General features: G+C 41.7%; 48 protein-coding genes, 2 rRNA genes and 1 pseudogene (2 of these 51 only partly in view). 25 read left to right on the forward strand and 26 right to left on the reverse strand.

The features are described from left to right. Together NOS7524_RS22025 and rrf are read left to right on the forward strand one after the other, a co-directional pair. Positions 1-649, forward strand: a 23S ribosomal RNA gene (locus NOS7524_RS22025) (it extends 2171 nt beyond the left edge of the window). A 129-nt stretch (positions 650-778) separates the two neighbouring features. Then, positions 779-896, forward strand: a 5S ribosomal RNA gene (rrf, locus tag NOS7524_RS22030). Between the two features lie 25 nt (positions 897-921). Here rrf and NOS7524_RS22035 read toward each other — a convergent pair. From NOS7524_RS22035 to NOS7524_RS22055, 5 genes are all read right to left on the reverse strand, one after another. Then, entirely contained in the window at positions 922-2331 is a 1410-nt protein-coding gene (locus tag NOS7524_RS22035) for an AtzE family amidohydrolase (protein WP_015140690.1), read from the reverse strand. Then, positions 2328-2516 carry a DUF4089 domain-containing protein gene (locus NOS7524_RS22040; RefSeq protein ID WP_015140691.1) on the reverse strand — a complete coding sequence of 63 codons (189 nt, stop codon included), beginning with the start codon at positions 2514-2516 and terminating at the stop codon, positions 2328-2330. The genes NOS7524_RS22035 and NOS7524_RS22040 overlap by 4 nt, the downstream gene beginning before the upstream one ends. A 25-nt stretch (positions 2517-2541) precedes the next feature. Beyond that, the gene (locus tag NOS7524_RS22045; protein WP_015140692.1) at positions 2542-2889 is read right to left on the reverse strand and encodes a DUF952 domain-containing protein; all 348 of its coding nucleotides are present in this window, start codon (positions 2887-2889) and stop codon (positions 2542-2544) included. Between the two features lie 95 nt (positions 2890-2984). Continuing rightward, positions 2985-3407, reverse strand: a complete 423-nt coding sequence (locus tag NOS7524_RS22050; RefSeq protein WP_015140693.1) for a KGK domain-containing protein — start codon at positions 3405-3407, stop codon at positions 2985-2987. Positions 3408-3578: 171 nt separating this feature from the next. Continuing rightward, entirely contained in the window at positions 3579-5096 is a 1518-nt protein-coding gene (locus tag NOS7524_RS22055) for a thioredoxin-like domain-containing protein (protein WP_015140694.1), read from the reverse strand. A 27-nt stretch (positions 5097-5123) separates the two neighbouring features. Here NOS7524_RS22055 and NOS7524_RS22060 point away from each other — a divergent pair, with 27 nt between their 5' ends. Further along, positions 5124-6038 carry a glutaminase gene (locus NOS7524_RS22060; protein WP_015140695.1) on the forward strand — a complete coding sequence of 305 codons (915 nt, stop codon included), beginning with the start codon at positions 5124-5126 and terminating at the stop codon, positions 6036-6038. Positions 6039-6135: 97 nt separating this feature from the next. Here the strand turns inward: NOS7524_RS22060 and NOS7524_RS30250 are convergent, their stop codons facing one another. Next, entirely contained in the window at positions 6136-6294 is a 159-nt protein-coding gene (locus tag NOS7524_RS30250) for a hypothetical protein (RefSeq protein WP_171815336.1), read from the reverse strand. Positions 6295-6628: 334 nt separating this feature from the next. Beyond that, positions 6629-8188: a hypothetical protein gene (locus tag NOS7524_RS22065; protein ID WP_015140696.1), complete on the reverse strand. Its 1560-nt coding sequence runs from the start codon at positions 8186-8188 to the stop codon at positions 6629-6631. 528 nt (positions 8189-8716) lie between these two features. On the opposite strand from NOS7524_RS22065, the gene psaA reads away from it, so the two are divergent. The 6 genes from psaA (at position 8717) to argS (ending at position 16513) form a co-directional block, all read left to right on the forward strand. Beyond that, a complete protein-coding gene (gene psaA / locus NOS7524_RS22070; RefSeq protein WP_015140697.1) occupies positions 8717-10975 on the forward strand; it encodes a photosystem I core protein PsaA in 2259 nt (752 codons plus the stop codon). Between the two features lie 126 nt (positions 10976-11101). Further along, positions 11102-13327, forward strand: coding sequence for a photosystem I core protein PsaB (gene psaB / locus NOS7524_RS22075; RefSeq protein WP_015140698.1), 2226 nt, complete (start codon positions 11102-11104; stop codon positions 13325-13327). A gap of 89 nt (positions 13328-13416) precedes the next feature. Continuing rightward, positions 13417-13821, forward strand: a complete 405-nt coding sequence (locus tag NOS7524_RS22080; RefSeq protein ID WP_015140699.1) for a deaminase — start codon at positions 13417-13419, stop codon at positions 13819-13821. Then, positions 13821-14330, forward strand: coding sequence for an Imm1 family immunity protein (locus NOS7524_RS22085; RefSeq protein WP_015140700.1), 510 nt, complete (start codon positions 13821-13823; stop codon positions 14328-14330). Before NOS7524_RS22080 ends, NOS7524_RS22085 begins: the two co-directional genes overlap by 1 nt. Positions 14331-14492: 162 nt before the next feature. Then, the gene (locus tag NOS7524_RS28890; RefSeq protein WP_015140701.1) at positions 14493-14633 is read left to right on the forward strand and encodes a DUF433 domain-containing protein; all 141 of its coding nucleotides are present in this window, start codon (positions 14493-14495) and stop codon (positions 14631-14633) included. Between the two features lie 113 nt (positions 14634-14746). Further along, a complete protein-coding gene (gene argS / locus NOS7524_RS22090) occupies positions 14747-16513 on the forward strand; it encodes an arginine--tRNA ligase (RefSeq protein ID WP_015140702.1) in 1767 nt (588 codons plus the stop codon). Positions 16514-16766: 253 nt separating this feature from the next. Here argS and NOS7524_RS22095 read toward each other — a convergent pair whose 3' ends face one another. The 3 genes from NOS7524_RS22095 to bchB form a co-directional block, all read right to left on the reverse strand. Then, positions 16767-17957: a site-2 protease family protein gene (locus tag NOS7524_RS22095; protein WP_015140703.1), complete on the reverse strand. Its 1191-nt coding sequence runs from the start codon at positions 17955-17957 to the stop codon at positions 16767-16769. Between the two features lie 281 nt (positions 17958-18238). Next, entirely contained in the window at positions 18239-18943 is a 705-nt protein-coding gene (locus NOS7524_RS22100) for a ribonuclease III family protein (protein ID WP_015140704.1), read from the reverse strand. A gap of 105 nt (positions 18944-19048) precedes the next feature. Further along, the gene (gene bchB / locus NOS7524_RS22105; RefSeq protein ID WP_015140705.1) at positions 19049-20575 is read right to left on the reverse strand and encodes a ferredoxin:protochlorophyllide reductase (ATP-dependent) subunit B; all 1527 of its coding nucleotides are present in this window, start codon (positions 20573-20575) and stop codon (positions 19049-19051) included. A 366-nt stretch (positions 20576-20941) separates the two neighbouring features. Here bchB and NOS7524_RS22110 point away from each other — a divergent pair, with 366 nt between their 5' ends. Together NOS7524_RS22110 and NOS7524_RS31105 are read left to right on the forward strand one after the other, a co-directional pair. Next, positions 20942-21178, forward strand: coding sequence for a GIY-YIG nuclease family protein (locus tag NOS7524_RS22110; protein WP_083882628.1), 237 nt, complete (start codon positions 20942-20944; stop codon positions 21176-21178). A gap of 249 nt (positions 21179-21427) precedes the next feature. Beyond that, positions 21428-21658, forward strand: a pseudogene (locus NOS7524_RS31105) (hypothetical protein). Here the strand turns inward: NOS7524_RS31105 and NOS7524_RS22125 are convergent. Next, positions 21620-24130 (reverse strand): tetratricopeptide repeat protein, encoded by a 2511-nt coding sequence (locus NOS7524_RS22125; RefSeq protein WP_015140707.1) that lies wholly within the window; start codon positions 24128-24130, stop codon positions 21620-21622. The pseudogene NOS7524_RS31105 and the gene NOS7524_RS22125 sit on opposite strands and share 39 nt — an antisense overlap. A 202-nt stretch (positions 24131-24332) precedes the next feature. On the opposite strand from NOS7524_RS22125, the gene NOS7524_RS22130 reads away from it, so the two are divergent. Then, complete coding sequence (locus NOS7524_RS22130) at positions 24333-25262, forward strand: ferritin-like domain-containing protein (RefSeq protein WP_015140708.1); 930 nt, start codon at positions 24333-24335, stop codon at positions 25260-25262. Positions 25263-25344: 82 nt separating this feature from the next. Further along, a complete protein-coding gene (locus tag NOS7524_RS22135) occupies positions 25345-26088 on the forward strand; it encodes an isoprenyl transferase (protein WP_015140709.1) in 744 nt (247 codons plus the stop codon). A 15-nt stretch (positions 26089-26103) separates the two neighbouring features. On the opposite strand, the gene NOS7524_RS22140 is transcribed toward NOS7524_RS22135, so the two are convergent. The 8 genes from NOS7524_RS22140 to NOS7524_RS22175 form a co-directional block, all read right to left on the reverse strand. Then, complete coding sequence (locus NOS7524_RS22140) at positions 26104-28083, reverse strand: primary-amine oxidase (RefSeq protein WP_015140710.1); 1980 nt, start codon at positions 28081-28083, stop codon at positions 26104-26106. 238 nt (positions 28084-28321) lie between these two features. After that, positions 28322-28993 (reverse strand): Uma2 family endonuclease, encoded by a 672-nt coding sequence (locus tag NOS7524_RS22145; protein ID WP_015140711.1) that lies wholly within the window; start codon positions 28991-28993, stop codon positions 28322-28324. Positions 28994-29185: 192 nt separating this feature from the next. Further along, positions 29186-29710, reverse strand: a complete 525-nt coding sequence (locus tag NOS7524_RS22150; RefSeq protein ID WP_015140712.1) for a tetratricopeptide repeat protein — start codon at positions 29708-29710, stop codon at positions 29186-29188. Positions 29711-29844: 134 nt separating this feature from the next. Continuing rightward, positions 29845-30666, reverse strand: coding sequence for a transporter substrate-binding domain-containing protein (locus NOS7524_RS22155; RefSeq protein ID WP_015140713.1), 822 nt, complete (start codon positions 30664-30666; stop codon positions 29845-29847). 12 nt (positions 30667-30678) lie between these two features. Beyond that, positions 30679-31035 carry a 50S ribosomal protein L20 gene (gene rplT / locus NOS7524_RS22160; protein WP_015140714.1) on the reverse strand — a complete coding sequence of 119 codons (357 nt, stop codon included), beginning with the start codon at positions 31033-31035 and terminating at the stop codon, positions 30679-30681. A 26-nt stretch (positions 31036-31061) separates the two neighbouring features. Next, positions 31062-31259 carry a 50S ribosomal protein L35 gene (gene rpmI / locus NOS7524_RS22165; protein ID WP_015140715.1) on the reverse strand — a complete coding sequence of 66 codons (198 nt, stop codon included), beginning with the start codon at positions 31257-31259 and terminating at the stop codon, positions 31062-31064. Between the two features lie 97 nt (positions 31260-31356). After that, positions 31357-32700, reverse strand: a complete 1344-nt coding sequence (locus tag NOS7524_RS30815; RefSeq protein ID WP_015140716.1) for a hypothetical protein — start codon at positions 32698-32700, stop codon at positions 31357-31359. A gap of 145 nt (positions 32701-32845) precedes the next feature. Continuing rightward, positions 32846-33157: an RNA recognition motif domain-containing protein gene (locus NOS7524_RS22175; protein ID WP_015140717.1), complete on the reverse strand. Its 312-nt coding sequence runs from the start codon at positions 33155-33157 to the stop codon at positions 32846-32848. Between the two features lie 1599 nt (positions 33158-34756). Between NOS7524_RS22175 and NOS7524_RS22185 the strand changes: the two genes are divergently transcribed. The 3 genes from NOS7524_RS22185 to NOS7524_RS22195 all read left to right on the forward strand — a co-directional run bounded on the left by NOS7524_RS22185 (position 34757) and on the right by NOS7524_RS22195 (position 37755). Beyond that, a complete protein-coding gene (locus NOS7524_RS22185; RefSeq protein WP_015140718.1) occupies positions 34757-35995 on the forward strand; it encodes a phosphotransferase family protein in 1239 nt (412 codons plus the stop codon). A gap of 135 nt (positions 35996-36130) precedes the next feature. Next, positions 36131-37219, forward strand: coding sequence for a T3SS effector HopA1 family protein (locus NOS7524_RS22190; protein WP_015140719.1), 1089 nt, complete (start codon positions 36131-36133; stop codon positions 37217-37219). 89 nt (positions 37220-37308) lie between these two features. Further along, positions 37309-37755 (forward strand): acyl-CoA thioesterase, encoded by a 447-nt coding sequence (locus NOS7524_RS22195; protein WP_015140720.1) that lies wholly within the window; start codon positions 37309-37311, stop codon positions 37753-37755. 143 nt (positions 37756-37898) lie between these two features. Here NOS7524_RS22195 and NOS7524_RS30495 read toward each other — a convergent pair whose 3' ends face one another. Then, positions 37899-38135: a hypothetical protein gene (locus tag NOS7524_RS30495; protein WP_041555422.1), complete on the reverse strand. Its 237-nt coding sequence runs from the start codon at positions 38133-38135 to the stop codon at positions 37899-37901. A 45-nt stretch (positions 38136-38180) separates the two neighbouring features. Between NOS7524_RS30495 and bioU the strand changes: the two genes are divergently transcribed. Then, positions 38181-39185, forward strand: a complete 1005-nt coding sequence (gene bioU / locus NOS7524_RS22205; RefSeq protein ID WP_015140721.1) for a (S)-8-amino-7-oxononanoate synthase BioU — start codon at positions 38181-38183, stop codon at positions 39183-39185. 58 nt (positions 39186-39243) lie between these two features. On the opposite strand, the gene NOS7524_RS22210 is transcribed toward bioU, so the two are convergent. The 4 genes from NOS7524_RS22210 to NOS7524_RS22225 all read right to left on the reverse strand — a co-directional run bounded on the left by NOS7524_RS22210 (position 39244) and on the right by NOS7524_RS22225 (position 44518). Continuing rightward, positions 39244-39804, reverse strand: a complete 561-nt coding sequence (locus NOS7524_RS22210; protein WP_015140722.1) for a hypothetical protein — start codon at positions 39802-39804, stop codon at positions 39244-39246. A gap of 142 nt (positions 39805-39946) precedes the next feature. After that, positions 39947-41170 (reverse strand): type II secretion system F family protein, encoded by a 1224-nt coding sequence (locus NOS7524_RS22215; protein WP_015140723.1) that lies wholly within the window; start codon positions 41168-41170, stop codon positions 39947-39949. 124 nt (positions 41171-41294) lie between these two features. Beyond that, a complete protein-coding gene (locus tag NOS7524_RS22220; protein ID WP_015140724.1) occupies positions 41295-42419 on the reverse strand; it encodes a type IV pilus twitching motility protein PilT in 1125 nt (374 codons plus the stop codon). An 86-nt stretch (positions 42420-42505) separates the two neighbouring features. Then, positions 42506-44518: a GspE/PulE family protein gene (locus tag NOS7524_RS22225; RefSeq protein WP_015140725.1), complete on the reverse strand. Its 2013-nt coding sequence runs from the start codon at positions 44516-44518 to the stop codon at positions 42506-42508. A 363-nt stretch (positions 44519-44881) separates the two neighbouring features. Between NOS7524_RS22225 and grpE the strand changes: the two genes are divergently transcribed. The 7 genes from grpE to NOS7524_RS22265 all read left to right on the forward strand — a co-directional run bounded on the left by grpE (position 44882) and on the right by NOS7524_RS22265 (position 53454). Beyond that, entirely contained in the window at positions 44882-45628 is a 747-nt protein-coding gene (gene grpE, locus NOS7524_RS22230; protein WP_015140726.1) for a nucleotide exchange factor GrpE, read from the forward strand. A 253-nt stretch (positions 45629-45881) separates the two neighbouring features. After that, positions 45882-47843: a molecular chaperone DnaK gene (gene dnaK / locus NOS7524_RS22235; protein ID WP_015140727.1), complete on the forward strand. Its 1962-nt coding sequence runs from the start codon at positions 45882-45884 to the stop codon at positions 47841-47843. A gap of 471 nt (positions 47844-48314) precedes the next feature. Continuing rightward, on the forward strand, positions 48315-49442 hold the full coding sequence (gene dnaJ, locus NOS7524_RS22245; protein ID WP_015140728.1) for a molecular chaperone DnaJ: 1128 nt from the start codon (positions 48315-48317) through the stop codon (positions 49440-49442). Continuing rightward, positions 49442-49699, forward strand: a complete 258-nt coding sequence (locus NOS7524_RS22250; RefSeq protein WP_015140729.1) for a sulfurtransferase TusA family protein — start codon at positions 49442-49444, stop codon at positions 49697-49699. The genes dnaJ and NOS7524_RS22250 overlap by 1 nt, the downstream gene beginning before the upstream one ends. After that, a complete protein-coding gene (gene rsgA / locus NOS7524_RS22255) occupies positions 49696-50814 on the forward strand; it encodes a small ribosomal subunit biogenesis GTPase RsgA (protein ID WP_015140730.1) in 1119 nt (372 codons plus the stop codon). The genes NOS7524_RS22250 and rsgA overlap by 4 nt, the downstream gene beginning before the upstream one ends. A 423-nt stretch (positions 50815-51237) precedes the next feature. After that, positions 51238-51765, forward strand: coding sequence for a GIY-YIG nuclease family protein (locus NOS7524_RS22260; protein WP_015140731.1), 528 nt, complete (start codon positions 51238-51240; stop codon positions 51763-51765). 132 nt (positions 51766-51897) lie between these two features. Beyond that, positions 51898-53454 (forward strand): protein kinase domain-containing protein, encoded by a 1557-nt coding sequence (locus tag NOS7524_RS22265; RefSeq protein WP_015140732.1) that lies wholly within the window; start codon positions 51898-51900, stop codon positions 53452-53454. A gap of 40 nt (positions 53455-53494) precedes the next feature. Here the strand turns inward: NOS7524_RS22265 and NOS7524_RS22270 are convergent, their stop codons facing one another. Together NOS7524_RS22270 and NOS7524_RS22275 are read right to left on the reverse strand one after the other, a co-directional pair. Beyond that, complete coding sequence (locus tag NOS7524_RS22270; protein ID WP_015140733.1) at positions 53495-54742, reverse strand: hybrid sensor histidine kinase/response regulator; 1248 nt, start codon at positions 54740-54742, stop codon at positions 53495-53497. A gap of 46 nt (positions 54743-54788) precedes the next feature. After that, positions 54789-57170 (reverse strand): ATP-binding protein, encoded by a 2382-nt coding sequence (locus NOS7524_RS22275; protein WP_015140734.1) that lies wholly within the window; start codon positions 57168-57170, stop codon positions 54789-54791. A gap of 370 nt (positions 57171-57540) precedes the next feature. Here NOS7524_RS22275 and NOS7524_RS22280 point away from each other — a divergent pair, with 370 nt between their 5' ends. Then, a protein-coding gene (locus tag NOS7524_RS22280; protein WP_015140735.1) for a daunorubicin resistance protein DrrA family ABC transporter ATP-binding protein crosses the window boundary here: on the forward strand, positions 57541-57671 show its start. Its footprint extends 889 nt past the window's final position; the window shows 131 of its 1020 coding nt (coding positions 1-131); the start codon lies at positions 57541-57543; the stop codon falls past the right edge of the window.

Here is a 57671-nt window from a genome sequence, read left to right on the forward strand (position 1 = left end):
GGCGGTCGCCTCCTAAAAGGTAACGGAGGCGCGCAAAGGTTCCCTCAGCACGCTTGGAAACCGTGCGGCGAGTGTAAAGGCATAAAGGGAGCTTGACTGCAAGACCGACAAGTCGAGCAGGTACGAAAGTAGGCCTTAGTGATCCGACGGCGCAGAGTGGAATGGCCGTCGCTCAACGGATAAAAGTTACTCTAGGGATAACAGGCTGATCTCCCCCAAGAGTCCACATCGACGGGGAGGTTTGGCACCTCGATGTCGGCTCATCGCAACCTGGGGCGGAAGTACGTCCCAAGGGTTGGGCTGTTCGCCCATTAAAGCGGTACGTGAGCTGGGTTCAGAACGTCGTGAGACAGTTCGGTCCATATCCGGTGCAGGCGTAAGAGCATTGAGAGGAGCCTTCCTTAGTACGAGAGGACCGGGAAGGACGCACCGCTGGTGTACCAGTTATTGTACCAACAGTAGACGCTGGGTAGCCAAGTGCGGAGCGGATAACCGCTGAAAGCATCTAAGTGGGAAGCCCACCTCAAGATGAGTGCTCTCACTACATAAGTAGGTAAGGTCACGGGCAGAACACCCGTTCATAGGCTCTAAGTGGAAGTGCAGTAATGTATGAAGCTGAGGAGTACTAACAGACCGAGGGCTTGACCTCATCTTTAGTTAACAGTTAACAGTTAACAGTGAATACATTGGTGAATATCGCGTTTCTTGCAGTCTTCAGGGTTTCTGAATCAGTGACAGTTGTTTGATAACTGATAACTGCTCACTGTTCACTGTCTTTCCTGGTGCCTATGGCGCGGTGGAACCACACTGACCCCATCCCGAACTCAGAGGTGAAACACTGCTGCGGCTACGATAGTTGGAGGGTTGCCTCCTGCCACAATTGCTCGGTGCCAGGTCTTTTTTTCTCACCAAAAAGCTGTCTTATCGAAGATAAGGCAGCTTTTTGTTTTGGTGTTGTCCTACTATTGATGCTGCAACTATACCCTTAGCTTCTAATACAGATGCAACTCGTAAAATCAACGCTTCATTATATGGTGCGCCTATCAATTGCACACCCAAAGGTAAAGTATTTGAACGCTGAATTGGTACTGATAAAACAGGTAAGCCAATAAAAGATAACGGTTGAGTGAATAATCCCAAATGGGGGCGAACAAGAATTTCTTCTCCATCTAAAGTCATTGTTTGTTGATTGATTAATGGTGCAGAAATTGGTGTTGTCGGCGCAAGAATAACATCAACTTGTTGAAACACTTCGCGTATACAATCGCGATACCATCTCCGAAAGCGTTGTGCTTGCAAATACCAATAATTTGGAATTAACGCCCCTGCCAAAAAACGATCACGTGTTGCTGGATCAAAGTCTTGGGGGCGCGATCGCAATTTATCTAAATGCAGATTTGCTCCTTCACACGCTGTAATCACGAAGGCAGCTGCCCTGGCACGGTGTGCTTCTGGTAGCGTTACGTATTCATCTACATCTAAAGCCTCTGCTACTTTTTGTACTGCTGCTAATGCTTCTGGATCTGCACCTGTAGCAAAGTAGTCACCAGCAATAGCAACTCTAATACCAGAAATATCTTGATTAAGTTGAGGTAATACCAATTCTGGAGGTCTTTTTGAACAAACCGGATCGCAGTTATCCTCTCCCTGAAGTATGTCAAATACTGTAGCTATATCCCTTACTGAACGGGCAAAGGGGCCAATGTGATCAAGACTGCTAGAAAATAAAGCTACACCAGCACGAGATAAACGCCCGTATGTGGGTTTGAAACCAAAGACACCACATAATCCTGCTGGAACACGAATGGAACCGTTAGTGTCCGAACCTAGTGTAAAAGGAACTAACCCAGCCGCTACCGCCGCAGCTGAACCACCTGATGAACCACCAGCCACACGTTCTAAATCATGGGGGTTGTGGGTAGCACCGTAATGAAAGTTTTCTGTTACGAAACCGTAGGCGTACTCATCCATGTTTAAAGTGCCTACCAAAATAGCACCAGCCTGTTTCAACTTGGTTATTGCTGTGGCATCTTGGGTAGCTGGAGGATTTTCGGCATTAATTTTTGAGCCTGCTAAAGTTGTTAAACCTGCAATATCGAAGAGGTTTTTAACTGCAAAAGGTACACCAGCCAGTGAACCTGGATAATTACCTTGTGCTATTTCTCTATCAATGCGTGCTGCATCTGTTAAAGCCGTCTCAGTAGTTATAGCCGTAAAACTGTTAAGTTGGCGATCGCGTTTTGATATTCGTGCTAATGCCGTTTGAGTAACTTCGACTGCGCTAACTTGGCCAGCACGTATGGCAGTGGCAATTGATACAGCATCATTCATGGTTCAAAGACTGGTGCAGGTTCTATTTCTTCTGGTAAAGGGAATGAGTTGACAAGTTGAGCGATCGCGTTTATTCTCTCAAAATTCGCCACGACTCCATCCCGATACTCATCTTTTATCGGCAAATCTAAAAGCAACGCCATTTGCTCAACATAATCACCCACATTAAAATCTTGATTTTCCATGTCTCTGTAATGACTTTGTGATTAGTTATTCTAAACTGACAACTTCTGGCGGTAACTTAAATAAACCATCTTCTTCGGGTTCAAAGTCAATAACTTGATATACAGCATCAAGATTTACCTCACCATAGATATGAGGAAATAGTTCACCATCGGCAGGTTCAAAGATAATTTTAGATTTAACCTGAGCCGCATTGATAAAAAGCAATACTAATTCTGTGTGACTATAAAAAAATCTATTGGCAACCTTGATGATTTGTGTAGGTTGAGAACAATGGATAAATCCTTCTGTATCCAGTGAATCAGCATGATAGCTGCCAAGGTTTTTTGCTTGTTCCCATTTTTGGCGTTGAGTGATGTGGAGGATAGTGTTCATCTTATTAAAAACTGCTGCATAGATGCAAATATAAGCGTACAATCATTTCAATGGATTTATGTAAAATATTTATCTATTTTTTATTAAACAGTTTTTTATAAGTTAGTTTTAATTTTCTTGCGTAGGTCATCCAAAGGAGATTCCATATCAATAATTTCATCAGGGTAGAATTCTAAACTTACGGTATATTCTGGTTTCTTCCCGGTAGGTACAACAGATACTTGAATTTCCATTTGACCTTTCTGCCAATTTTTACCCCCTATTTTTAGAATTTCGCATTTCATACTCAACCTATATTCAACTTCTTGCACATATATAGAACTATTTCCAATACTTACATTCCGCATTAAACTATTAACATACCCATCGAATTTCTGCTTAGTCTGATCATAAGTTCCCTTATTCCATTTAGTTTCGATATCAAAACGAATCAATTGTTTTAATCGACTTACTTTAAATGTATCTTCTCCACAAAGTACAACATCATCCATATCTAGAGGAGTAGTTTTATAGTTCATAACAATCGAATTTAGGTTTTTTGAAATAAGAAATATCTGTAAAATAGCAATAGTTATAATTAATTTTACTCTATAGTTTTTATGATGTTTTTAGTAAAATTACTGGAATAAACAAACAAAAATTATAGAACATACAAAGTTCTTTTACCGTCTTTGTGCCTCTGTGCAAACTTAAAACTTATTTGGAATACACATATCAGGTGCACACAAACCAGGAAATTGCAAGGTTGTCACTTCCAGCGTATTTAAATCTACACGGCGGATAGCATGGTTATTGGTATCACATATATATAGATTTGAGTCCATAGCACTCAGTCCTGAAGGTTCAAAAAAGCGCGCACTTTTACCTTGGCCATCTTGTAATCCAGCATTACCATCTCCCAGAATGGTTTGACAATTACCAGTGTTGGGACTGACTAATTTAATTTTGTGATTGTAGGTATCTGCTACCCATAAGAAATTATTAGCGTGTTCTATTCCTAGACAGTGCTGCAATCGCACATTCTCATCTTGTCCATCGACATCGCCAAAACCAAATAAATCTCCACTGCCACAAATAGTCCTGACTTGGGATAGTTCTATTAATCCCACACCGCGAATTGAACTAATTTCACTATCAGCAATGAATAGCTCTTGTCCGTTTGTAGTGATCCCGCTAGGTTGAGCAAAGGCAGATTCAGTCAGTAAACCATCAAAACAACCTTCTGCACCTGTACCAGCATAGGTTGATATCATGCCAGTATCTAAGTCAATTCGCCAAATTTGATGGGAACCTGCCATTGCTATGAATAGGGTATTTCCCACTTTCACCAAATCCCAAGGCGAATTTAGCGCAGTTTCTAAGCCAACACCGCCATGAGGATGAATATTGCGGCTTTGTTCACCAGTCCCAGCAATGGTTTCTACTATTTGGCGTTTGAGGTTAATTTGGCGTACAGCATGATTGTCGGTATCAGCAACGTAGAGGATTTGATTAGCTGCATCAAATGTCATTCCTTGGGGTGCAGAAAACTGCGCTTCGTCAAAAGCACCATCAGTGAAGCCAGATTTCCCAGTACCAATTAAATGTAAAACTTCGCCCTTCAAGTTACTGAGAACTAGGCGATTGTGTCCAGAATCAGCTATGAATAAACCTACTGGGGTAGCTAGAACTTTACCAGGAAACGCTAATGGTGTAATTAATGGTTGACGCTGTTTTTCTAAAGTGAGGCTGAATTGTTGAAAATTAATTGTGCCTTTCTCTTGGTGTTTTTGAATTAATTCTGCAATGAGCTGGTCTAAAACATCACGATTAGCTTCACCAGCGATGTAGCCAATCACATAACTTTCTGGGTCAATAATCATTAAAGTAGGCCAAGCACGCACAGCATACTCTTGCCACACCCGAAAACCTCTGTCTACTAAAACTGGGTGTTCTATGTCATAACGCAATATAGCTTGACGAATATTTTCTGTTTCTTGTTCGTTGTCGAATTTGGCAGAATGAACACCGATAACTGTCAGGCTATCCTGATATTTATGTTCTAAATACTTAAGATGTGGGAAAACGTGGATACAATTAATACAACAGTATGTCCAGAAGTCTAAAATAACTACCCTACCCCTCAGTTGCCTGAGAGATAAGGGATAGTCAGTATTAAGCCAAGCATAATGTTGTGGTAATTCTGGCGCTCTTACACGAGGAATCATAAATTATTTTTTCAGGCCATATCTCTTGTGACAGGAATTGACAGACTAAACGCGGTGGAGTTTTCAAATTGGGTACAACTAGGGAAAACTCAGATACATCTGGGACGAGTTGCCGATCGCATTCCGCAATTAGCTATAGTTGATCCCCGTTTGTTTGCAGTTCATATCTGCTGTAAATCGGGAAAAACTTACAGTGAGGGAGATATATCTTCTCTCTTCCCATTGATGAGTGTGATTAAGCCATTTTCTCTACTGTATCTATTAGAACATCTAGGAGCAGAAAAGGTTCTTGCTTGGGTTGGGGTGGAAGCATCGGATGCACCATTTAATTCTTTGGAACAACTGGTGGCTGATGGCGGACAACCACGTAATCCCATGATTAATAGTGGTGCGATCGCTTTAGCTGATAAGTTACCAGGAACCGATGCTAATCATCGCACTCAGTCTTTTTGTCAATGGTTAAATCAATTGGCTGGTTGTCATCTCAAGTTAGATGAGGTGATGCTGGCTGCGGTGAGACAATCAAGATCGCCTGCTAATCAAGCGATCGCTAATTATCTCGCTGACAAACAACAGATAGAAAATCTTGATATAGCTCTTGACACTTACGAGCAAATATGCTGTCTATCTGGGCAAGTGGCAGATTTAGCCTTGCTGGGAAAACTTTTAGCCTGGGAGCATGATGAAATCAAATTACCACACCGTCAGATTGTCAATGCTATCATGTTAACCTGCGGTTTATATCAAGCTTCTAGTTTGTTCGCCGTCAAAATTGGACTACCGATGAAATCTGGGATTGGTGGGGGTTTATTAGCAATAGTTCCCGGACAGGGAGCGATCGCTTGCTACAGTCCAGCCTTAGATAGTATAGGGAATCCAGTAGGAGCGATCGCTTTTGTTGAGGTGTTATCCCAAAAGTTGGGATTGAGTATTTTTAGTTAGCTTGAACTGACAGAAGCCTCTCACTTACCGCAATAGCGGAAGTGATGAGATGAATGGCAGGGCGGTGAGGAGTCCCACCCCCGACCAATAACGACTATCACTCGTTGAGGGAGTGGGGTGGGCGACGAATCGCCAAACTTTGGACTAAGGTTCTCAACGCTTCAGACATCGGGATATCCAGAGTCTCTGCGAACTCTTTTAAAAGTCCCAATTCCCTGTCGTTAAGTCTTGTTTCAACCCTGTGTTTTCTTGACATAATTACGACAAATCACCGTAACCATGATATACTTAAGTCGTACAGGTTTAATCAAATTAATAGCTAACCGCTTCCTGTGCGCCGAACCTTGACAACTCAGAGTATGGGGTTCTACCCAGTAACAGACATTTGTTTGTCGCTTCTGTGGGTAGGTAAAACTCTGACAGTACAAAGGATTGAACATTTTTGTACTTGTTCAAGTCTGCGGAGGGGCATCTCGTGGACTCAAAACAAAGCTCATCGCCTCCGTTCGCGTAGCGTCTCCGTCAGGAGAAGCAATAGCTGGATTGGATGAGAAGCCCACACTGTATGCTTGCATCAGTGTGGGAGTATGTCACTTATCTGATTCTGATTCCCCTTGAACTTCCTCACTTGGCTGTTCTGTTACAGTCGGTGTAGGAGAAGCACTAGGAGATGGTGTTGTTATTGAACGCGATGGGCGTTTGAAATAGTCTCCTAAGTTGACTTTTTGACGTTGCTTGACTGGTGTTTGAGGTAATTCGGTCGCTTGTGGTGTCGGTGTTATCTCTGGCTGTGGTTCGGGAGTAATTACTGGTGTTGTAGTTGATTCTGGTACATTTTCTAACTCTGGCTGTGGTTCGGGAGTAATTGCTGGTGATGGTGTAGTGGTGACTTCTGGCTGTAGCTCTAGAATAGGCGACTCAATTACCTCTAGTGGTGTGGGACTCACACTAGGAGATGGTTGGGGACGTGGACGCTGGAAAAATCCACCAAATTTAGATTTATTGGGTTTAGGGGTGACTGTTTCAGGTGCAGCAGTAGCTTGAGGTGAAGGTATTACTTCTGGTTCTGGTGTTTCTGTAACTTCAGGTGTTGGTGTTGTTTCTGGCGGGAGTTGTGGCTCTGGTGTGGGTTCTGCGGTAGGAATTACAGATGGTGTAGGTGTCGGTATGGGTTCTAAAACTGGTTGTTTAGCCGTGTAATTTCGGTCTACAATGCCACGTAATTCATCAGCTTGTAATTCCCCTCTGGTAAGTCTTGAGAGAGTATCTTTACCCTTGGGTTGATAGTTAACGAGCCTAACCGTAGTGTTAAAGGCATTTTTGACTGGGTTTCCCTGGTTATCTAGAAATTCCAGCTTTACCCAATTTTTACCAGGTTTAAAGCCCTTAAGATAAACTGATTGCCAACGATCTAAAACGAAGCTTTCACCGTTGATGGTGCAACGAATCCGCCAATCACTAAATTGATCGTTAGGCTTGTCTTGATTAACTAAGTGTAGAGGCGCGTTGTTGAGGTAAAAATCTAACAATATTGGTTCTGCACCGTAAATACCTTGAGGACGGCTATAGGTTAACAGAGGTACAGAGGTATCAGGATTATTGTCGTCGGTTTTAGTCAATATGTGAAATGTTACCTGAGCGTAAGCACCCTCATTTTTAAAACTTTCATCCCAAGGACGTGAAGCGAAGACGCGCAGGGTATGAGTTCCTGGAGACAAGTCCGGCAGCACTAAAGGTTGTTCTAAATCGTAGACAGGGATATAAGGTTGATTGTCTAGAAAAACATGAAGATGGGGACCTAGTTCCCATTGAGGATGTTTAAAAATTGGCAGATCCTTCACCTGCAAACGCACTGTTACTGTGTTGTCATTGAGAACTTCATCAGGTTGAGGCGTAACTATTTTGACTTGTGGGCGATAAATTTCTAAGGTTGAGCGTAGTTCTTGGATGACTGCGGGTGGTGAGACTTCTGAGAACTGCTGAGAAATTTGTTGAGGTTTGTCTTGATACTTAACCGCTACTTCTTGGCTAGCAACTTTTTCTCCACAATTAGTTAAGCCCAAGGCTAACACCAGTATGATTAACCACCTAAAAATAGTAAAACTTTTAGGGAAAAGTTTCTCTAATCGTTTCTTATACCAGGGATTCATGCCTTATACCCAGTTATCTTTTTTAACAATTGATCAATTATTTTGGCTGAAATGATCTATTGCACACTATGACCTAAAAGGTGAAATTTTTAGCACTTAGCATGACTTTCTCTAAAAAATAGAATAATAGTATTTTTCTTTACAATTTTTATTAATTAAGTATTTAAATACCACACTAAAATTCTGGGAAAGCAAATATACCAAAGTCTAGAGCATCCAGTTTATTGGCTTTACGGTGTAAAAAACCATAAGTTTTACGAATTGTTATCCTTTGTAAATTAAATCGAGAAACTATTGACTTTTTGCTCAAGAGTTTGCAGTTAAAAGGCTGACAAGACAATTACTCTAGGGATTTTGAATTATTGTTAAAATGTGTCTAACAATGTACAAGTTAAGACTTTATAATTCAACAGAAACAAATTTTCCACATAGCGTCTTCATCGCAGCTCCAGCAAAATTCTGGTGGTAGCGATAGTGGTTCTCTTTGTGGTTTCATGATTCCTCATTCCTTATCAGAGAGGAGGTCGAATGACGATTAGTCCTCCGGAGCGAGAGGAAAAAAAAGCCAGAGTGATAGTTGATAACGATCCAGTCCCAACCTCATTTGAAAAATGGGCGCAACCTGGACACTTCGACAGAACTCTAGCTAGAGGCCCCAAAACCACCACATGGATTTGGAACCTTCATGCCCTCGCCCACGATTTTGATACACATACAAGCGATTTAGAAGACATTTCCCGCAAGATATTTGCGGCTCACTTCGGACACCTGGCCGTTGTGACCATCTGGTTGAGCGGGATGATATTCCACGGCGCGAAGTTTTCTAACTACGAAGCCTGGTTGAGCGACCCACTGAATGTTAAGCCCAGCGCACAAGTCGTTTGGCCAATTGTGGGACAAGACATATTGAATGGTGATGTTGGTGGTGGATTCCACGGTATTCAAATCACCTCCGGCTTGTTCCAAGTATGGCGGGGCTGGGGTATCACCAACTCCTTCCAGCTGTACTGCACCGCTATCGGTGGCCTAGTGCTAGCAGGCTTGTTCCTATTTGCTGGTTGGTTCCACTACCACAAACGCGCTCCTAAACTGGAATGGTTCCAGAATGTGGAGTCCATGTTGAACCACCACCTGCAAGTTCTGTTAGGCTGCGGTTCTTTGGGATGGGCTGGTCACTTGATTCACGTCTCCGCCCCAATCAACAAGCTTTTGGATGCAGGCGTACCCCTGAAGGACGTACCCTTGCCCCATGAGTTCATCCTGAACAAAGACCTGTTGATTGATTTGTTCCCCGGCTTTGCTAGTGGTTTAACACCTTTCTTCACCTTGAACTGGGGTCAGTACGCTGACTTCTTAACCTTCAAGGGTGGTTTAAACCCTGTCACCGGTGGTTTGTGGATGACTGACATTGCTCATCACCACCTAGCGATCGCTGTACTCTTCATCATCGCTGGTCACCAATACCGCACTAACTGGGGAATTGGTCACAGCATCAAAGAGATCCTCGAAAACCACAAAGGCCCCTTCACTGGGGAAGGTCACAAGGGTCTTTATGAGAACATGACCACATCCTGGCACGCTCAATTGGCAACTAACCTTGCTTTCTTGGGTTCCTTGACCATCATCATCGCGCACCATATGTACGCGATGCCCCCCTATCCCTACTTGGCAACTGACTACGCTACTCAGTTGTGCTTGTTCACCCACCATATGTGGATCGGCGGTTTCTTGATCGTCGGTGGTGCGGCTCACGCTGCCATCTTTATGGTGCGGGATTACGATCCAGTTGTGAACCAAAACAACGTTCTGGATCGGGTGATTCGTCACCGGGATGCCATTATTTCTCACTTGAACTGGGTTTGTATTTTCCTCGGCTTCCACAGCTTTGGACTGTACATCCACAACGACACAATGCGTGCCTTGGGCCGTCCCCAAGACATGTTCTCCGACACAGCAATTCAGCTGCAACCAGTATTTGCTCAATGGGTGCAGAACCTGCATACCTTAGCTCCTGGTGGTACAGCTCCCAACGCCTTAGAGCCAGTTAGCTATGCTTTTGGCGGCGGTATTTTGGCTGTAGGTGGCAAAGTCGCTATGATGCCCATCGCTTTGGGTACTGCTGACTTCCTAGTACACCACATCCATGCCTTCACCATCCACGTAACTGTTCTGATTCTGCTGAAGGGCGTACTGTTCGCTCGCAGCTCTCGCCTGATCCCCGATAAGGCCAACTTAGGCTTCCGCTTCCCTTGTGACGGTCCAGGCCGTGGCGGTACTTGCCAAGTTTCCGGTTGGGATCATGTGTTCCTCGGATTGTTCTGGATGTACAACTCCTTGTCAATTGTGATTTTCCACTTCAGTTGGAAGATGCAATCTGATGTATGGGGAACAGTAGACGCAGCTGGTAATGTGTCTCATATTACTGGTGGTAACTTTGCCCAAAGTGCCATCACCATCAACGGCTGGTTGCGCGATTTCTTGTGGGCGCAAGCTTCACAAGTAATCAACTCTTACGGAAGTGCGCTGTCTGCTTATGGACTAATGTTCTTGGGCGCTCACTTTGTATGGGCATTCAGCTTGATGTTCCTGTTCAGTGGTCGCGGCTACTGGCAAGAACTGATTGAGTCTATCGTTTGGGCTCATAATAAACTGAAGGTAGCACCAGCAATCCAACCTCGTGCATTGAGCATCACTCAAGGTCGCGCTGTTGGTGTCGCTCATTACCTCCTAGGAGGAATTGCTACCACCTGGGCATTCTTCCACGCACACATACTTTCAGTAGGCTAGCAATTAGCTCATCGAGTTATGAGTGATGAGTTGATGAGTTTCAAAATAAGCCCTTTAACTCAAAACTCATAACTCCCCTAAAGCTTGATAAATGATGGCTAAAGGTCAGAGGAAATATCAAAACCTATGGCAACAAAATTTCCAAAATTTAGCCAGGATCTCGCACAGGACCCAACTACGCGTCGCATTTGGTATGCGATCGCCATGGGCAATGATTTTGAAAGCCACGATGGCATGACCGAAGAAAATCTTTACCAAAAGATTTTCGCTACTCACTTCGGACACCTGGCAATCATCTTCCTATGGGCTTCCAGCCTCCTGTTCCATGTAGCCTGGCAAGGTAACTTTGAACAGTGGATTAAAGATCCTCTCCACGTCCGCCCCATCGCCCATGCGATTTGGGACCCCCACTTCGGTAAACCAGCAATTGAAGCTTTTACCCAAGCTGGCGCTAGCAATCCTGTAAACATTGCCTACTCTGGTGTCTACCACTGGTGGTACACCATCGGTATGCGGACAAATAACGAACTGTACATCGGTTCAGTTGGCCTGTTATTATTCGCAGCCCTGTGTTTATTTGCTGGTTGGTTGCACTTGCAGCCCAAGTTCCGCCCCAGCCTCGCCTGGTTCAAGAGTGCTGAATCTCGCCTCAACCACCACCTCGCTGGTTTGTTTGGCGTTAGCTCTCTGGCTTGGGCTGGTCACTTGATTCACGTTGCTATCCCCGAATCTCGCGGACAGCACGTAGGTTGGGATAACTTCCTATCTACTGCCCCCCACCCAGCAGGTTTACAACCTTTCTTTACAGGTAACTGGAGCGTTTACGCTCAAAACCCAGACACAGCTGGTCATATCTTTGGTACATCCCAAGGTTCTGGTACAGCGATTCTGACATTCTTAGGTGGCTTCCATCCTCAGACAGAATCTCTGTGGCTGACCGACATGGCTCACCACCACCTGGCGATCGCTGTACTATTTATCGTTGCTGGTCATATGTATCGCACCAACTTCGGTATTGGTCACAGCATCAAAGAAATGATGAATGCCAAAACTTTCTTTGGCAAAACTGTTGAAGGTCCTTTCAATATGCCTCACCAAGGCATTTATGACACCTACAACAACTCTCTGCACTTCCAATTAGGTTGGCACTTGGCTTGTTTGGGTGTTGTCACCTCCTTGGTAGCACAGCATATGTACTCTCTGCCTGCCTACGCATTCATTGCGAAGGATTACACCACCCAGGCAGCTCTCTACACCCACCACCAGTACATTGCTATCTTCTTGATGGTTGGTGCTTTCGCTCACGGTGCTATCTTCTTAGTCCGTGACTACGATCCAGAACAAAATAAAGGCAACGTACTCGACCGTGTGCTACAGCACAAAGAAGCGATTATCTCTCACTTGAGCTGGGTATCTCTCTTCTTAGGCTTCCACACCCTCGGTTTGTACGTTCACAACGACGTAGTAGTTGCTTTCGGTACTCCTGAAAAGCAAATCTTGATTGAACCAGTATTTGCTCAGTTCATTCAAGCTGCTCACGGTAAGGTTCTCTACGGCTTAGACACCTTGTTGTCTAACCCCGATAGCGTTGCTTACACCGCTTACCCCAACTACGGCAACGTTTGGTTGGCTGGCTGGTTAGATGCCATTAACTCTGGTACTAACTCCCTGTTCTTAACAATCGGCCCTGGCGACTTCTTGGTACACCATGCGATCGCTCTCGGTCTGCACACCACCACCCTCATCCTAGTCAAAGGTGCTTTGGATGCTCGTGGTTCTAAACTGATGCCCGATAAAAAGGACTTCGGCTATGCCTTCCCTTGCGACGGTCCAGGCCGTGGCGGTACTTGCGACATCTCCGCTTGGGACTCCTTCTACCTAGCTCTGTTCTGGGCGTTAAACACAGTAGGTTGGTTAACCTTCTACTGGCACTGGAAACACCTGGGTATTTGGCAAGGTAACGTTGCTCAGTTCAACGAAAACTCTACATACTTAATGGGCTGGTTCCGTGATTACCTCTGGGCTAACTCCGCTCAGTTGATCAACGGTTACAACCCCTACGGCGTGAACAACCTGTCTGTCTGGGCTTGGATGTTCCTCTTCGGACACCTAGTTTGGGCTACTGGCTTCATGTTCCTCATCTCCTGGAGAGGTTACTGGCAAGAGTTGATCGAAACCCTAGTTTGGGCGCACGAACGTACTCCTATCGCTAACCTCGTTCGCTGGAAAGACAAACCCGTTGCTCTCTCCATCGTTCAAGCTCGTGTAGTTGGTTTAGCTCACTTCACAGTTGGCTACGTTGTCACCTATGCAGCTTTCCTCATTGCTTCTACTGCTGGTAAGTTCGGTTGATCTGGCTGCTAGTTTTGTAGGTAAGTAATAAAAAATCCCCTGCCGCAAGGTGGGGGATTTTTTCGTAGGTGGAATTAGCAAGGAATATAATGGACAGTGTTTTTGATGACTTGGCTGAATATAGACAGCATCTGGGTTTACCTCCTGCTGATAGTGAAACTGACGGCTCAACAATTGCTAAACTAGAAATAGATGGTCAGACTTTTTTTGGTGTAAATTCTAGTAGTAATCCTTATCGTCGGCAAATAACTCTGAAGGTTAATAATATTTCTAGAACTCATGCAGAAGCTGATGCTTTTCAGCAAGTATTAGATGCAGGTATTAAAGCAGCCAAAGCGCGTTTGACTGTAGATAGAGATTTATGTCGTGCTTGTGGTTTACAAGGTGCTGTTAATTCTATGGCTTATCAAGTAGGTATAGAAGAATTAGAAATTATTACTCCCAGTGGAAGTAAAAGCATGAAAGTTACCGCTCCCAAGACAAGGAGAACATAATGTTTGTATCTAAGTTATATACAGATAAATGGACAGGAAACAGAAATGAAGAAACTGTCATTGAAAATCCAAATTGGCAACAAATCAAAACGGCTATTTGTGAGTTAGATGGTAAAATCAAAACTTTAGTAAGTTTAGAAGCTGATGATCAAAGTTATATGATGATTGGTGGAGGTAATGATGGTCAATATATTGTGACTGTAACTTTAGATAACGAGATTTTTTATAGTCTTTTGCATCCGATTGATTATGAAATATCCAAATCAGATACTTCTGTTAAAAAAATTAATTTATCTATTTTTTATCAAGCATTAATAAAAGCAAAAAGCAATAATACTAATTCTGCTAATGAACAAAGATTAGTTGTAGGTGGACAAGCCGGAAATTATTCTGAGAAAATTTGTGTTAATTTACCTCAATGCTTAATAGCTGCAATAACATTTGCTGAATCAGGTGAACTTGAAGCATTATTTACTTGGGAAGAAGATGAATCTTTAGTTGTGGTATAAAAGCTTGTATTACTTTGCCTATTAATCATAGGTATGGATGAAATTGTGATGCGGTGACTACTGAAAATAATGAGAGAACAACTTATGCTTCGAGCATTTCAACTGACATCATAACAACAAGTGATCGCCTATAAACAGCTTTAACCAAAAAAACTTAAAACCATGACTAGTTGGCAAGAACACATTAGTATTAATCCTCAAACCTGTCATGGTAAACAGCATATTACAGGTACACAAGTGATGGTTTCAGTCATCCTTGATAGACTATCAGAGTCGGGAATTTATGCGAGGATTGTACTGTAGTATGACAATCCTGAATGAGATTAGCTGACTAGATTTTAAGGTTAAAATAATCAAGCCTTGGAGAAAGTCCAATAGGCAGCCCATAGCCCCCTCGAACAGATAACATCTATATTATGAACGCTACACAAGAACAACTAAAGGTAAAACTTGAGCAGGCAATGGTTGCTGCTTTTGGCGATGAGTACGCCGGAGTAGATCCGATTTTAGTTCCTGCTAGCAATCCTAAATTTGGTGATTATCAAGCCAACGTGGCTTTATCCCTGAGTAAGAAATTAGGACAGCAACCCAGAGTGATCGCCTCTGCTATTGTAGAAAAATTAGATGTCTCCGAAATCTGTGAATCTCCAGAAATAGCTGGGCCTGGTTTTATCAATCTGAAGTTGAAAACTGCTTACCTAGAAGCGCAATTGAACGCTATTCATGCAGATTCCCGACTCGGTGTTCCCACAGCGAAACACCCACAACGTGAAATAGTCGATTTTTCTAGTCCGAATATTGCCAAAGAGATGCACGTCGGACACTTGCGTTCTACTATCATCGGTGATTCTATTGCCCGCATTCTCGAATTTCGCGGACATGATGTATTGCGGTTAAATCATGTGGGTGATTGGGGTACACAATTTGGAATGTTAATTGCTTACCTGCGGGAAGTCTACCCAGAAGCCTTAACTACTGCAAATGCTTTAGATATCGGTGATTTAGTGAGTTTTTATCGCAAAGCTAAACAGCGATTTGATGCAGATGAAGCCTTCCAAGAAACTGCTCGTCAGGAAGTTGTCAGATTACAAGCAGGCGCAGAAGATACGCTTCATGCTTGGAAGTTATTGTGTGAACAATCACGCCAAGAATTTCAGGTAATTTATGATTTGCTGAATATCCAATTAACTGAACGAGGCGAATCTTTTTATAATCCCTTACTACCAACAGTTGTAGAAGGATTAGAGAAATCTGGTTTATTGGTAGAAAACCAGGGTGCAAAGTGTGTTTTCTTAGATGGTTTTACTAATAGAGAAGGTGAACCTTTACCCTTAATTGTGCAGAAATCTGATGGCGGTTATAACTACGCCACCACAGATTTAGCAGCACTAAATTACCGCATTCAAAAAGATGAAGCAAAACGGATTATTTACGTCACAGATGCGGGACAAGCTAATCACTTTTCTCAATTCTTTCAGGTAGCGCGTAAAGCTGGATGGATTCCTGATGATGTGGAGTTAGTTCACGTTCCCTTTGGTTTGGTGTTAGGTGAAGATGGGAAGAAATTCAAAACCCGTTCTGGTGATACTGTCAGGTTGCGGGATTTATTAGATGAAGCAGTTTCTCGCGCCCACGCTGATTTAGAAACTAGATTAAAAGCAGAAGAAAGAGAAGAAACAGCAGAATTTATTAACAAAGTTGCTGAGGTAGTTGGTATCAGTGCAGTGAAGTATGCTGACTTAAGCCAAAACCGCACCAGTAACTATATTTTCAGCTATGACAAAATGCTGGATCTTAAAGGGAATACCGCACCCTATATGCTATATGCTTATGCTCGGATTCAAGGCATTAGCCGCAAGGGTGGGATTAACTTTGCAGAATTGGGAAGTAATGCCAAAGTGATATTGCAGCATGACACGGAATTTGCATTAGCTAAATTCTTACTGCAACTAGGTGAAGTTATTAGCACTGTAGAGGAAGATTTGTTGCCTAATCGGTTGTGTGAATATCTCTACGAGCTAAGTAAAAAGTTTAATGTGTTTTATGACCGCAATCAAGGAGTACCTGTATTGAATGCAGAAGAACCACTGCGGACATCACGTTTGGTTCTGTGTGATTTGACAGCGAGAACTTTGAAATTAGGCTTATCGTTACTAGGTATTCCGGTGTTGGAGAGGATGTAGTTTTGCATAATGCGATCGCCTAGGTTGGGGCGTAGCCAATCGCACAACAACCGCCAACCCACATTGATAAACACGGATAACGCTGGCTAATTATCGGTATTTATCAACGGACATCGGCGGTTAAAACTTTACGGCATTGCTGATTAGTGGGATGATTTTTGTCTCACGCATTCGCCGCAAGGCGTTCTCGTATGCCCATTCTCTTGTCAGTAGTAGTTGTCATGATACCTTTCTCCACATCAAGTGATCACTACTAATTGACTGACTTGGCAATTACCCCCAACTGCAATCCAGGCGGATAACTACCTTCTGACTTAATGCGCTGAATTTCTGCATCAGTCATCCGCAAACCTAACTTTTGCGCTAAAGCTTTAACAATATCTCCTCTGTCAATGACTCCGGCTACAGCACCAGCAGGTGTCAGGACAGTCAGGCGCGGTAAGTTCTCATTTTCTAACTTGTTGATGACTTCCGCTATGGAAGTTGATTCTGTAACTGTGGGTATCTCTGTCAGAGGATGCACAATACTGTGGAGAGTTTGGGTTTCCCATTCACTTCTCTCTACTGAGCGTAAATCCTCAATGGCAACCATACCGCGATAACGTCCATCGGAAGCAGCAAAATAAACTGGTGTTGTTGTCTCTAATAGATAAGCATCGGCAAAGGAACGTAAAGTCTGGTTGGCATCGATGACGCGAAAATCACGAGTCATTGTATCGGCGGCTGTCACTTTCAGTAAGGTTTCTTGTAATGTGGTCATGCGATCATAGGTGTTGGCGTTACGAATAGCAAACCAACCTAACAACGCAATCCATAAACCAGTGACTAACTCTCTGGTAAAGTAATCTACCGCAAATCCTAAAGCGATCGCACTATAACCTAAAATCTGTCCAGCCCTAGCTGCCCAATGTACAGCCTGAAAGCGATTCCCGGTGATTTGCCACAGTGCAGCTTTTAAAACTTGTCCACCATCTAAAGGTAAACCCGGAATCAAGTTAAATAGGGCAACAACTAAGTTAATTCTCGCCAAATCGCCCACCATCATACTAATTGGGCTACTATCAGGGACAAAACTCCCACTTAAGCGGAGTAGTAAAAATAACCCAATACTCACCAACGGCCCAGCAATGGCTACTTGAAAGGCTTTACCGGGAGTTTTCGATTCTTCTTCAATGGCGGCGATACCACCAAACAAAAATAGGGTGATGGAATTAACTTTAATTCCTTGCGATCGCGCTGCTAAACTATGTCCTAATTCATGTAATAATACCGAACCAAACAGCAGCAGTGCCATGACTATCCCCGCACTCCAAGCTGTCATACTTCCCCATTCTTGGTAAGCTACACCAAAATTGAGAGTTGCTAACCCCAGAATTACAAACCATAGAGGGTCTAAAAATAGTGGAATGCCGAATAAAGACCCGATTTTCCAATTTGTTTGCATTACAACGCCCTGAAACTAAAGATTTTCAGCAGACATACCACACAGGTATGTGTGTTTTACATCCAAATTTTTTATTGTATTGGCATATAAAAGCGCGGTGGCTGTTTGATATGCCCTAGATTCTAGAATAGACAATCAAACTGGCTTAGGCGGCTAAAAAATAGAAAAGTATAAGTTTCGCGTATAGAGCATTAAACGTGGCTTGGGTCAAGCCTAGCACAACCCAACAAGGATCATGGTGTTGGGTTTATTCCGTCAGTGCTACTAAAACTAACTTACATTTAGGATTTCAACACCATAACCAGTAGCTTGTGAGCAGCATTTCTTTTAGCTTCTCTTCTTGAACCTCCAGTTCCATCGGCTGTTAAATACTTCCCTCTAAATATACAATTAGCTCTTATGGTAAATATTGGAGCATTATCAGGTCCTTTTTTTTCAATATCAATATATTGAGGTGGAGAGATACCATATTTAGCTAATAATTCTTGTAATGTAGAGATGGGATTTTCCACACCAATAATATTTTGTTCTTTTATATTGTTATATTTTTCTTGACTATCGGGAGCATGGATTTTATTTAGTTCAAATAGCTTTATAATTATTTCTCTGCTTTTGTCTAATCCTTGGTCTAAATAAATTGCTCCTATAATTGCTTCTAAAACATCAGCAATTACTCTATCAGTAATTTGTAGCCGATTACTTGTATTAGGAATAATCACTAAGGAAGCTAAATTTATTTTTCTAGCTATGAGAGACAAATTTTTATCTTCTACAAGTTTAGCTCTAACTTCAGTAAACCATCCTGGTTTGTCTACAGCATAATTTATAACTAAATATTCAGACACAATAAAACTTAGTATCGAATCACCGAAAAATTCTAAAACTTCATATTGTCTAGTAGTAATTGCTTTTCTGTATTTATGTAAATCTTTTGGAACAAAATCAAAATTACTTTTAATCCAAAGACTTAAATTTTTGTCATCCATATTGTTATCATTAGTTATTTAAGAAATTATAGTAAGAGTGATCATGAAACATGAACGCTCTTACTTAAATCATAATTTGCTTAAAACTAATGAATAACCGTGAATCTACGCACCTACAGCTTCCTTGGCAGCGTAAAGTACCTCAGCCGAGATATCTTTGATACCGCGATCGCGTGCGAATTTTTCGGTATTTCGCTTCACTTTACCGCGCACAAACCCAGGAATTTTATTCAATTCTGCTAAACCATCTTTTGTCCAATTCAAATCAGATTCCGCAGAAATTCCTTTAGTAATAACTTCCTTGGTATCGTGTCCACCAAATATTTCTAATAGATGATCTTCCATTCCTAAAGTGAAGGAATTATAAATTAAATCTGTAATTTGATTTGTCCCTTCATAACCCAAGAATGGTTTATAACCAATGGGGAAGTTCTGCACATGAATAGGTGCAGCAATCACACCGCAGGGAATATCCAAACGTTTACCAACATGGCGTTCCATCTGTGTACCGAAGATGGCGGAGGGTTCAACACGGGCGATCGCATCCCCAATTGCGCCATGATCTTCTGTAATCAAAATTTCATCACAATATTCGCTGACTTGCTCACGAAACCAATCAGCATCATATTTACAGTATGTTCCCGCCCATACAACATGAATCCCCATTTCCCGTGACAAAATCTTGGTGATGGCGGCAGCGTGGGTGCTGTCACCAAATACCACAGCTTTTTTCCCAGTCAAGTTTTGACAGTCAATGGAACGGGAAAACCAAGCAGCTTGAGATACATACAGGGTTTGCTCGTTGATGTATTCTTCGTAATCAACGTTTGCACCTTGCTCATTAATTATCTGCTGAATTTTACGGATACATCTAGCAGTTTCTACAACACCCATCGGAGTGATATCTACGTAAGGTGTACCAAATTCTGCTTGTAGATAATTAGCCGCCATTAAGCCGAGTTCCCGATAAGGTACAAGGTTAAACCAAGCTCTAGGTAAGTTTTTCAATTCATGAACTGACGCACCTTCAGGAATCACGGCGTTTACCTCGATTCCTAAATCAGCCATCAGCCTTTTGAGTTCTGTACAGTCGTGGTTGTTGTGGAAACCGAGGGTAGAAATCCCGATGATGTTAACTGAGGGGTTTTCGGTTTTGCTGGTGGGGAGTTCGCCTTTTCTACGGGCTTTCTCAATGTAGAATTGCACGATTTGGTACAGAGTGCGATCGCCTGCTTGCAGTTCGTTGACGCGGTAGTGGTTCACATCTGCTAGCATCACGTCACATTTGGCTTCTATTTGCGCCCGTTCAACAAAGTTGTGCAGGTCTTCTTGCAAAATACTAGAGGTACAGGTGGGAGTTAACACAATTAAATCTGGGTGTTCCTCTGCATCTTTACGGGTGATGTTATCAACTACCTTTTCTTGAGAGCCACGCGCCAACACGTTGCGGTCAACTACACTGGCTGTCACTGGGGTAAAGTCCCTCTCCCGCGATAGCATGGAGCGCATGACGTTAAAGTAATCATCGCCCAAAGGCGCGTGCATAATAGCATGAACGTTTTTAAAGGAGCTAGCGATTCGCAGAGTACCAATATGAGCCGGGCCTGCATACATCCAGTAAGCCAATTTCATTAATATGTTCTCCTAAATGGGGATTGGGGACTGGGGACTGGGGATGGGGGACTGGGTAAAAAAAGTAAGCAGAAATCCTTTTGCCTTTTACCTTTTGCCTTTTTCGGATTGTCCCAAAACTATCAGCTTTGATGAAGTGGGGTGTTTGGAGGTTTTTTGATGTGGCGATCGCTCAAAACTACTTCCTGATTATGATTCAGGTGGCACTTAAAACAACTTCATGCTTTTGAAATTACATGAATCTTAAAGTTCAGCAAATTTTGTTATCAATCTTGATTCATTTTGAATTGATTGATAGTACACAATATTACGCTGGGATAAAATTTATGGGAACATAATTTCTGTATAATTAGCCTTTTTGTTTTCATGGCAACAAAATACTCTGAATTGCAAGCTCAAGCTCAGAGAATCCTAGATGCGATCGCTTTTACTCCCTTTGAAGAATGTCAACGATTAAACCGTGATTTTAACGATATTCCTGCTCGTCCTGGTATCTATGCAATCAGACACAAAACCGATGGTTTACTATACATTGGGAAAACTAAAAGTCTACGCGGACGTTTCATACCAATTCACAATTCGCAATTCGCAATTCGCAATTGAGAAATCCTGACTTGACAAGGGGTTCCGGATTTGGATCTGTTTCAAGATTTTCGTGAATTGGTATCAGTGGTGGACACAAGGCTTTTCTGTGGGCATGGTTGGATAAGTATAGTGATGAAGATGTTCGGATTACCTGGCAGGAAATTTCTTACTGGGAGAACCCTGGGTTACTATTGGAGTTAGAAGCAATCATTCTGAGAGCGACTGAACCTCCATATAACGTCCAAATTCCCACTCAAAGGTGAAGCTATGCAAGCTAAACTTCAGGAACAACTTTCTGCTGTTGATGCCGAAGTTATTTTAGAGCGTCTACCTGAGCGCATTCGAGATGCTTTAGTTGCTCGTGCGGCTGAAATTGAGTATCCTATTGAAGCAGTGATTGAAATGGCGTTCACGTAGTGTCTCTGGAAGAGAATCGCTAGTTTTCTTGACACCGAAGCATTAGGTTTTGCCGATTGTCAGCCAGGACGTGGACTGTGAAATTTTAGCCACTTGCTTGGGTGCTTTAATTTCAGTAAATAGCTGAATTGCTCGACTAAAATTTATCTTACATTCATTAGAAGTTGACATCTTTTCATAGGTTAAAGCTAATTGAAAATAGGCTTCGGCTAGGTCACATTTAGCACCGATTTTTTCTAACAGTTCGATGGCTTCTTGATGGTGAGTTAGGGCTAATTGATAATCTTGGTGTTGACGATGAATTTCGGCTAAACTATTCAACGTTTTGGCTTTTACCTGCATATAATGACTGGCTTCGGCAAAAGTCAAAGCTTGCTCAAACATTGCTGTAGCCCTGGTAAAATCACCCAGATTAATATATGTTTGACCTAGAATTTGCATGAAATAAGCTAATCTGCCAGTTTTCACAAGTTTTTCGTTGGTAATATTTTGATAAGCTACATCTGCCAACGCGTGAGAAGAATCATATAAAGCTAAATAGGAATTGACTAAAGCTAAACAAACAGAAGCTTTTTCTGCCCAGCGATGATGGTCGGTATTTTGTGCTAGGTAAATGACTTGTTGGAATAATTGTGCAGCTTCTTCTAATTCCCACAAATCTATTTTATAAAGACCAATGCTTAAAAGTGAATCTACTTCTAACATTCTGAGATAGTAGACTTGATGTTTATTTTCTGGTTGAGGAACAAGGGATTTGAGGGCTTGAGTTGCTAAATTAATGGTTTTTTCTTGGCAGGCGATCGCCTGACTTATTTTCCCAGTAATCCAATATAAATCACCCAAAATATTGTATAATTCAATAATACTTTGGTCAGGCTCAATATTGTTGACTACTTGATTAATCGCCATCAAAATTGGCTGAATCAAACCCATCCGATACAGCGTACTACCGAGAGGTAAAAACTGTTGCCATTGATTATTTCGACTTTTGAGAATAACTTTACCTGCTAACTCAAAGGCGTTAATTTCTATGTAATGATAATATGCTTCTAGAGCTTGCAAAGCATCTTTAAATGTGGCTATCTGGGTGACGCTATCTGTCCAAAATTCGGCGGCTTTGTGGTTGGTAATTTCCCATTCATCACTAATGCGTAAACGCGCGATCGCCTCAGATCGAATTACTGGATGTAGCCAATATTCTCCCTGTTCGCACTCAATTAAAGAACGATTTCTGAGAGAAGCGATGATTTGACGATGTTCAGTTTTTGGGACATCCCAAAGTAAACAACATAGTCCTGTCGATGGGATTTTGGGTATGTCTTGATAACGGTAACATCCCAAACGACAAAGCAGGCGATAAGCTTGGGGATCGAGATTTTGCAGGCGATTGATTTGACTTACAGCTAAATTTTTTAAATCCGTTGCTGCTAAAGGATCAGCGTGATTTTCTTGCCAATATAAAGCCAAATTACCGCCAAAATCCTCTTGAATTGCACCGCAGAGAATGCCCATTGCTTTGGCATTACCGCCATAGGTACGATGTATTTGTTGCAAGGTGGGTGAGTCGATAGTTAACCCACGATGACTAAAAAACGTCAGCCATGCGCTTTCATCTAAACTCGGCAGCCGATAGTGATGTATATTTAACCCAGATTCACACAAGCGATCGCGGCTAGTAATCAAAGTCACAGATTGCACCCGCACATCAGCCAAAACCCGCAACAATTCTACATAACTGCGGTGAGGAGAAATCAACCGTCCTTGCTGATCTAATGCAGGTTCAAGGTTATCAATTAACACCCCAATGCGTCGATTATGCAGTTGGCGTTTGAGTCGTCCCAATGTCACCCCAAACTCCATCCCCGGTTCTTCCCCAAAGTCTTGTTTCAACCATTCCTCTACCACCCGTTCCACCGACGTGATATTTTGGGCTTCCTTCGCCATTAATAGTTCTAAAACCAAGTCAAAACCCTGAGTTTGTAGATATTGCTGGGCGAGAGTCGTTTTTCCTAAACCCCCCTCACCTTGGATGACAATCACTTTTGCGCCCTGATTTACCAAAGCATTGAGGTGAGCGATCGCGTCTTGTCGTCCAATAAAATTAGTATCTTCTAGTGTTGGAATAGTTTGTAAACTTAACCCCCCTAACCCCCCTTCCCTGCGTTCGCGGAGCGTGTCGAAGACAGGGAATGGGGGAATTTTACTCCCCTCGCCTTGTAGGAGAGGGGTTGGGGGAGAGGTTAAGCAAAGATTGGATGCTGAGTAATCAATCAGACCTGAGATAGCAGTAGTTTTTCTCAGAACCCGTTCCAAAGTAGCGCGACAATTACTTTTCGTAATCTTCTGTCGCAAAACCTGAGACAGTAACTTCCATAAATGTGAGCCAACATCCTTAACGTGTCCTTCTGTACAACCGTAAGCATGGGCGATATCTAAATATTTTCTACCCAACCAAACCTGCTGAAGAATCACTTTTTGCAAATCGCTCAACCGTTCCCCGGTGTGAGCAGGAATTATGGTTTCTAACCATGCTAATGCTGCTTCAGCGTTCATTCCGTGACAAGGCTAGTGAGAGTTGACAACCATAGATTAATCTACAGTCTCCTTACCCCAACTTTCGGATCAGATTCTATGAATCCGACTTTTTACCCGACTTTTACAACTACATCATAATAAAACTGCCGACTTCAGCCGACTGACAAACGCTGGTGCGATCGCTTAGGCTATTGGGCGTAGAGATAAAAGTATAAAAAACATGGTGAATACTACCAGCCCACTTACAGAAGATTTAGCAGGTCAAACCCATACCAGTCCTAACTACTGGCAAACACAACATCGTTTACGCTCCCTAATTGATCACTACGTATCCAGCGAAAAATTACACGAACGCCTACAAGATTTACCTACACAATTTACCAACCCCCAACCCCGTCCCTGGAAACCCATTGATTGGCAAACCATCAACCGCAATCAAATTATTGGTATAGAACCAGAAATATTTTTATCCGTCTTGATAGGTGCAATGGATACAGAAGCACCCATTCGCGGTTACACCCAAACCAGCCGCCAATATTTAGAAAAACTACATCCCCAGATGGCGCGCTTCGTCGGTGGAACAGTCAACGAAGATGGCGAACTCCAAGAAATCGGCCTATGGGAAAAAGAAGAACGCCAACACACACCCGCCCTAATGAAGATTTACACCCAACTCACCGGCGAAAAAATCACCCCCAAACACCGCACAGTTAGAGGCTACCTCCCCACAGACAACCCCCACGAAGACCTATATCGCCACGGCTTACACCGAGTAGCCACAGAATACGGTGCAACCTGCCTTTACCTATGGCTAATGGCACACACCACCGGCACACTTCAACACGTACTAGAAGAAATCACCAAAGACGAAATCAACCACATGACCAAATTTTGGGGTTTTGGAGTCTGGCTATTCCCCGACACCGGACTCATCCGCATCACCAAAACCCTCATCAAAACCCGCTCCCAAACCTATCAACGCAACAACCTCATCCGCACCCTGCGCCGCATGATGAACACCCTCAACTGGAACACCTGGACACCCACCAACAAAACCACCCTAATATTCACCTTCACCCACACCATGCACCACCTCTGGAAATGGCACAACACCCTTACCCCCCAATACCTACAAAACCTCCTCAAATAACCTTCCGCGCCTTTGCGCCTACTCTCCGAGAACGCCTTACGGCGAATGCGCGAAACATTCATACAATTTATTCATCAACACCATGACCTTACCCCCAGACCTAGACCCCCAAAAAATCCCCCAACACATAGCCATGATCATGGACGGTAACGGCAGATGGGCAACCAGCCGAGGACTACCCCGCATAGCCGGACACCGCCAAGGCGCAAAAACCCTCAAACAACTCCTACGCTGCTGCAAAGATTGGGGAATCAAAGCCCTCACCGCCTACGCCTTCTCCACCGAAAACTGGCAACGTCCCATAGAAGAAGTAGACTTCCTCATGCACTTATTCGAGCGATTACTGCGCCGCGAATTAGCACAAATGCACCAAGAAGGAGTGAGAATTTCCTTCATTGGCGACTTATCAGCCTTACCCCCATCTCTGCAAACCGAAATAGAACATTCAATGACAGAGACAGTAAATAATCAAGCAATTCACTTTACTATTGCCGTCAACTACGGTAGCCGCAGCGAAATTACAAGAGCCTGTCGTCAAGTAGCAGAACTCGTAGCACAAGGCCAAATCAGTGCAGGCGAAGTCAATGAAAACATAGTAGAACAACACCTCTACACAGCAGATACCCCAGCCCCAGATTTGCTGATTCGGACTAGCGGGGAGATGCGGTTGAGTAATTTTCTGCTGTGGCAAATGGCGTATACAGAGATGTATTTCACTGAGATTTTTTGGCCTGATTTTGACACAGAAGCATTGCATCAGGCCTTACTAAGTTATCAAAAACGCGATCGCCGTTTCGGTCAAGTGAAAACTTTACTCTCAGCTTAGAGTTTTATTTGACTGCTACTCAGGTAAATTAATCGCAGGATTACGGCTAAAAAATCCTCTAGGAGATAGCTTAAACCCAAGTTTGTGAACAGGCATCACCGGCCAATCTTCTGGTTTAGGCACATGAGTAATACCCATCGTGTACCATACTACGATATCTTCATTAGTCAAAGATTCATTGTCAGCAATATATTTTGGTAAACCTTCTCCTGGTGCAGCTTGATTGGGATAATTGCCGCCAGCATATAATTCATCCGGCTGATATTTTGTCACCCAGAAATGATGCGTCGCAAAACCAGCTTTCTGGCGAATTTTTGCCCCTTCTACTGGAAACATGACAGTATTACTTCCTGGCATCAGCATATATGCAGGTGCAGCACCTAAAGTATTCTTTTTCTCTGCACTGGTAATCATCCATTCCCGGCTGTGTTTAATATCTGCATCACGGATAGCCGCTTTTTCAGTTTTTAAGGGTGTATCTTCCACAACAATGGCATTTCCTAACGGGTTATTCTTACCCATTGGCAAGCTGTTCACATTCATTTCCATAACAGAATTAGCTTGTCCATCGATATCCATATCTAAGCGGTAGTTGAAAAAGTGTTGGTGATTTACCCCAAAGGTGTTTTTTGCTAACATCCGGCCATAGGAATTCTCAAAAGTTTCTTGTTCAGCAGTTGTTCCCTGTGCCAAAACAATCCCCGATAAATCGTTTTCTACCTCTATAGTCCCGTCTTGGTGGAAAATCCAGTTAATGCTGTAATCATAGTTGTCAATTGCCGCCGTCATCGTCATGACTAATTCTCGGTTACGGCGGACATCATTACGCTGGGTATTATACTCGTAGTGCTTCCAAAGGATACCGCGATCGCGTTCGTAAATACCAGCCACTCCCGGCATAGTATAAGGTTCACCTTCTTCATTAGCAAACACAGCATCAAGTAAAACCCCATTTTCAGGGACTTCTTTCCCTAACTCCATTGTGTTGGCCAGTAATCCCAGATTATATTCCCCCACATCAAAAGCATTTCTAAATGACCAAGTAGGATTAGGATCACCATATGGAACTACCATCTCAGATAAACTGGCACGGTATAGTACAGGACGCTCATTTTCGCCGTCTTTATAGCTGACTTGATACAACACCAACCCACTGCGGGGGTGCATCATGTAACGAAATTTCCAACCTTGCCAAGTAATTTCATTCCCCTTGATTTGGAAAGTTTTACCATTGGGTTGGAGAATTTTTAAAAGTTTTGGTGGCGACAGCAGTTTACCTAAAGACTGTAAATCATAGTTCCAATTAGTTTTGGAGATGGGAACTACGCCGTTATCTATAAAACTGCTGACTGTGTTGGTGTTTAAATTAACAGTAGCCAGTACACCCTCAATGGGACTGCCGTAGTAATTCCAGCCGCCCCTGTAAAATAATAAAGTCCGACACAGACGGCTACCTGCTGCGGCTTCTTCCTGACTTAAGATTCCTGCCGCCCAGCAACTAATCTGCACTTGGTTAAAATCTGTAATTCCCCGCTTTTGCATGGCTTTCTGCCATCGGGGGTCAGATTTGACTACTTGCCGAGCAATTTCATACTCTGATGCCAGAATTGCAGGTTGAGCATGGGGTATTTCTTGCCAAGATGCGATTTTTTGAGTTTTGAGGTTAACAATACCTTCATAGGTTTTATTTTGGGCGCGCTCATAGACTACCAAAAAAGCTTGGCGTGTAAATGGTTGTCCTGGTGTAAATTTCAACACCTCGCTTTTATCTGGTTCAGCCAGGGCAATTAATGGAAAAGCTGCCATATCAGTTAAAGGCTTTTCCTTTCTAATGACAGCCACAGCCGTTTTAATTTCTGCCTCTGTCAACGCTGTGAGGGGATGGGTAATAGCTGGCTGTTGAGCCGTAACTGTCCCCATGAATTTCAGGGAGAGAGCAAAGCAAAGAATAATGGTAACAACTAAACAAAAAAATAGCCGGAGCCGCTTATTCATGTTTGAGCATCTGGAAACAACTTGATTGTTATTTATTTCCAGAAATTCAGATAAAAAACAGAACTAAAATCATCCGTAACTGATAGTAATTACGAATTACGTAAATTGCTTCTCGCTTTGCGAGTATTAAGAATTAGGGCGTTGCTGATTAACGGGATGATTTATGTTTCGCGCAAAGGCGCAAAGCCGCAAAAAACCGATAGTTTACTTTGCTAAAAAAGCTTAATTCATCCCGCATTTATGCAACGCCAGAATTAGTAATTATATTCAACCCTTGCTCAAATTCGTCAATAGCTTGAATTGAATCAGAGATTGTCAGACATTGCTCTAGCAACACAATGTCTAATTCTGGTAGTATCTCACTTTTAGATAGAGCTTCATACCCATAAGTATCAGGGTAAACGGTGGCTTGCTCTTTCTGGTAATTGTCCCGGAGATGATATAGTTTCAACTGGTTTCTCTCCCAAAACCAGACTTCTGCAACTCCTAATCTTCGGTAGATTTCCAGTTTGCTTACACTACCACTGGTCAAAACTATTTCTATAGCTAAATCTGGTACTTTTTTTTCTTCACCTATGCAGTAACACTCATCTGGTTCTGCACCAGCTTTTTTTGCTTTGTTTTTAAAAGTGGAACTGCCCATAGGGACAAAGCGAATGCGCTTGCTGTAGAAAAAACGCTCTAACAACATTCCTAAATTCGTTTTGATTTTTTCATGCCTGATTGATGGCGACACGATTTCTAATATTCCATCTAAATAATTAACACGGTAATGAGAGTTGTTTTCTAGTTTCATCAGTAGCGATTCATAGCTGTCCCAACTCACACTACTACTGATAAACCTTTCTTCTCTTTCGTTACCATGAGCTAATTCTGGCTGATCAATTAGTTCTTTTAGACTGCTGATCATTGTCATCTCCCCTGTTAATTTTTGAGATAAAGGTGAGTTCTGCGTTTATTTCATCCTCATTTCGCAATAACATCTGTTTAGATATTATCCCTCTCTTATCATAGATTCGTAAGCAAGAGCGATCGCCTTTACTAATTCAAAAGCGATCGCCCCCAAGTTTCTTACAACTATCGAAGCATTAGTTCCTACTGATTACGCAGTTACCAAACGGCGCAAAGATTCAGCACGACGTTTAGCTGTAGTGTTATTGGGTTGAAATTTGAGTGCTTCTTCGTACATTTGTAATGCTTGAGCATTCAATTTTTTTCGCTCATAAGCATGACCCAAATTATTGAGTGCTACCACATAATCAGGTTTCAATTTCAGAGCTTCTTTATACTGACGAATCGCTAAATCATATTGCTCTTGGGCAAAATAAGCGTACCCTAAACCGTTGTAGATGGGAGCAGTATTTTCTTCTCCTTCTTCTTCAGCAGACTTGAGTGCTTTTTGAAACAATGGAATAGCCTGGGTATACACTTTTTTCTCAGAATAAATACAAGCTAGTTCGTAATATTCTTGAGCTGTACCCTTGTCTTTACTCAACTTGTTGCGTAACCGTGATAAAGAACTTTCCCGCTTGCGAGTTTTGAACAGCTGGCGGAGAACACTCACAGATGCGAATGCCAGTAAACCCACCAAAACAGAGAGATAAACAACCGCTAGACTGTTATCCATTACCTTCAAATCAAAATATTAAAGTTGCTTCTATATCTATTATCGGTCTTTCTGGGGACTGGGGATTGGGGACTGGGGATTGGGGAGAATAACTATTGCCTATTGCCTATTGCCTATTGCCTATTGCCTATTGCCTATTGCCTATTGACTAAACCCCAGTATTTGATTCTTTCTTTTAGCCAGCCTTTGGCGATGTAACCGGCGATCGCTTCATTCACTTTTCTTCTAAACTCATCGTACTGTAATCCTTTGGGCATGACTACAGATAAGGGGGCAGTTGATAGTTTTGTAGGTAATATTCGATACTGATTATTTTTTTGTACCCAAGCAGTCAGAACGCTAGCATCGGCGGCAAAGGCTACTACTGCATTGTTTTCTATTTGCTGTTGCGCTTCTGCGTAAGAATTAACCCCTACTAATTTTGCTTCGGGAATGTAGTAACGGATATCAGCGATGGTGCTGGAGTTGTTTAAGACAGCAATTTTCTGTGCTTTTAAATCATTCAACTGCTTGATTGATGCGTCTTTGGTAATTAATACAGTGCCATCATAATAATAGGGAACACTAAAACTCACTAAGCGTGAGCGTGATTCTGTAGCTGTCACCCTGGCGATCGCCATATCTACTTGATGATTGTAGACTGCTGATAAGCGATCGCGATTCATTACAGGTTGCAATTTTACAGCGTCGGCTTTACCCAACAAATCTGCTGCTAAACGCTGTGCTAAATCAATCTCTAACCCTTGCAGTTTCCCACTCACATCCTTAAATCCCAAGGGAGGCGAGTTATCTTTGACGGCAACAGTTATATAACCCCGCCGTTGAATTTCTGGCATTGGGGCGGCAGATGCAGCATTGCCTATACCAAAAAACACGCAAAAAATGCAAATAATGGTGGCGGATAATACCAGATGTAACCGACTAATTATTTGCCATCTGTTACATCCGTTATTCATCCGTTTTCACCTTTAACCTTGAACTTGACTGGCTATTTCCACAACTTTGCTGAAGCTAGCAGGATCGAGGACTGCTAGTTGTGCCAACATTTTCCGGTTGAGTTGGATGTTAGCTTTTTTCAGGTTGCCGATCAAGCGACTATAGCTTAATCCATGTTCTCTAGCAGCAGCGTTGATGCGGGTAATCCACAGACTGCGGAAATCGCGCTTTTTCTTTTTGCGATCGCGGTAAGCACTGCGGAGTGCTTTCATTACTTGTTGGTTGGCGGTTCTAAACAGAGTTGAGTGAGAACCACGGAAACCTTTAGCTAGTTTGAGAATTTTATTGCGGCGTTTACGAGCAACGTTACCGCGTTTTACACGGGTCATATTCTATTCCTAAAGAATCTACAAATTTACAAATAAGGAAGCATTAAGCGCACGTTTTCTTCGTCGCGTTCGTTGACAACCGCCATTTTGGACAGGTTACGTTTTTTGTTGGTAGTCTTGTGTTCTAAAAGGTGGTTTTTGAAAGCTTTGCGACGCACGATTTTGCCGCTACCAGTGGCGCGGAATCGTTTAGCTGCTGCTTTGCGTGTTTTGAGTTTAGGCATGGATTGGCTCTAATTCGACACAATCCCTCATTATATACTATTGAGTCAAGATGAGAAGCAATCACCCAAGTCTAAAAACCAGATGCTAAGGCTTAATTTATGTCTCAACTCTGGGATCTAAGATAATTTGAGAACCAGTTTGATCAATGTGGTAAGTCCAAAACTGATTTCGGACTCTGACAATCACTTCCCAGCCTTGGATGGGGCGATATTCCCTGGTGCAAATTTCGCCAAATTCCAATTCACAAGCATTACCAAAGGTTTTTGGTGTGGCTTTGGTAATCTCTAATTGCCGTAGAGATAAACCAGAACGTCTAATGGCATCATCAAGAATATTACTAGCGATCGCTCTGGGTAGTGTATTATTGCCCTCATTCATCGCTTTGGGATCTAAAACAATACGAGAACCAGTTTGATTAACATGATAAGTCCATGATTGGTTCCGCACCCTAACCACTACTTCCCAACCTTCAATAGGACGATACTCCTCAGTACAAATTTCCCCAAAGTCAAAGACACAGGAATTACCAAACACTTGGCGGTTAACACTGGTAATTTGTACTGCTGGTTGCGAGACACCAAAACGTCTAGCTGCATCATCAAGAATATTGCTAGCGATCGCTCTGGGTAGTGTATTATTACCCTCAATAATTGCTTTGGGATCTAAGATAATTCGAGAACCAGTTTGATTAACGTGATAAGTCCAGGAACGATTCCGCACCCTAACCGCTACTTCCCAACCTTCAACGGGACGATATTCCTTAGTACAAATTTCCCCAAATTCAAAGACACAGGAATTACTAAAAGTTCTAGCCTTGGCTGTGGTAATTTCTAATTCCCGTCTTGGTATCCTAGAACGCCTACTAGCATCATTCAAAACATCATTGGCGATCGCTTTGGGTAGGTTATTGCCCTCTACACTAACTTGAGGATCGAGAAGGATTCGAGAACCAGATTGATTAGCATGATATTTCCAAGACTGATTCCGCACCCGTAAAATCACTTCCCAGCCTTCGATGGGTCGATATTCTCTGGTACAAACCTCACCGAAGTTAAATATACAAGGATTGCCAAAGGTTTTGCGTGTAGCTTGGGCAATATTAATCTGACGAATTGCTACACCTGAACGCTGTGATGCGTCCCTAATGATAGCAATGGCAATTCTTCTAGGTAAGCGGTTTTGGAAGCGTTGAGATAATTGTATGGGTTCTGGTGTAGGAGATGCGATCGCAGTATTTTTACTAACCACATCCAATCCTGAAGTTAGCAGACTAGCTAAAGCCAGACTTAAAACCCAACTTTTATTAGCAGTCAAACGACATGAGTTATTCATGAATTTCATATAACCTCCCGGCGAGGCTTGTACTTTATAGAGTTGACGGAAGAAATACTCAATAGGTGTATCAAGAACCGTTAAGAACTTGATATTTATAACAATCATGAATTACCAAATACTTTACGCAAAATTCTCGATGAAGCATTTTCAACTCAATGTTCAAGACAAATGCAAAAAGCGATTCAGTTGATTACTGAACCGCCAATTATGGGATGATTATTTTTTTTTAAAGGAAGAATTTTCTCAAGACTTAATATTGCCGTGAGTATCCACCATTATTCTTTCCCCAACTACCACCGCCAGAACGAGTGCTTTTCTCTTCCCGTGGCCGAGCTTTATTAACTTTCATTACACGACCCATCCATTCAGCACCATCTAGGGCTTGAATAGCAGCGTCTTCAGCAGCCGATGATTCCATTTCTACGAAACCAAAGCCACGAACGCGTCCAGTTTCCCTATCTGTAGGTAACTGCACGCGTGTAACTGCTCCGTACTCGGCAAATACTTTAGTGAGGTCGTCTTGAGTGACGCTGTAGGATAGGTTCCCTACGTAGATTGACATGAAACTCTCCAGAATCCATTGATGCAGAGATGTCTATCCGGAGAGCCGCTTGCAATTATTACTAAAAACAAGATACGTTTCACCGAAATTAACTTCTCCAATTGATATGCTAGCACAACTTCATGAATAGCAAAGTCTCATTTTAAATATTTATTTAAATGTATGGTAAAATACCAAACTTTAAAACTTTTTACAAATTCCCTTTGCATCACAAAATCTTCTGTTCAATGCTGCAACTCACCCAGAGAATTGCTTCCCGTGCTGAATTAGTATCAGGAGTAACAAGTAAAACTTGAATCAATCCCGTGCTAGAGCAAGTCATTTTTAATAAAAAAATTGCCTCGACATCAATTAGGATTGTCAATCTGCAAAAGGGTATATTCGTCCCAACTATTGTGCTGGGTCTTTTTTGTATTACTTAGTCGTTATACTTAGTTGCTCAGTCACAGAACGCGTTAACTTTGAGCCATAAAAGTGGCATATGACTTCAGGCGACAGCGTTAGGATTAATATTTCTTAAAAAAGAATAATAACTATCTACCTAAAATATCCGGTTTTTTTCACTTCATGATGATCAATAAAAATAATACCCTATGTCATATTCGTAGCATTGAGCATCTCAGATCTGACTGGTAGCCGAATTGACCAAGCCCCGTTGGGGCGGGTGTGGGGTGCGGGGTGTGGGGTGTGGGGGAAAAGACAGCCCCAACAACCAGTGGGTACAAGCCCTGCCCTTAAGGGCAATTGTGTTGGTAGGGGTTTCAAGAACCTGACATCACCGTCTTCCCTACCCCCTACCCCCTACACCCCACACCCTGTTGTTGACAATTAGCTATACCGCTAAATCTGCTTTAATTGTATGTTGTCAATGCTACATTTTAATACGTGTGAAGAAGCCGCGCTTTTGTGTCTGCTTTAGACTCATAATAGTATTTATAGTGTTGTCTCATGGAAATTTAAAATACTTACTAGCGAATAAATACTAACTATGTCATTACATCTACCTTGAGATAGTATTACAGCCAAATATTGAATTTATTAATTAAAAATTAAAAATTAGCAAAATAATAATTACCTGCAATTCAATTGTTAGTAAAAAATTGATTTGAATGTGATTTATGTTACAATCTATATATGAAGAGGTTAAATATACATGAGTTAATTAAGTGCTAATAAGTATCTATAATATAGCTATTAAGTCTTGCTGGATAACAGTTGTAAGGTAAATATATTGTTGAGGGTGGGGGTTGTTAATATACTGATGCGAATATGTAGCAAAATTTAGTATAAATGATTTATTTGTCTGCTCAAAATCAAAATAATCCGGATGAGTCAAGATAAAACTTTTAAGATAAACTCTCTAACTTGGTTTTGCTCAAGCATGAAACAGTGTAAAGATTTTATAGAGAAAACATTAGAATTTAAAGTGAAAATAAAGGTCGTTTTTGCCATTTTGGCAGGTTTTAATGAGACAAATGAGATATTAATAGATTTGAACAAACAATATTGTTAATCACATACTTGTTGTTATCTACCTAAACTGAGCAATCTTGAGATTAATTAACTTTCCAGGCAATTTTACAAACTAGGAAATAATCCATGTTGTTACAACTGTCTTCTCACGACGTTATCCAGTATCTGCACGCATCAGGACTGTGTAGCTTAGAAGATGGCACATCAGATACATATGAGTTGCCAGAAACTAACAAGAAGAATTTCAACTTAGTGGTAAATTTAGGAGATAATCGTCAACTACTGATTAAACAAGAACGTGGTATTGAAAATGAGGGGATATCCCACGAATTGTTTAATGAGTGGCTGTTTTACCAACTACTACAAAAATTTCCTGTTCTCGGTAATATTTCTGCGATCGCTCCATTAGTGCTACATTTTGATGAGGACAAATCGCTCCTGATTCGGAGCTATCTTAGCGAATATGTAGAACTCGGTAAGTTTTATCAACATAGCAATATTTTCCCATCGGAAATTGGGACTGCAATTGGTACTACATTAGCGGCGCTGCACCGAGTAACATTCCAGCGCAAAGAATATCGTGATTTTATGGCTACAGCACCCCAAGGACAGTTTCGCTATAGCTTTTACAATCCAGCCCAAGGGGTAGGCTCAATTAGTCCAGAAATTTTTGGTCAAGTTCCCAGCGAGGCGTTAAAATTTTATGTTATCTATCAAAACTCTGAGAATTTAGAAGCTGCGATCGCTGACTTAGCTTATGAATGGCATCCCTGCTGCTTAACACACAACGATTTAAAGTTAGAGAATATATTAATTCATTCCCGTTGGCATCAGTTAGATAACTGCTTGGTGCGATTAATTGATTGGGAAGCTTGTGCCTGGGGAGATCCAGCTTTTGATTTGGGAACTATCTTAGCTAGCTATTTAAACATTTGGCTTTCGAGTTTGGTAATTGACCCAACTCTGGAATTAGCTGAATCTTTACAATTAGCAATGATACCACTAGAAGATATTCAACCATCATTAGTGGCTTTGTTACAGGCTTATCTTCATGCTTTTCCGATGATTTTAGAGTATCATTGTAACTTTTTAGTCAAAGTTATTAAATTTACAGGATTAGCATTAATTCAACAAATTCAAAGCAAGCTAAAGAATAGTAAAGGCTTTGATAATTCTGATACCTATCAACTACAGTTAGCCAAAAATTTTCTGACAATGCCTGAGCAATCTCTACTGAGTATTTTCGGTATGAGTGAAGCAGAAATTGTTAGTTCTGTAACTAACAACCATAAAGTACCTCAACCACAAAAGGAGCAAAAATTAGTTCCTCTTTATTACGAAAAAACTCGCTTGCGTGGTTGCTAGTAGCATCAGGCAAAATAGAACAGACTGAATTTTTAGTTTTGATGCTCATTTCTTGAGATTTTCGTCAATAGTAATACCAAATTTTGCGTATTGTAGGTGTTTCCCAGGTATCAATTGTAAATTTTGAATTGATTAATGCTAGATTCTTCTGCGAAAACAATGCTAAATTCCTTGATAGATATTGCCACTAATATCCAGATTGAGCCAAACTTTTGTATCTACCATCCCAACTATCAACCTTTTGCTCTACCACCTAAAGTAGCAGACAGATTTCAGCAAAATTCGGCTGACCTACAATATAAATATCTCAATTTATTGTTACGTAATTTTCTTTACGGTGTCTATTATAACGGGGCATTACAGAGCAGTTTAGCAATTGACCATAGTAATACTAATTACCCAGTACCACACAATTTAGCAACTAATGCGGTTGTGGATATCGATTGGGGTTTTTATGAGCAACTGCAAGCTAGCAATCATGGTAGAGGTTATTTTGATCCCAGTTGGCAAGTGTTGCGAAAAGAACCTGATGGGAGCATGGCTGTAACCAAAAATGGTTTAACTTTATATATTGAGCCAGATTGTCATCTCAAACCTGGGAAAAAATCAGCTAAAGTCGGTGAATCAGTAGCAATTTGGATGCCTAATAACCGACTACAAAATGGGTATTACTTAGCTGTCAGTGATGTAGGGCAAGAACAGCGAGGAAATCCAGATGTGGAATTGGGAACAGGCAGAGTCTATTTTAACTTCAATGCTGCTGGTGCGATCGCTCTCATGGATGGTTTAACCCAGCAATTAAATGCAGCCAATATTCCCTTTACATTTCAAGTCCTCTATAATCCCAGTGCCTATGAACGCTATGATTCAGGGTTACTCTACTTTGAGAGCCACGACTATCCAGAAATACACAAAATTTTACAAGTCATTTATCAAGAACATCAAGCTTATTTTCAGCCAGAAATACCATTATTCACCAAGTATTTAGCACCAGGGTTAGGATTAGCAGAAGAACCGACTCAAAAATTTGCCGCACAAGAAAGTTTTGGCATGAATCGCTGTCAAATTGTAGCCAATGCCTTATTAGAAGCCTGGCAAAAAGGTAAGAATGCCGTAGAAGAACGCATGAAAGTAATTCACCAACACTTTCAACATCACTCTATCGATTTGCAACGTCCCTACCTCAACCCTACTTCTGAAGACATATATTATCCCTTAAAGTAATCAATTTTGCCTTGGTAATACAGTAAAATTAATCCATATAGCAGGCAATTATCCTGCTATTTTTTATTTTTAAAATTTGCATTTTAGTTATGTCTTTTACTTATCATCGTACCGTGCGCTTTCAAGATACGGATGCTGCTGGAGTAGTATATTTTGCTCATGTTCTCAGCATTTGCCATGAAGCATATGAAGAGTCTTTGGGGATGTCAGGTATAAATATCAAAGAATTTTTTACTCAACCAAAAGTTGCTTTTCCTATAGTTCATGCTAGCGTGGATTTTCTCCGCCCCATATTTTGTGGAGACAAGTTATTAATTAGTTTAATGCCTCAGAAAATAGGTGCAGAAAAATTTGAGATTACTTATGAAATTTCCTCAGATGAGGTAATATTTGCGAAAGCTATTACTAGACACGTTTGTATTGACGCAAGTAGTAGAAGCAAGCAAGAATTGCCTACTGATATCATTCAATGGTTGGAAAGCAACCGTAAAGAAACAGAGGGAGCAGAAAGGAGAAAAGCTAGAGAAGCCATTTAACCAGGACTGATGCAACTTAAAGATTGAGATTGTGTCCGTATCAAATCATCACAGATTTGGATACATCCTTTAGGAAGATGACCTTGAGAAAGAGTAGTTCTAAATTAATTCTGGTGTGTCGAATAACTGCTTTCTATGAAGGTTTAGCAAGTGCTAAACCTTTTTTTGTCAACAAAAACCTGGTTTTGCTTAGTCCCTGCCTTGATTAGAACATGATCTGGAGCGATCGCTTTTGATGTCCATCTGCGTGAAAATTTGCTCAAGCCCAAACCATCCAGCAAGAATTTCTGGTAAAAAAACTGATCTGGTTGGAGAAGAAACCAGGATAATAAAGCATAATTAACCTTTATAGCTTTGAGCGGGCGATCGCCATCAGCCAAAATGGTTCATACTCAAAGCTTGTGATTTAACTTAACTAATTGACTATGATTACAGCAAATATTGCGCCAGCTATACGTGTAGGAGTATTGGGTTTTGGTGGACTGGGACAAGCAGCAGCCAAGGTGCTTGCAGGCAAAAGCCAAATGAATCTAGTAGCTGTAGCAGATCAAAAAGGCTACGCTTACGCTGCTGAAGGTTTAAACTTTAAAGATTGCATTACTACCTACCAGTCTCAAGGTTCGGTGGGTTATTTAGAACCAATTGGGAATTTAACCAATAACAGTATTCAAGATTTAATCGATAGCACACAACCTGTAGATGGGTATTTTCTGGCGTTACCCAACCTACCCAACGACTTTATTCCTTCTGTAGCACGCCAGTTTATTCAATCTGGTTGGCGTGGTGTATTGGTAGATGCCATTAAACGCACCAGTGCGGTAGAACAGCTAATTGCCATGAAAGACGAACTGCAAGCGGCTGGAATTACCTACATGACAGGGTGTGGTGCAACCCCCGGACTGTTAACAGCCGCCGCCGCCCTAGCCGCCCAAAGCTACGCAGAAATTCATCAAGTCGAGATTACCTTTGGTGTAGGTATTGCCAACTGGGAAGCTTACCGCGCTACCGTTCGAGAAGATATTGGCCATATGCCTGGTTACACAGTAGAAGCTGCAAGGGCTATGACTGATGCAGAGGTAGAAGCATTACTAGATAAAACTAACGGTGTGCTGACCTTGACAAATATGGAACACGCCGATGATGTGATGCTAGAGTTAGCAGGGATAGTAGATCGCGATCGCGTCACTGTTGGTGGTGTAGTTGATACTCGCAACCCTAAAAAGCCCCTCAGCACCAATGTTAAAGTAACAGGACGCACCTTTGAGGGTAAGATTTCCACCCATACCTTTACTTTAGGTGATGAAACCAGTATGGCAGCCAATGTCTGCGGGCCCGCCTTTGGTTATCTCAAAGCTGGTATGCAATTACATCAACGCGGCATTCACGGCATATTTACAGCCGCCGAAATTATGCCCCAGTTTGTGAAATAAAAAGTAAACAGGCACAAGGCTCAAGATTGAAATCAAATTCTTGAGCCTTTTGTCTTCATTAAGCTGGCGGAGTTTCTGAAGGAAAAGAATCAATAATACAATCTTCCACTAACAATGCGGGTGTTTGAATCACAAATGGTAGTTCTGTGCCGATAAGTCCCCGTTGAATACGTTCCGAAGTTTCGCTGAACAATACGAATAACGGATATACACTATTAGCCCCCTCACTGAGAATATGGCTGTGGCGATGAGGCATCAACCATTCATAGTCTTGCTCTAAGAACACTTGGGTTTGTCGCCAACGTCCCAATAAATCAGAGAAGTCCTCATGGGGACGATGAATAAAGAGTAAAATTTCGGCTCCAGTTTTAATTTTCCACTCTGGGTCACACATGACAATCGCTACATCACAGGGTAGACAAATTGCTTGTGTAGTTGCAGACACAGTGTTACGTAAACGAACAATTGGCAGAGGGATAGTGATTAAGCTTTCATCGGGACGGCGCAGACTGGGAAGCATTTCCAAGTATGGACGATGTTGCTTGAGTAATGCGATCGCTGCTTGATGATTGCTATACTCAGCCAAGCTGGCCTCATAGTAAGATTTTTGCACAGGCATAATCAATTCAAAAGATTTTCCGACTAGGCTAACGCCTCCGTAGGGAAGGCTTACGCCTACAAAATTCAAAATAACCAAAGTCTGATTCGATTTTGTCTCGAATCAGACTCCTCTCACAATTCAAATCAGATTTATGCTTCATCTATGCCAAAGTTTCAAATACCTTGAACAATGGTAAATACATCGCTAACAAAATTGTCCCCACCATGCCCCCTAGAACCAAAATCATAATCGGTTCTAAAACGCTGGTTAATGCTTTTACTGCCTGTTCAACTTCATCTTCATAGAAATCAGCAATTTTCATCAACATCCCATCTAATTCACCAGTTTCTTCACCGATACTAATCATTTGAATTGCCATTGGTGGAAAAACTGCCTCTTTTTGGAGAGCCAGACTAATCATTCCCCCTTGTTGAATTTCTGCCCGTGCTGCATCGATAGCATTAGCAACCACCTGATTTCCTGATGTATCTCGCACAATTTCCAGAGATGTCAGAATAGGTACACCAGAACGAGTCAAAGAACCAAAAGTACGGCTAAAACGAGCGACTGAAGATTTTTGAATTAAGTCACCAAACAAGGGCATTTTTAAAGAAAGACGGTCAATAGTTTCCTTGCCAACACGAGTTTTATAATACTGTGAATAGGCAAATTTAAAGCCTACAATTCCTGCTATGATTACTAATGACCAAAAACTTCTCAAAATTTGGCTACAAGTCATTAAAAATGCAGTTAATGCAGGTAATTCTGTTCCTAATTCCTCAAAAATTTTGGCAAAAATAGGAATCAAAAATACAGTCATACCTACAAAAATACCAGTAGCCAAAATTCCAACAACTACTGGATAAGCTAAAGCAGATTTAATTTGGTTCTGTAATCTCGCCATATCTTCCAACAATTTGGCTAGGCGATTTAGCACTTCATCGAGAACCCCACCAACCTCACCAGCCTGAATCATACTGACATATAAACCGTCAAAACAGTCAGGATGCTTACGCATGGCATCGGAAAGATTAACACCGCTCTGCACATCATTGCTAATATCATTGAGAGCCTGTTTCAGTTTACTATTAGTACACTGATCAGCTAACACTCCTAGCCCTCGCACAATAGCTACACCCGCATTTACCAAAGTGGCAAGTTGTCGCGAAAAAACAGCTTTTTCTTTGACAGTAACCTTGACGAGAGAAGTCTGGAATTTTTGGAAATCAAAGTTGGCAGAAAAACTTTGAGACTGCTTAAGTTCTTGAACTACAAAACCTTTGTCTCTGAGATTAGTACGAGCGTCTGCCAAAGATTCGGCAACAACTTTTTCACTTCTAGTTTTCCCTTGTGAGTCCCGAACACGGGCAACAAATGTTGGCATAGATCAATTCAAAATTCAAAATAGTCTGCGACAAGGCTTGCGCCTACAAAATTCAAAATTAAGTCAATAATCAATAGTTATTAAAATTGACTATTGACTGTTGATGGTTGATTAATTACTAAGATTAATGAGCTTTTACAGCACCGGGTTTTGCACCTGCCGTTTGCGGAGGAGCGGATGGGCCGATCAGGCGTTGAATTTCATCTGGTTTAGAAGTCTTAGACATTGCAGCTTCAAAAGAGATTGTTCCTGCTTTGTAATAATCTGCTAAAACTTTCTCTAAAGTTTGCATTCCTAATTTACCGCCAGTTTGAATAGCTGAGTAAATTTGCGATGTTTTACCTTCTCTAATTAAGTTAGAAATAGCGGGAGTTACAATCATAATTTCTTGTGCCATAATCCGACCATATTCACCTGGTTTAGGATTTTTCTTAGGCACTAAGGTTTGACTAAATACTGCTACTAAAGAGTTAGATAACTGCACCCGCACTTGGGTTTGTTTTTCGTGGGGGAAAACATCGATAATCCGGTCAACAGTCTGGGAGGCAGAACTTGTATGTAATGTACCAAATACTAAGTGTCCTGTTTCTGCGGCCGAAATTGCCAAAGAAATTGTTTCTAAATCCCGCATTTCACCCACCAGAATAATATCTGGATCTTCTCGTAGGGCTGCTTTCAAGGCATTAGCAAAACTCTTAGTATCTTCACCCAATTGTCGTTGGTGAACTAGACTTTTAATTGGTTCATAAACAAACTCAATGGGGTCCTCCACCGTCAAAATATGCTCGGCTTTTGTGCGGTTAATCAAGTCAATCATTGCCGCCAGAGTCGTTGTTTTACCAGAACCTGTAGGGCCTGTCACCAGAATTAATCCTCTGGGTTTATCGCACATTTCTCTGACCACATCTGGCAGACCTAATTTTTCAAAATTAGGAATTTTGGAACTGAGCGCCCTTAAACAAGCAGCATAAGCACCACGCTCTTTATAAACATTCACCCGAAAGCGAGCTAAACCTTTCACACCGTAAGAACAGTCTAATTCCCAGGTTTGTTCTAAGGTTTTACGCTGGGTATTATTGAGCATACTAAAAATTAGTCTTTGACACTGCTCTGCTGTCAATATTTGGTCGCCGATGGGTGTAAGTTTGCCACTAATACGGAAATAGGGAGGCAACCCTGCGGATAAGTGCAGATCCGAACCACCCATTTCAATCATCTGCTCCATCAAGTCTTCAATCATCATTTCCATAAGTCGTACCAATTCAAAATTCAAAATTCAAAATGAAAGACTTTCTAGGGTGTGTTGACTATTACCCAGTCCCCAGTACCCAGTCCCTAATCCTCAAACCGAGGTGTCATACAGTAGGGACAATCTAGCCATTCTGGTTGTAATACGGCGTTACAGGTGCGGCAGGTAAGTCCACTTTTACGCTTGGCTTTTAATTCAGCTTCTAAACCTGTGTCTGTGAATGTCACCCGTTCTACTTCTTCTAGGGTGGTGGAACCTTGGCGAACTAAGTCTAAGCTGTACGCCAGTAGGGTTTTCATGCCTTCTTCTACCGCTACTTCTTTGATGCGTTCTGTGGGAGCTTCTTCGTTGATTAAAGTTTGCAGGTTTTCAGTCACCCGCATGACTTCATAAACACCACAACGGCCTTTATAGCCGACACCGTTACAGCTGGGACAAAGCTGATTTTTGGCTTTGGTTTCAGCGATCGCTTCTGGTGGTACAGTATTAGCTTTATAGAAGGTAACGTTGACTTCTTGGGAAGCAGACATCCCATAACGTGCTAATTCTTCAGGTGTGGGAGTATAGGGAATGCGACAATCAGAACAAACACGCCGCACTAGACGTTGTGCCAATACCCCAATCAACGAACTAGAAACCATGAATGGTTCAATACCCATTTCTCCTAAACGTGCGATCGCACCAGGAGCATCATTGGTGTGTAAAGTAGTTAATACTAAGTGACCAGTCAACGCAGCTTCAATCGCTGTTTTGGCTGTTTCTTTATCCCGCGTTTCACCCACTAGCAGCACATCGGGATCTTGTCGCAAAAATGCCCGCAAAGCTGTCGCAAAATCTAAACCTTTTTCCCGAATTACCTGTACTTGTGTAATCCCTGGCAAGCTGTACTCAATGGGATCTTCTACGGTGCTGATATTAATCCCTGGTGAGTTCTTCTCTGCCAGTGCTGAATATAGTGAAGTTGTTTTACCAGAACCCGTAGGCCCAGTTACCAAAATTAACCCAAAAGGCTTACTTACCATATCTTGGACAATTTGCAAGGTTTCTGGGTCGGTAATTAACTTATTTAGTCCTAATTGCGTAGAAGAGTTATCTAAAATCCGCAGCACTACCTTTTCCCCGTAGCGACTGGGCAAAGTATTCACCCGGAAGTCTACTTTGCGTCCCTCGAACATCCGCCGAATCCTTCCGTCTTGGGGTAAACGTCTCTCAGCAATATCCAAGTTAGAGATGATTTTAAATCTGGCTGTGACGGCGGGAATAATTTTTTTCGGTAGGGGGTCAAAAGCCTCCCGTAATACCCCATCCTTACGAAAGCGAATCCGCAGATTTTCTTCTTGGGGTTCGACGTGGATATCAGAAACCTTATCGTGCAGAGCTTTAGCTAGGATGCGATTTACAAGGTTGATGACTGGCGCATCCTCTGCACCTTTCATTGCTGATCCTAAATCAGCCTCCATTTCTTCAGGCGCATCCTGAATATCGAGATTGCCGAGGTTTTCTAAATCCTGATTAATATCTGTAAATTTTTCTTGTTCTATATGCTTTTGGCGGACAGCCAACTCATCCAAGTATTGGTTGATTAACTGTTGGTAATCCTCCTGAGTAATTACCATGCGCTGTAATGCCAAACCTTGGGGACGCAAGATCCGGTTGAGGTCATCCGACGCTTCTAAGTTGTCCGGATCAACCATTGCCACTAAAACATAGGGCGGTTTTTGTTCATCATTTCTAGATAGGGGGACTAAACGATGGCGGCGACAGATATCCACTGGGATGAGGGTTTCTATCAGTTGCCCCACCATCGTATTGCCAAGATTATTGACTTCCGGATCAAGGAATTCAACACCGTATAGTATCTTCAGTTCAAATAATTGCTGTTTCTTGTACTGCCTGAGAAACTCAGGTGATAATTGTCGTCCAGTGATTGACTCTAGCACTTCCGTCAAGGGTCTACCAGACTTGCGACTTTCAATCAGCGCCTGCCTCATTTGGTCGTTATTTACATAGCCAGATTGCACTAGCTTGTTACCAAAAGGCGAAAACTCGGTTCTTGTAGTGAGTGCGGTACTGCGCCGTTGTGGTGAAGATTGAGTCATAGGTGAGCAATGAGTAGGGAAAACCTCTGCTTAGAGTATTCCCAACCTGAGTCATATAATTTTCATAGAGACTAAGTAATTTGAGGTAAAAATTTTAAACTTAAACTACGTAGGGGAGTGAGCAGCAGAGGTGTATGGGTGTAGGGGAGACAATATTTACCTCAATGCCCAATTCGGATAATCGCACCTAGAACATCTACGCTAATCTGTTCACCATTTGTCAAAATAAGATGTCGGTGACATCATTTCCAGGGAAATTTCGGCAAAAAAAATCGGCAGCAGTGTACAGCTATCAATTACAACGCTTGTCTACTCTGGCGGAAGAATGCCGTAAACAACGCCTGGGATGAGTAGACTTAAATAATGATGGACGAAAATAAACAGGTAAACAATACAAGCCAGCCATTGGGTGAATCAACAGAGGTAAATCAAGCAATGATGAGCGACTCCCAAGCCCCAATCAATTCTCACGAATCTGGCAGCGAGGTTACTGAGCAAGTGGCAGCCCCAACAAATGTACCGGGAGACACTGTACTCACAGAAGAAAATAACATCGCTGCACCAGAAACTGCTCAAGTCGATACGGCCGCGTTGACAGAATTGACTCAAAAAATTGAGTTACTTAAAGCGCAACTAGAAGAACGTAGTACACAATATATGCGGATTGCGGCAGATTTTGAAAATTACCGCAAACGGACGCAAAAAGAAAAAGAGGAATTAGACATACAGGCGAAGCGGAACACCATTATGGAGTTGCTGCCTGTAGTCGATAATTTTGAACGGGCCAGAGCGCACCTCAAGCCACAAACTGAAGGTGAGATGACAATTCATAAAAGTTATCAAGGGGTTTATAAACAACTCGTGGATTCACTGAAGCGATTGGGTGTATCACCAATGCGTCCTGAAGGTCAGGAGTTCGATCCCAATCTCCATGAAGCAGTAATGCGGGAACCTACGGATGAACATCCTGAAGGAACAGTGTTAGAAGAGTTAGTGCGCGGATATTACTTGGGCGATCGCGTGCTACGTCATTCTATGGTCAAAGTGGCTGCTCCAAAGGAAGACGCACCACCTGCACCAGAAAGTCAGCCGAGTCCAGCCGACAGTTAAGCTGTCTACAGCTCGCCTCGCTGACCAATAGTGCCTAGGTCATAGCAGAGGCGAGCATTGCTAGGGATGGGAAGGGACTGGCGACTGGGGATTGGGTATTGGGGAGGTAGTGCATTGGGAGGGTTTCCCGACTTGTAGCAACTGCCGTCATTGGGGAAAATTTTTCTTCCCTACACCCCCTAAACCCCTACTTTCTACCTCAAGGTCGTCCGCGTAACATTCCGGCAACAGCACTCAGTAAAAATACTTTAATATGGGAAAAGTTATTGGAATCGACTTAGGCACTACAAATAGTTGTGTTGCAGTTTTGGAAGGTGGTCAACCAATAGTGATCGCTAGCTCCGAAGGCGGACGAACTACACCGAGTATTGTAGGCTTTGGTAAAAGTGGCGATCGCTTAGTCGGTCAATTAGCAAAACGCCAAGGTGTCACGAATGCGGAAAACACGATTTATAGTATTAAACGATTCATCGGGCGGCGTTGGGAGGATACAGCTACAGAGCGCGATCGTGTACCTTATAGCTGTGTAAAAGGTCGAGACGATACCGTTGATGTGCAAATTCGTGGACGCAACTTCACACCGCAAGAAATATCCGCCATGATCCTGCAAAAGCTCAAACAGGATGCGGAAAACTTTTTAGGTGAAGCTGTCACGCAAGCAGTAATTACCGTACCAGCATATTTCACTGATGCCCAACGACAAGCTACTAAAGATGCTGGCACCATTGCTGGGTTAGAAGTTTTACGAATTATTAATGAACCTACAGCTGCTGCTTTAGCCTTTGGCTTAGATAAGCAAGACCAAGAGCAGCTGATTTTGGTTTTTGACTTAGGCGGCGGCACCTTTGATGTCTCTATCTTGCAATTAGGAGATGGAGTTTTTGAAGTCAAAGCTACTAGCGGCAACAACCAACTCGGCGGCGACGATTTTGATGGTTGTATCGTCAATTGGATGATTGAACGCTTCCAACAGCAAGAAAAAATCGACCTTGCCCAAGATAAAATGGCACTGCAACGCCTGCGAGAAGCAGCAGAAAAAGCCAAAATCGAACTCTCCAGTATGGCAAGTACCTCGATTAACTTGCCTTTTATTACATCTGATGAAACTGGGCCGAAACATCTAGAGATGGAACTGAGCCGTTCTAAATTTGAAGAATTGGTAGGGCATTTAATCGAAGCCACTATCGAACCGATGATTCAAGCCCTCAAAGATGCAGACCTGAAACCACAAGACATCAACCGCATGATTTTAGTAGGTGGTTCTACCCGCATTCCTGCCGTGCAGAACGCCTTGATGAAGTTTTTTAACGGCAAAACCCCTGACCGTTCCGTTAACCCTGATGAAGCTGTGGCTTTAGGTGCAGCGATTCAAGCTGGAGTTCTGGGTGGCGAAGTAGATAATCTGCTGCTGTTGGATGTTACACCCCTATCCTTGGGAATTGAAACCTTGGGAGAAGTATTCACCAAAATTATTGAACGCAACACGACAATTCCTACTAGTAAATCTCAAGTATTTTCTACTGCCGTTGATGGGCAAACTTCAGTAGAAATTCACGTTCTTCAAGGTGAACGAGCAATGGCGCGAGATAATAAGAGTCTCGGCAAGTTTCTGTTAGCAGGAATCCCCCCAGCCCCCCGTGGTGTACCGCAAATTGAAGTATCTTTTGAAATTGATGTTAATGGTATTCTCAAAGTTGCTGCCCAAGATAAAGGCACAGGTAGAGAACAGAGTATTAGGATTACTAATACTGGTGGTTTGAGTAACAATGAAGTAGAACGGATGCGTCAAGAAGCCGAAGTGTTTGCGGATGAAGATAGAAGGCGCAAAGAATTAGTTGAACTGAAAAACCAAGCAGATAATCTATTATTCAGTTACGAATCCACCTTAAAAGACAATGGCGAATTAATCGGTGAGCAGATGAAAGTTTTAGCCAACGAAAAAGTCGCTCTCCTCCAAAGTATTATGACTAATCCCGCCATTTCCCTGAAAGAATTTCAACAATGCTTAGAAGATTTCCAACAAACTCTATTTGCTATTGGTGCAAATGTTTATCAACGAGCTTCTGACCAAAATGGTGATGACATTGACTTGGGTGTAGATAGTTCTTTGGCAACAGGATTAGAATCTCCCATAAGTGGCACCTTAATTCCGCAATTTAATTTTGATTTTGATGAAGAAAGTACAGCACAAGCTGATTATGAAGCGATAGATTAGAGATTAGGCATATAAATTCAAAATTCAAAATTGAATAACTTCTGACTTTTCCCCTCTGCTCCCCTGCTCCCCTGCTCCCCTGCTTCTTCCCAATCCCCAATCCCCAACAAGGGGGGTTTTCCACACCTAATAGTGCGGCTAGCCCCTCTAGTTGATAAGCGGGGCTTTCGTCTGCTACGTAGCACAATTGTAAAAGAGACAGCCGATTCGGAAGTGAGAGGTTTAAGGTTATGCTGCCTCTGTTCCCAACTTCGGTGGCTTTTTTCGTTTTCCAGGAGCAAAGCACCTATTGCTTGCAACTTGCTGGTGATCTTTAGTAAAAGAGAACAAGGTAAAATCGATTATTACAATAAATTAACTTTTACCTTTTGCTGAACCTCTGGCAAGCCAACCCTGTAGTGTGTAATGCCTAGCCTCCGGTAACGGCTTACGCCGAACTGCTTTCTTCCCCCCTACTTTTACCTTTGCTATATGGCCCGCGACTATTATGAAATTCTGGGCGTCTCTCGTGACGCAGACAAAGAAGAAATCAAACAAGCATACCGCCGTTTAGCCCGGAAGTATCACCCAGATGTGAACAAAGAACCGGGAGCGGAAGAACGCTTTAAGGAAATTAACCGTGCTTATGAAATCCTTTCTGAGCCGGAAACTAGAGAGCGTTATAACCGTTTTGGTGAAGCTGGTGTCTCTGGTGGTGCTGGTGTTGGCTTCCAAGATATGAGCGATATGGGCGGTTTTGCCGATATCTTTGAAAGTATTTTTAGTGGGTTTGCTGGTGGTATGGGCGGCCCAACGCAAAGACGGCGTAGCGGGCCGGCGCGAGGTGATGATTTACGGCTAGACCTGAAGTTAGACTTTCGAGAAGCTGTATTTGGTGGTGAAAAAGAAATTCGGATTTCCCATCTAGAAACCTGTGAAGCTTGTAGTGGTTCGGGAGCAAAACCAGGGACTCGTCCCCGCACTTGTTCGACTTGTAGCGGTTCTGGTCAGGTGCGTCGGGTTACTAGAACGCCTTTTGGTAGTTTCACTCAGGTATCAACTTGTCCTACCTGTAATGGTACGGGCATGGTGATTGAAGATAAGTGTGATGCTTGTGATGGTAAGGGTACAAATCAAGTTACCAAGAAACTGAAAATTACCATTCCCGCAGGTGTGGACAATGGTACGCGCTTACGTATATCCCAGGAAGGCGATGCTGGTCAACGTGGTGGACCCCCTGGAGATTTGTATGTCTATTTGTTTGTCAATGAGGATGAAGAATTCCAGCGAGATGGTATTAACATTCTCTCGGAAATCAAAGTTAGCTACTTGCAAGCGATTTTAGGTTGTCGTTTGGAGGTAGACACGGTAGATGGTTTAGTGGAATTAATTATTCCTGCCGGGACTCAGCCCAATACAGTGATGAAGTTGGAAAATCGTGGCGTACCGCGCTTAGGCAACCCCGTCAGTCGGGGCGATCATCTATTAACAGTATTAATTGATATTCCAACTAAGGTGACACCAGATGAGAGAGAATTGTTGGAGAAGCTAGCTAAAATTAAAGGAGACCGTACTGGTAAAGGTGGTCTAGAAGGATTCTTGGGAAATCTGTTTAAATAATGACGCTCTCTTCTCTATTAACACCGGATGCTCAACTGGACTTGCGGGGTACTCCTTGCCCGATTAATTTTGTGCGGACAAAACTCCGTCTGGAGCAAATGCCCCCAGGAGCATTGCTAGAAGTATGGTTAGACCCCGGAGAGCCAATTGAGCAAGTTCCTGATAGCTTGACAATGGCAGGTTATCAGGTAGAAGAAATTACCGACTGCTCTGGCTATTTCTCTTTGTTAATTCGCCGTCCTGTGGCTGCCTCATGAGATTTGATGCTACTGAACAGTTAGTAGGTACGGTGTTAGCCGTGCAGGCGAATTTTTACAAGGTACAGCTAGATCAAGAGGAGGGGGAGATAGGGAAGATGAGGGAGATGGGGGAGATGAGGGAGCAAAATCCTCCTCATCTTCCTCATCCTCCTCATCCTTTCCTCCTGTGTACTCGCAGAACGCGCTTGAAAAAAATTGGGCAGCAGGTGATGGTTGGCGATCGCGTGGTCGTAGAAGAGCCAGATTGGTCTGGAGGACGGGGGGCGATCGCAGAGGTTTTATCTCGTCAAACCCAGCTAGACCGACCGCCAATCGCCAATGCTAACCAAATTATGTTAGTTTTTGCGGTGGCTGATCCGCCCCTAGAACCTTTCCAACTCAGTCGATTTCTGATTAAGGCTGAGTCTACTGGTCTAGATGTGGTTTTGTGTTTGAATAAGAGTGATTTAGTTTCCCCAGATGAAAAGCAAGAAATTAGCGATCGCCTATTAGCTTGGGGCTATCAACCGCTATTTATTAGCGTTAAAAATGAAATCAATATTGACCAAGTAGCTAAGGATCTCAACCATAAAATTACTGTTGTTGCCGGTCCTTCTGGCGTAGGGAAATCTAGCTTAATTAATGCGCTAATTCCCGACATTAACCTGCGCGTGGGAGAAGTTTCCGGAAAATTAGCCCGTGGTCGTCATACTACCCGCCATGTAGAATTATTTGAGTTACCCAGTGGTGGTTTACTGGCGGATACTCCGGGTTTTAATCAACCTGATGTAGATTGTAGTCCAGAAGAGTTAGTGTATTATTTCCCAGAAGCTAGAGAACGCCTTGCTGTTGCTAGCTGTCGGTTTAATGATTGTCTGCATCGAGATGAACCCGATTGTGTTGTGCGGGGTGAGTGGGAACGCTATGAACATTATGTAGATTTTTTGGATGAAGCGATCGCTCGGCAAACTCAACTTAACCAACAGGCTGATCCAGAATCTACCTTAAAGCGCAAAACCAAAGGCAAAGGTCAAAACCAATACGAACCAAAACTGGAAAGCAAAAAATATCGTCGGACTTCTCGACGTACCCAAGTGCAAGCTTTACAAGATTTGTACCAAGAAGACGATTGAAGAAGGCAGAAGGCAGGAGGCAGAGGGCAGAAGGTTTCGTACCCTGCGGGAAGCTGACGCAACAGAAGGAGATTCAAACCCCACCTGAACGAGAGCCACCAAATTGAAAATTTGGTGGGGGTCTTAAACCCTTGCTCCCTCCGGTCGCGCAGATGGTTCGGGCGATCAGGGAAGGGATAAATCCCTTCTGCCCTCTGCCCTCTGCCCTCTACCTTTCTTTGATAAATAAATAATTAAAAGTTTGTAGTGTTCGCGTAACATTTCGCAGGGGTACAAAGAAATGGCTAGAGCCTGTTAATTTTTATAATTTCATATTACTTAATATATTTTGATTTATTGCCACTGACTTACTTAAGTAATTAAAAAATATTACAATTGATAATTGCTAATTACTCAGATAAATCTAAAATTCATATTTAATATATGACTAACCTTACTAGCTTAGAATATATTCCCTACATTGATGAAAACGGTCAATTACCAGAATATTTGCAGGGAAAAATCGGAGTATATGCTATTTTTAATCAAGAAAAAATACTGCAATTTGTTGGCTATTCTCGTGATGTTTATTTAAGCCTCAGACAGCATTTAGTTCGTCAAGTACAACAATGTTATTGGGTGAAAGTGCAAACTATTGAGCGTCCTAGCCGTACAGTTTTAGAAAATATAGAGAATGCTTGGATTACTGAAAATGGAAGTATTCCCTTGGGAAATGGGGAAAATAAGGAACAATGGACACAACCCATTAATGTTAAAACTCTCATGACACCTGAAGAACAGGCAAGGTATCAAAATCCAGCTATTGATGAGTTAGCACAAATAGCCATTCTGAAAAATGTAGCTCGGCGAATAGAAGCAGAAATTTTCCAAGTTTTAGAAACTCGTGGTTTGCAAACACAAATGCGCTTTAATCCTAAATTAAAAGAGGAAGGATTACTTGATTTGAAGTGAAGTACCACCACTCACAGGGATTATATATCGGAACAATATGACAGCTAACAATATATCTGAAAACATAAACTATACTTGGGAGAGTCTGTATTAGAAAATTCAATACACCTTGTAAGTAGCCACAGGGTTTCCATGACAATAAATCTTTTAAACGATCGCTATCAAGTTATCCGTACATTGGGGGCAGGTGGTTTTGGCGAAACCTATCTAGCAGAAGATACCTATATGCCCTCAAAGCGGCTGTGTGTGGTTAAACAGCTTAGACCAATCCAAAATAATCCGCAAATTTACCAGCTAGTACAAGAAAGATTTCAACGAGAAGCAGCAATATTGGAAGAATTGGGTGGTTCTACAGACCAAATTCCCACATTGTATGCTTATTTTTGTGCTGATGAGCAATTCTATTTAGTACAGGAGTGGATTGAAGGCGACACACTGACAAAAAAAGTGCAGCAGCAAGGCTTATTGAGTGCTGATGTTGTGCAAGAACTTTTGGTTAACTTGTTACCCATTTTAGAGTACGTCCACTCCAAGCAAATTATTCACCGTGATATCAAACCCGACAATATCATTTTGCGTTATGGCGATGGCAAACCTGTATTGATTGATTTTGGTGCAGTGCGGGAATCAATGGGAACAGTAGTTAACTCTCAAGGCAATACTACCAGTTCAATTGTAATTGGCACACCTGGGTATATGCCGAGTGAACAAGCCGCAGGTAGAGCTGTTTATTCTAGTGATTTGTATAGTTTAGGTTTGACAGCAATTTATTTGCTGACGGGGATGCAGCCACAACAATTAGACATAGACTCGCAAACGGGGGAAATTATCTGGCGTAATTATGTGAACAATATCAGCCCCTTCATCGCCAGTGTAATTGATCAAGCGATCGCCTACCATCCCCGCGATCGCTACCCCACTGCTAGAGCCATGCTTGATGCTTTGCAGAGTACAATCTACTCCATACCACCAACTCAAGCAGTAGTACCACCAACACAAGCAATACAAAAACCACAGTTGCAACCAGTCGTCACAACACCAACACCTACCAAAGTCCCCGTTAATACTCAGCTGCAAACTTCAGGTAGTAAGAACGCCATGATTATAGGTGGGTTGATTGCTGCTGGGTTAATTGGTGGTTCTGTAATTATTAGTCAGGTATTAACGAAATCTCCTCAACCCATAGCCAACCAAAAAACTGCATCTTCTATAGCAACTTCAAATATTAATTCTCCAATGGTTGAAACGCCTGCTGTGACAACACCACCAGTTGTAACAACTACATCTTCAGTTTCCAAAGTTGCTCAACCTCAGCCTTTACCCCCAAGACCATTAGATCATCGAGAAAATCGACCTCCAAGGATCAGAAAACCACTATACCCACCTCCAGATTTGCCTACATCTACTAACAATTACTTTTGGCTTTCTGAACGAGCTGTCACCGATGCAGATTTACAAGGTAAAACCGGGTTTGAATTAGATATTATGCGAAATACAATTTTCGCGCTTCACGGTCGCCGTTTTGAAAATCCTGGCATACAAGATTACTTTAATAATCAACCTTGGTATCAGCCTCAATATTCAGCCAAGGATTTTCCTATAAAATTGCTTTCAAATCTAGAAATGCGAAATGCAGCATATATTGCTAGATATCAAGACATTTACAAGTTAAGACATTTTAAAAAATAAGTCTTTTTGTTTTTTGTTATTTTTGAATTTTGAATTGGTATTAGCCCATATTATCCATAACATTTTTTGTTATGATTGTTTGCTGAATCGGCATGGTAATTATAAATTTAGCACCCTCTCCGGGAGAGGACTTTACCTCTAAAGTACCTTGATGTTTTTCCACAATAATTTCGTGAGCGATCGCTAATCCTAAACCTGTACCTTTACCTATAGGTTTAGTTGTGAAGAATTGCTCAAACATCTTCTGCTGGGCTTCCTCAGATATACCTATACCATTGTCAGCAATTTCAATTAACACTGCTTTTTTGTCATCTAGAACTGTTGTATGAATCGAAATTGTTGGGATATCAGGTATTTGATGATTTAATATTGATTCTTCTATAGCATCAATAGCATTAGCTAAAAGATTCATAAACACTTGGTTAATTTGACCTGAGTAGCACTCTACTAAGGCTGATTTTTCATAATTTTTCACTATATTTATAGCTGGACGTTTTGGTGTAGCTTTCAGGCGATGACTCAAAATCATCAGTGTGCTATCAATGCCTTCATGAATGTCAAATAATTGAAATGTTGTATTATCTAACCGCGAGAACAGACGCAGCGATCGCACAATTTTTTCTACACGTTCTGTCCCTATAGCCATTGAAGATAACAGTCGGGGTAAATCTTGTTTAATAAAATCTAGGTCAATTTCATCAGAGTAAGCTTTAATCTCTGGAATTACCTGATTAGTATGATTTTCATATAAGGATAATAATTCTAATAAATGGGTTATATAGTTTTGAGCATGAATTAAATTACCATAAATGAAATTGACAGGATTATTAATTTCATGTGCGATACCTGCAACTAATTGCCCTAGTGAAGACATCTTTTCTTCTTGCACTAACTTCATTTGGGTTTGTTGTAGTTCTAAATGTACATTGATTCTGGCTAATACTTCTTCAGTTTCAAAAGGTTTAGTAATATAGTCTACTGCTCCCAGTTTTAATCCTTTAATTTTATTAACTGAATCAGAAAGAGCAGTCATAAAAATTACAGGTATATCCTTTGTCTTTGGATCTGCTTTCAGGCGATGGCAAGTTTCAAAACCGTCCATACCCGGCATCATGACATCCAATAAGATCAAATTAGGTAATGATTCTTTGATTTTCTCTAAAGCACTTTGACCACTTTTAGCAACAGAAACTCGAAATCCATAATGATTGAGAATTTCAAATAAAATTTTGATATTAGTTGGAATATCATCTACAATTAAAATAGATTTATTTATGAAGTTTCCCATCTAATCATCCCGTGAAACATTGCTGTTTTATCTCCATGATTGCCAACTAAATTTTAGAAAAATCACTATTTAAATAAGGTTGAATCATTTTCACAATTAATTCATCTTCAAAATCTTCCAGTAATTTATAAACTTGAGTAGTGAAGTTATGATATTTTTCATCTAATTGTTGAATGCGGTTGATTTCTTCTTGAATACCTACAACATAACCAGCTTTAGCAGCTTGATATAATTTAATTAATTCTGTAGCTGGAGGAAATATTAATTCCTCAGAATCTGGATAAAGTTGTGTAGAATATCCAATCATATTTTCTTTAACTATAGATAAATCTGATAGTATCTCAGTGTTGACTACTGGTATATCTAGGTCAAACCAAAACTTACTACCTTGACCATAGATACTTTCAACCTTAATTTTACTACCCATCATTTCTATAATTTGGTGACTGATTGCCAGTCCTAAACCTGTACCTTCTGATTTATGTGAAGTATTTCCTACCTGCTCAAATGGCAAAAATATTTTTTCTAATTGCTCGGCTGTCATACCGATGCCTGTATCTGCAATTTGGAATCTAATTTTCCTGAGAGGTAACTCCTGATGCAAATTAGAATTGACCATTGTGATATTATTTTCAATCATCTCCACAATGAAAGTAACTGTACCAGTTTCTGTAAACTTAACAGCATTACCTAAAAGGTTAATTAAGACTTGCCGTAGGCGTTTCTCGTCAGCATGAATAATATTTGGTAACTGATGATCGATATGGCAAGTAAAGCTGATTGCTTTTTGCTGTGCTTTAATACGGCAAGTATCACAAACACCTGACAATAAATTTTTAAAGTCTAATTTTATAGGATATAGTTCTAGTTTTTTGGCTTCGATTTTAGCAATATCTAAAATATCATTAATTAAAGTCAAAAGATGAGAGCCACAATCGTAAATTATATTTAGTCCTTCTATTTGCTCAGAATTAGTGTTTGCATCTAGTTGGAGAATTTGAGCATAGCCAAGAATGCCGTTCAATGGGGTGCGAAGTTCATGACTCATATTAGCCAAAAATTCACTTTTGGCGTGGTTAGCGGCATCGGCAGCTTCTTTTGCAGCTGTGATTTCTGCGGTTCTTTGGGCAACTCGGTTTTCTAATTCCTGATTTGTAGTTTCTAAGGTATAAAAAGATTCACGCAGTTGTCTGGCCATCTGATTAAAAGATTGAGCTAGAATACTCAATTCTTGAACATCAGAAATCATCACTTTTTGCTCAAGTTTACCAGAAGCGATCGCACTACTGGCTTGGGTTAACTGTAAAATAGGATGAACTATCCAACGGGAAGTGTATATGCCTAGTGTTGTAGCTAGAATCAGCGCCCCTACACATAACAAAATTGTCGTGCGAGTGTTGGCATGAATTTGTGCCATAAACTCACTTTCAGGGACAACAACAATCACCAGCCAATCTAATCCCAATGGATCACGCCAAGAGTTTACCTGAGTAAAATGGCGTTCATTTCTTAGAGTTAATACGAATTGTTGCGGAGATTTAATATTTTGGAGTTGACCGAATTTTTTTGTTAAATATTGTGTTGTGCCATGAATTAAATAATTTTCACTTTTCAATGCTGATAGTCGTTGTGCTTTACCATTAATTAACTTAAATGGTGATTCATGAGTTGAAGAAGCTACAATTAGTCCAGAAGGTTCTAGGATAAAGATTTCTCCGGTTTTACCAATTTTTAAATTTTCTAAAAAATTACTGATTTGTGTCAGAATCAAATCAACACTCATGACACCAATAAACTGATTATTGCTATTACTTACAGGATAACTGGAAGATATTGATAGAACTTCTGGTTTATCTTCCCACTGATAAATCTGACTCCAAACAGGTTTACTAACTTTAACAGCATCTGTATACCATGCTTCTACACGAGGATCATAATCTTTAACCGCTATGAATTGTTGACGATTAACTTGGCTATCGGTTTGATAAACATAAAGTTTACCCAAACCATTTTTTTGAGAAACTTCATTAATTAATAGCTTGCCATTATCTAAACGTTCAACTCCTATAAATTCACCTTGAGGATTAGCAAAACTAATATAGCCAACATTAAATACTTGCATTTGCTGGGCAAAATAACGCCCTGTGGTTTGAAAATCTTTGAGATTCAGCATTCCTTGCTCGACAGCATCTAAATTAATTTGATTAATCTGATGAGGGGTTTCTAAATAGCTATCTAGGTGCTGATCAACAAGCAGATTCACTTGATTGATTAGCTGATGAGCAAGTTCATTAACAGCCTTCTGCCCATTTCTAAACGACAGATAACCCACAAGTCCCACAGTAGCGAAAATTTGAATGACAAAAGGGACAATTAAAATGAAGCGTAAGGGTAACTTTTGAGAAAGTTGAACATCACAATGCGTCATTGTTTTCAGTGATCAGATCCGCACAAAGCAGAGTGTAAATTTCTGGCATTATTTTGCCCATTATCCCAGCCGGAATATCATGAGTGCATTGAAAGACGCGATCGCTCCATTAGTGTCATTAGCAGTTTGTGATTGATAATTGCTGCTTATTCAATTGATATTGACCTTGTACAACGATTACTGAAGATCGATTGTTGCATTTGTATTACTCTATAGAACAAAAATTTTACATATATACAGCTACAGCAGTTGTCATGACAACATACCGCAACTACTAGATAAGTATCAACGCGATCGCTTTCTCCTCACACCGCTCCACTACAATATAGATAGACATTGTTGCGAATTGTATAGTTAGGGATTAGCTGTCATGGCTCCCGCCGTTTTAATTCAAAATCTGCAAAAACGCTACGGCACAGTGGAAGCCGTCAAAGATGTTTCCTTCCAGGTGGAGTCAGGAGAAATCTTTGGTTTACTCGGCCCCAACGGTGCTGGCAAAAC

Origin of the sequence: Nostoc sp. PCC 7524 (assembly GCF_000316645.1) — a bacterium.
Lineage (GTDB): Bacteria > Cyanobacteriota > Cyanobacteriia > Cyanobacteriales > Nostocaceae > Trichormus.

Excerpts from the sequence above, each read along its gene's own strand:
- NOS7524_RS22270 (WP_015140733.1), bottom strand. The coding sequence starts at position 54,742 with ATGGGAAACTTCATAAATAAATCTATTTTAATTGTAGATGATATTCCA.
- NOS7524_RS22210 (WP_015140722.1), bottom strand. The coding sequence starts at position 39,804 with ATGCCTGTGCAAAAATCTTACTATGAGGCCAGCTTGGCTGAGTATAGC.
- NOS7524_RS22080 (WP_015140699.1), top strand. The coding sequence starts at position 13,417 with ATGGACAGTGTTTTTGATGACTTGGCTGAATATAGACAGCATCTGGGT.
- NOS7524_RS30815 (WP_015140716.1), bottom strand. The coding sequence starts at position 32,700 with ATGATTGTTATAAATATCAAGTTCTTAACGGTTCTTGATACACCTATT.
- rplT (WP_015140714.1), bottom strand. The coding sequence starts at position 31,035 with ATGACCCGTGTAAAACGCGGTAACGTTGCTCGTAAACGCCGCAATAAA.
- NOS7524_RS22220 (WP_015140724.1), bottom strand. The coding sequence starts at position 42,419 with ATGGAAATGATGATTGAAGACTTGATGGAGCAGATGATTGAAATGGGT.
- bchB (WP_015140705.1), bottom strand. The coding sequence starts at position 20,575 with ATGAAATTGGCTTACTGGATGTATGCAGGCCCGGCTCATATTGGTACT.
- NOS7524_RS22175 (WP_015140717.1), bottom strand. The coding sequence starts at position 33,157 with ATGTCAATCTACGTAGGGAACCTATCCTACAGCGTCACTCAAGACGAC.
- argS (WP_015140702.1), top strand. The coding sequence starts at position 14,747 with ATGAACGCTACACAAGAACAACTAAAGGTAAAACTTGAGCAGGCAATG.
- NOS7524_RS22125 (WP_015140707.1), bottom strand. The coding sequence starts at position 24,130 with ATGAACGCTGAAGCAGCATTAGCATGGTTAGAAACCATAATTCCTGCT.
- NOS7524_RS22190 (WP_015140719.1), top strand. The coding sequence starts at position 36,131 with ATGCTAGATTCTTCTGCGAAAACAATGCTAAATTCCTTGATAGATATT.
- grpE (WP_015140726.1), top strand. The coding sequence starts at position 44,882 with ATGATGGACGAAAATAAACAGGTAAACAATACAAGCCAGCCATTGGGT.
- NOS7524_RS22045 (WP_015140692.1), bottom strand. The coding sequence starts at position 2,889 with ATGAACACTATCCTCCACATCACTCAACGCCAAAAATGGGAACAAGCA.
- NOS7524_RS22275 (WP_015140734.1), bottom strand. The coding sequence starts at position 57,170 with ATGACGCATTGTGATGTTCAACTTTCTCAAAAGTTACCCTTACGCTTC.
- bioU (WP_015140721.1), top strand. The coding sequence starts at position 38,181 with ATGATTACAGCAAATATTGCGCCAGCTATACGTGTAGGAGTATTGGGT.
- NOS7524_RS22225 (WP_015140725.1), bottom strand. The coding sequence starts at position 44,518 with ATGACTCAATCTTCACCACAACGGCGCAGTACCGCACTCACTACAAGA.
- NOS7524_RS22250 (WP_015140729.1), top strand. The coding sequence starts at position 49,442 with ATGACGCTCTCTTCTCTATTAACACCGGATGCTCAACTGGACTTGCGG.
- NOS7524_RS22135 (WP_015140709.1), top strand. The coding sequence starts at position 25,345 with ATGACCTTACCCCCAGACCTAGACCCCCAAAAAATCCCCCAACACATA.
- NOS7524_RS22150 (WP_015140712.1), bottom strand. The coding sequence starts at position 29,710 with ATGGATAACAGTCTAGCGGTTGTTTATCTCTCTGTTTTGGTGGGTTTA.
- NOS7524_RS22095 (WP_015140703.1), bottom strand. The coding sequence starts at position 17,957 with ATGCAAACAAATTGGAAAATCGGGTCTTTATTCGGCATTCCACTATTT.
- NOS7524_RS28890 (WP_015140701.1), top strand. The coding sequence starts at position 14,493 with ATGACTAGTTGGCAAGAACACATTAGTATTAATCCTCAAACCTGTCAT.
- NOS7524_RS22055 (WP_015140694.1), bottom strand. The coding sequence starts at position 5,096 with ATGATTCCTCGTGTAAGAGCGCCAGAATTACCACAACATTATGCTTGG.
- rsgA (WP_015140730.1), top strand. The coding sequence starts at position 49,696 with ATGAGATTTGATGCTACTGAACAGTTAGTAGGTACGGTGTTAGCCGTG.
- NOS7524_RS22100 (WP_015140704.1), bottom strand. The coding sequence starts at position 18,943 with ATGGATGACAAAAATTTAAGTCTTTGGATTAAAAGTAATTTTGATTTT.
- NOS7524_RS22140 (WP_015140710.1), bottom strand. The coding sequence starts at position 28,083 with ATGAATAAGCGGCTCCGGCTATTTTTTTGTTTAGTTGTTACCATTATT.
- dnaJ (WP_015140728.1), top strand. The coding sequence starts at position 48,315 with ATGGCCCGCGACTATTATGAAATTCTGGGCGTCTCTCGTGACGCAGAC.
- NOS7524_RS22145 (WP_015140711.1), bottom strand. The coding sequence starts at position 28,993 with ATGATCAGCAGTCTAAAAGAACTAATTGATCAGCCAGAATTAGCTCAT.
- NOS7524_RS22260 (WP_015140731.1), top strand. The coding sequence starts at position 51,238 with ATGACTAACCTTACTAGCTTAGAATATATTCCCTACATTGATGAAAAC.
- psaA (WP_015140697.1), top strand. The coding sequence starts at position 8,717 with ATGACGATTAGTCCTCCGGAGCGAGAGGAAAAAAAAGCCAGAGTGATA.
- NOS7524_RS22155 (WP_015140713.1), bottom strand. The coding sequence starts at position 30,666 with ATGAATAACGGATGTAACAGATGGCAAATAATTAGTCGGTTACATCTG.
- NOS7524_RS22185 (WP_015140718.1), top strand. The coding sequence starts at position 34,757 with ATGTTGTTACAACTGTCTTCTCACGACGTTATCCAGTATCTGCACGCA.
- NOS7524_RS22035 (WP_015140690.1), bottom strand. The coding sequence starts at position 2,331 with ATGAATGATGCTGTATCAATTGCCACTGCCATACGTGCTGGCCAAGTT.
- NOS7524_RS22050 (WP_015140693.1), bottom strand. The coding sequence starts at position 3,407 with ATGAACTATAAAACTACTCCTCTAGATATGGATGATGTTGTACTTTGT.
- NOS7524_RS22110 (WP_083882628.1), top strand. The coding sequence starts at position 20,942 with ATGGCAACAAAATACTCTGAATTGCAAGCTCAAGCTCAGAGAATCCTA.
- rpmI (WP_015140715.1), bottom strand. The coding sequence starts at position 31,259 with ATGCCTAAACTCAAAACACGCAAAGCAGCAGCTAAACGATTCCGCGCC.
- NOS7524_RS22130 (WP_015140708.1), top strand. The coding sequence starts at position 24,333 with ATGGTGAATACTACCAGCCCACTTACAGAAGATTTAGCAGGTCAAACC.
- NOS7524_RS22085 (WP_015140700.1), top strand. The coding sequence starts at position 13,821 with ATGTTTGTATCTAAGTTATATACAGATAAATGGACAGGAAACAGAAAT.
- psaB (WP_015140698.1), top strand. The coding sequence starts at position 11,102 with ATGGCAACAAAATTTCCAAAATTTAGCCAGGATCTCGCACAGGACCCA.
- NOS7524_RS22195 (WP_015140720.1), top strand. The coding sequence starts at position 37,309 with ATGTCTTTTACTTATCATCGTACCGTGCGCTTTCAAGATACGGATGCT.
- NOS7524_RS22215 (WP_015140723.1), bottom strand. The coding sequence starts at position 41,170 with ATGCCAACATTTGTTGCCCGTGTTCGGGACTCACAAGGGAAAACTAGA.
- NOS7524_RS30250 (WP_171815336.1), bottom strand. The coding sequence starts at position 6,294 with ATGTCAAGAAAACACAGGGTTGAAACAAGACTTAACGACAGGGAATTG.
- NOS7524_RS22040 (WP_015140691.1), bottom strand. The coding sequence starts at position 2,516 with ATGGAAAATCAAGATTTTAATGTGGGTGATTATGTTGAGCAAATGGCG.
- NOS7524_RS22265 (WP_015140732.1), top strand. The coding sequence starts at position 51,898 with ATGACAATAAATCTTTTAAACGATCGCTATCAAGTTATCCGTACATTG.
- dnaK (WP_015140727.1), top strand. The coding sequence starts at position 45,882 with ATGGGAAAAGTTATTGGAATCGACTTAGGCACTACAAATAGTTGTGTT.
- NOS7524_RS22065 (WP_015140696.1), bottom strand. The coding sequence starts at position 8,188 with ATGAATCCCTGGTATAAGAAACGATTAGAGAAACTTTTCCCTAAAAGT.